The sequence below is a fragment of the Rhizobium sp. NZLR8 genome (assembly GCF_019685025.1).
In the GTDB taxonomy this organism is placed as follows: Bacteria; Pseudomonadota; Alphaproteobacteria; order Rhizobiales; family Rhizobiaceae; genus Rhizobium.
In genome coordinates this window covers 57672-113393 of the sequence record NZ_JABDVY010000021.1, presented here as the reverse complement: position 1 = coordinate 113393, position 55722 = coordinate 57672, and the positions used below count along the sequence as shown (strand labels likewise).

Below are 55722 nucleotides of genomic sequence, written 5' to 3'. Positions count from 1 at the left end.
GCGTAGCGAACACCATCTTGGCCAGCAGATTTATCTGCACCGACAGGCCGGACATCTGATTGCAAGCAATCGCGTTGTCCGTATACTCAAACCCTGACGAGGGAGGAGCCGTCCACATCTGCAATCTCGAAGGCTTACCGGCGCAACCTGATTGGCACGAGCGGTGCTCAGAGTAAGCCGGGTCCCTAAAGCCCAAATCCGATTGGGAGCTTAAACGACTATGCACATCGTGGTCTGTATCAAACAGGTGCCGGACATTAGGGGGCCTGATATCGTCTTAATCGGGAAGCAGACAATTGACGGCGACACAGCCCCGGTCGGACCCGGAATCGCAAAGAGGCTGAACCTCCAGCAACTGTCTTGCGTAGCGAAGATTGTTTCCATTGATCCCATTTCTCGCGAGCTCGTGGTTGAACGGCGCGCGCAACGCGGCGCTTCGGCCATCCCGGCATCGGTCTCGACAACAGGAATATTAGCAAGCGATGACAACTTTGAATGAGTATCTCCGACAGAAGCACGAAGCACTACTCGATCGGCGGGCGCGCGTCAGAAGGGGCGATCTGAGTGCGGTCACAATGGAGGCCAGTGCAAGCGCTGAAGGCCGCAGCGGCGTACGTCGTATCCGAATTCGGGATTTCCAGGTCATTTCCGACAGCCCGCCAGATTTCGCAGGCTACAATCTGGGTCCGTCGTCTCCAGAACTGCTGCTCGGCGCGCTTTCGAGCTGCCTGACCCATACCTTTCTGATCTATGCGTCCGATCAGGGCGTGCCGCTGGAATCGCTGAATGCGGAAGTCTCCGCCACGATCGATCTGCGTGCAGGTGCAGAAGGATATGAAGACGTTCCCGTCTATCCCCAGGACATCAACTACCTGGTCACCCTGGTATCTCCCGCAAGTACCGCGGACGTCGCCAGACTGCAGGCGACCGTGGAAAAGCTCTGTCCAATCCTCAATCTCCTGAAACGCGGAAACGAGGTGCGCGGGCAGTTGGATCACCAGCAACCTGACCATCATATAAGGAGCGCCGACTGATGACCGTGTAGTCATGTGTCAGCACGTGTTCTCGACTTCGTCTCGTGGGAACCCGTCGGATGTCGGTTGCTGCATAATTCCCCAAATTGGTATCACTGAAGGATAAAATCATGCGGCCATTCGAAATGCGCCCGCGGCACTGCCACAAGGGGTGCTCCGGTAGGGCCCAGATGGCGAGCACGGGTTTGCTTGAAGCAAATTGCTGATACACCAAGGAAAAAACCGAAGAGGAGCACACCATGGCTAGTCAACCCGTTGCCACCTGCATCGTCTTTGCATCGCGCCCCTCCGGAAAGCGGCTGCGAATTTCCGGCTCGAGCGGGAGACCGTTCCGGGATCTCGCCGAGGGCGAGGTTCTTCTCCAGACGCTTTATCTTTCCCTTGCCCCCTACATGCGGGACCGCAAGGACAACGCCAATTCCTGCCAAAACGACAACAGCCTCCTCCTCAACAGAGACCGTCGATCTCGGCTCTTTCGGGCCGGTCGGAAGGTCCGCGACCGAGGACCGCTTCCGCCACCGAGCGTCGGTCTTCTGATTGATCCCGTGACGCTTCGAGAGCGCCATCAGGCCTCTTGACTACGTTTTATCGCTCGACGAACTGCCTCTGTCGTCGTGGCGCTCCCATAAAGAACCTGGCCCATAGCGCATCCTTTGATTTGGAAGACAATGTTCATGTCGATTAAGGCTCCTTTTGGCGGCCGGAAAACGTGCATCCGTTTTCTAGTTCCACCGCTCACGACCGCGTCCGGCAACGGACAGTTTCTTCGAATTCCGCGGGCGCACTTTCTATCAGTTTGCGCGACGGAGTACAGGTCTGAGGCGATGAAGGGGCGGACAACCCGGGTTAGCGGCACCATCTTACCCCTGTAGGCCTTGATACCGTGGACCCGACAGCGCGCAAGTGAATATCGTTGCGATTACTATGTCCTCGGGTAAGGAGCGTTGAAATGTCAGCGGGATGCGCGCGATCGAGCTCGGTGCTGCCACAGCGGGCGTCGACGGCGGAGGCGCCGCAGTCGAACATCCCTGACTCTGCAGCAAACGCGAACGCTGTTAATCCCAGACAAGTCGATTGGGGCTCGTGCTTGGCAAAATCACAACAAAAAGCGCGCAGCTGGAACGTCGTACACCACTGCGGTCAATTCCGTTATCGGCGCACAAATTACATTTGCGAAAGAAGATGGGATGCCAGACCTCTCCCATTCAACAATCCACACCTACAGGAAAGTATAATGGTCAATGTAACAGACATTTCCAAATATTATCCGACCGCTCATTCGCAAGGTATATTTGCCGGAAGGCGAGGTTATCACCGTTGACCTTCTTCCCTGGGTTGGTGTCCACTTTGCGGGCAGGCACATAAGCTACGTCCTCAACAAAGGTTGCACCGATTCGAGTTCGCGGTTGACGCTACGCGTGGCGATACCTCTCTGGAATCCACTACTTTTAGGAGGCACGCCATGTGTAATGAATTGATCCTCATCATCGACGACGATGAGGAAACTCGTACTCTATTAAGAACTTACCTTGAGAGAGAAGGTTATCGAACAGTGGAGGCCTCCGATGGAGAAATAGGCCTTGCGCACCATATGAAACTGAAACCCGATCTCGTCATGCTCGACGTCTCGTTGCCCCGCCGGAACGGCTTTGAGGTATTGGCTGAAATTAGGCGGCGCGGCGACACGCTGGTGATTATGGTGACGGGCCGGGACAAGCCTATTGACGAACTGCAGGGCTATCGATTCGGAACAGATGATTACATTGTCAAACCGTTCGATCCGGACTTGGTGGTAGCCCGTACCATAGCGGTGCTACGGAGGGCCGGTGGTCGCATCGCCAATCTGCCAATCCGCCTTGGAAAACTGACCGTCGACCATTCCGCACGCACCGCATGGGTAGATCAACCGACCGGACGAAAAGACCTGCAGCTGACTCCAACGGAGTTCAAGCTTATCTTTCGTTTGGCTCGTTCCCCCGGCCGCGTGTTCGAGCGTGGTGAACTGGTTGACGAATGTTTTCCAGACAATGTGCCGCTCGAGCGGACCATTGATTCTCATATGTGCAATCTGAGATCCAAACTAGATGCCGCTGGCCTTCGTGGCATGTTGGTCTCCGTCAGGGGCATTGGATATCGAATGGACACTAAAGATGGCTGAATACAAAACTAGAAATTTGAAAACGATGATCGTTCGCGCTTTGAGCGTGCAAACCTTCATATCTTTAGGGGCCTTTTACCTTGGAGTTACGATCTTTTTCACGATACTGCATCGCTTGCAGTCTTTGGGCTATTTTCGGGAAACCAACGGATCGCACTGGAGGGATGTCGCCGTACTCAGTTTAATAGTAACAATCGGTCTTATTCCCGCCGTCATTGTCGGCCGTCGCCTAGCCCAAGACATAGTGGGCGCTCTGCCACCAATTGCAGCTGCAGCCCGTTCGATAGCCGCCGGTGACTATTCAGTGCGTGTCACGGCGCCCCCGCACTCGTTCGAGGAGACCTATGCACTTACTGCCGATATTAACGCTATGGCCGAACGCCTGGAGGAGTTGGAAGCAGATCTCAGATACCGGAACTCAGCGATTGCGCATGAATTCCGCACGTCCCTGACCGTGCTATTTGGCAATCTGCGTGGACTTTCGACTGGAGCCATCGAACCAAGCCGGGAGCTCTTCGCTCGCATGATTCCCCATGTCAGCTGTCTTGCTCCTATGGCCAACGATTTAGAAAATCTTCGATTATCGAGCGCCAACAGGCTCGATCTTAACATCAAAGAGATCGACCTCGCGGTGGAAGCTGAGACGCTGACCGCCTCGATGGAGGACGATTTGGTCGCTGCCAGCATCACAATAGAGCGACAGTTCGATCGTGCAGTTTGCATCGCCGATCCCGCGGGAGTGCACCTAGTGCTGCGCGCGCTGCTCGATAACTGCCGCCGCTACGCACCGGGGACTACCGTGACCATCCGGACCTATGAGGACGAGGATTGGGCCATGATACTTTGCGAAGACACAGGCCCTGGCTTGCCGGCCGCCGTGGTGGATAAAGTCTTCGATCCCTTCTGGCGCGGCGGTGACTCGCGAGAGCGCGTTCCCGAAGGCAGCGGTCTTGGCCTTACAATTGTAAAGACGATAGCAAGTGTCCATCACGGCGAAGTCGTCATAGATACTGATTGCGGACGAGGCTTCAAAGTCAAGATCCGGCTGCCAAAGAACGCCTCCGGCGTAAAGAGGATTTAGTGTTGGAGGGCGTGAACTGAAGGTTTGGCGATGCGCTCGCCACCCTTGTCTGACCCGGCGAAGAGCCAATTTTTTCTTCCGATTCCAAGCGGTCTCATGGCCCGTTCAGCTATATTGCTGTCTATCTCGACGCGACCGCCGTCGAGATAGACGCTCAATGCTGCCCATCGCGAGAGGGCATATCGCATTGCCTCGGCCAGCTTCTGCTTCTGTGGCAGCGTCGAGAGCGTCTCGTCTATCCAGCTCTTGAGGTCCGCCGGAATGGGTCTGGCGTGTTACCGGCGCAGTGTACGCCGCTCGTCAGCCGACATGCCGCGGATACGATCCTCGATATCGTAGAGTGCACCAATGCGCGACAGAACTTCGTCAGCGGTCGGAGATGGCTTGCGCTCGATCACATCATGGAATTGCGGCGCACATGCGCCATGCAGGCGGCCTCAACAATCTGATTGCCGTAGAGCTTCTTGTAGCCCCCATAGCCATCGGCATGCACCACACCACTTAAGTTTGCGAGGTGGTCAACCTCAATACTTCCACGTACAAGTTTCGACATTTTCTACCATTTTTTCGATCTTAAGATTATATTGATGTCTATGTATTGCGGAACCATGAAATGCACGCGTCTACAAGAATATCTAGCGGATCTATAACGTCTGAACCTTTGAAAATGTCTCGCGATGCGACAGATAGCTCACTGCATCCAAGTATAATAGCGTCCGGCTTGAGGCTTCGTGTTCGCGCTACCAGTAATGCCATTTTAAACCTGGCGCGACTTATATTTCCGCTCTTGACGTCATCAATAACCCTTGCTGCGTCTTGTTGAATTGAGTCGACGTCAGGGACAGCGCCGCCCCAGCCTGCCGTTGAATTTCCATATAATTTGTGTTGAACAGTTGCTTTCATTCCTAAGACAATTGTTCGCAGGTTATCCATATCCGTGCCGTTATGCTCATATATAAAGTCGCGAGTAACCTCAACTATACTAATGAATTTTATTGTTAGAGCGTTTGCAATATCGGAAGACCAAAAATGTGCCGTATTGCAGGGGATGGCTATAGCTCCACATCCAACTTTCTCGAGCCATTGCGTGCGTTCCAGGATTTGCCGCAACGGCGCGTTGCTGCCGATAGATATTGCGTTTGATCGATCAGAAATGTTGGGAAGTGATAGAGCAATAAATGGAACGTGCTCTTGATCTGTGTCCACCCCACTTTTTTGAGCCAAAGCCTGCAGAAATTTCGCAGTTGCTAGACTTCCCATTCCCCCCACCACTCCAAGTGGCTTTTTTAGCCCAATTATGTGGGGAGGACAGGCATTTGCTTGCGGTTTGACCTCAGACATCAGAAAGTCTCATCTTACGGTAGAGCGGATTTGGTGACACATGAGGGCACCGCGGGCGACTGCAATCGAAGTTTTTCTGTTCACTGCTCGGTCATTGCGGAAGGTCCCCTTAGTTGGTCTCGGCAGCACAAGGCCATGTGAGTCATCATCGGTGTCTCCTTGTTGCCGTCTGTATGTACTTAGTAAGTTCAAGTCCCGTGGAGGTTTGATGGAGCGATCATGGACGCGCGGCCTGAGGGCGAGCGCGTCCCAAGGGGAGCGCCTGCACGTTTCATAGCGCTGTAGCGGGTGATCGGCTTCGCGGGCAGCCGTCATTCGAGCGTGCCGGCGTTCCGACGATCAGCCGCGGTGCTCTCGGTAATGGGTGATCGCTGCGAGCGAGGAGCATCTGCACCGCATCTATGACTCGCAAGGTGAGATAATCCCACCTTGAGGGGTGCCGTACGCGTCCGTGGAGGGCTGCCTTCCTGAGAAGTGAGGCGAGCTCGATGTTCTGTCTATATAGGCGTCAATATAGACAGTGTCTTGGGGGTGCAGGAGGTTCTGAAGCATGATCCGTTGTCAGGGGATCTCTTCGTCTTCAGGGCCGCAGATCGGATAATTTGAAGATCATCTGGCATGATAATCTGGCCGCCTACCTTTTTGCCCGGTGGGTTGAGAGAAGCCCGAAGCCGACCGTTTCGGCGTTCGTATCCTACCCAACACTGCAGGTTGCCACAGCGTCGCGGAAGCGGTGCTGACCGCAAGGATGGCACGCGAGCTGTTCGCCACCGACTGGATCAAGCTCGAGGTCATCGGCAACCATGATACGCTACAGCCGGATGTCTTCGGTCTCGTCGAGGCGGCTCGCATTCTCGTCAGTGAAGGCTTTGAAGTCTTCCCGTACACGACGGACGATCTGGTCGTGGCCGAACGACTGCTGGAGGCCGGCTGCAAGGTGCTCATGCCTTGGTGCGCACCGATCGGCAGTGCCGTCGGGCCGCTCAATCCGACAGCGCTCAGAGCAATGCGGGCCCATTTCCCTGACGTGTCGCTGATCGTCGATGCCGGCATCGGCCGGCCGTCGCACGCAACTGCGGTCATGGAGCTCGGCTTCGATGCGGTTCTGCTCAACACCGCCGTTGCCGGCGCCGGAGATCCCGCCGCGATTGCAGCCGCCTTTGCCGCGGCAATCGCCGCCGGCAAGCAGGCCTTTGACGCTGGCGTGCTGGAGCCACGCGACATGGCCGTCCCCTCCACGCCGGTGATCGGAAAGGCGGTGTTCACATGAAGCTTGATCCGTTCTACCTGATCGTCGACAGCGCCGAATGGATTGCCCGGCTGGTACCCCTCGGCGTCAAGCTGGTGCAGTTGCGCATCAAGGATCGTCCGGAGACTGAACTACGCGCCGAGATCCGTCGCGCAGTAGAGGTGCCCGGAAACGCTTGCCGAATGCTTGCCTGCAGTGAGGTCGCGATCAGTAGCAGAAGTCCCGCGAGTGCGCGCCTTGACGAAATGGAACCATTGGCCACATTCGCGCGTGACGAGAGCGCCAGCAACATACAGCGATCACTCACTCGCCCCGTGGCAGTGCCATATGAGCCAAACGATTATTTAGGAGTTCTGATTTGATTGTATATAAATATGTCTCCCTCACCGCGCTTCGCGGCATTATCGAAAGCCACCGGATCGGGTTTACACGGCCGATTGATTTTAACGATCCTTTCGATCAGCCGCGCGTGCTTCGGTCTGCCTATCCCAGAGGCATGAACACTCTCTTCGACACCTATGTGACTGGAGAGGAGATGGCAAGAAATGCCGACACCACATGGGGACAATGCGCGGTCGCAAGCTTCACTCGCACTTATGACAACGGCCTGATGTGGTCTCATTATGCTGATAGCCATCGCGGGGCTGTTATCGAGATCGATGCGGACGTGGCGAGGCTTACCTCTCGCGGTCTGCTCATACCCGTTCAATTCGGCTCGGTTATTTATATGAAGCGGCCAAATAGAGACACGTACGAGAACAGGACGAGAATTGCCGAGATCGGTGACCAGCGATTCGATATCGAAAACTACGAGCTTTTGCAGCGGCTGTTTCTCTCCAAGCCGATCTCGTGGGCATATGAGGAGGAGGTACGCGCCGTAGCCGACATTCACGGACAAGTCTGGAATGATCGTATAACATGTGACGGATTATGGAAGAAGATCGGCCTTACCGACAAAACCGTCTTTGGTTTGACCCTGCCAAAGCGTTCGATCACCCGCGTCTTTGCTGGCTCCCGGTTCTCGGAAATGGAGTGGTTGAAAGAGCAATCAAAACTATTCGGATTCGAGATCATGACCGCCGCCCCGGCCATTGAGACCTACGACCTGTCGTTCAACCTGCGAGATGATTTTCCGGACTAGAGTGACAAGAGATGGTTGTTCAACGGCACCGCGATCGACAACGTCGTCGCACGTCGAATTTCAGCAGGGCGATAACCACTGATGAAGGGTCATCGTCGTCTCCTTGACGTTTGTGAAAGACCAGCGCGCCGGTCACGGCGGGATGGAGGGGTCTAGGATCGCGTGGGCGACCGGCAGCGCCGGCTATGCCTTTGCGGATGGCCCCGCCCGCGGATTGTCGGTGCGTCGCATTATCGCGGCATTCGGCCACAATGTTCACTTAATACCGCGCAATATTTAAAGCTATTCGGTAACCTCCGTAAGACCGATGCAGGCCGCGAGGAACCCGGCAAACACCCCGGCCTTCTGGCGAACATTGACAGGTCCTACCCATCGGCAAACCATCTGCAAATGTCCTACACTGCCGACTTTATCTCTGAACTCACCCGGGCGGCCAACGAGGTCGACAAACTGAGCACTGACGAATACCGCCGCCTAGTCGAGCGCGCGGTAAGAATGGTGCGGGAGATGCGCCTGGAAACCGGCACTCGCCCCAGCCGCGGAAATTATGTTGTGATGGGGGACCTTGAGATCGCTGCGTTGATGACAGAGGCTGCTGCGAATAACGACGAAGTCGAGGGTGTTCTGCTCAACCTCGCCGGCATGATCCGAGCGCTGAAGATCATGGTGGATGGGAAGATTGGCGTGCGGAAGGGCGATTAAGCGAGTTGGTGTTGGGATGCCCAAATCCCGTTTGTAGAGAACCTGAGTAGATATCGTTGATCCGCGTGACCTCGATCAGTTGGCATCCTCAAATTTGATCGCACATCTCTACGTTACCCGTATTCCAAAGATCGTGGAGTGCCCTAACTCGGCCGACATTGTCCCTTGTCATGCTCCCTTTAAAAACTCGATGTGTTGCCCGCGTCAGGCGATTGCGAACGGCTTTCGCCAAAACAATAATCGCCCGTACCGACGATCTTCTCGGTTGATCGCGATGGAGCCTCGGCGAGGAACGCCCAGGTCTGCTCGTGCTGCCGCTTGCCCGCGAAGTCAGTAACGCTTCGCCCGCTATGTGCGGGGATTCCTGTTCGTCAACATTTGCGCATCGCCCGCGCGGACTCGCGTTGCAGCGTTTCCAGCAGATGCAATGCTCGATCAGCTAGGCCCGCCGGAACAAAGATGTGGTCGTGGTGATATGCTGCCACCATGTTGCACGGTATGCCAGCTTCTGCGAGAGAGGCAGCAACGCCCGCCGTAAGGCCGACGCCATCGAGCGCAGAATTCACATTGAGGGTGATCTGGCGCATCGCAAGTGAAGTTTCGAACCCCGCTTCGTGCGCCTCTCCTTTCTCAAGGATGACTGTCAAACCTTCTCTTTCGTGAAATGTCCCAATCGGATTCAGATTGTGGACTTTGCTCCCCTCATTGGGTATCGAGCAGAACACATACTCGCCGTCTTTGAGCGAGGGCGTCATGTTCGACAGCATTTCGAACTTGTCTCGCGACACAATAGTCATTCTAGCGGGCTCCTTTGCCTATCGTCATGATGTCTTGGGTGTTCATTGTCTAAGACGGGAATTGGGCGCGAACAAATGAGATTTCCTTAACTGGCATAAGGCAGATTGACGACGTTGGATCGATTTCAACTTGAGGCACTCGTCGCACTCCTTCGCAGCGCAAGCTTTGAGCGGGCGGCCAAAATACTTCGGATTACGCCTTCGGCGGTCCCGCAACAGATTAGAGCGCCTGAGGAAAAGGCTGGCGGTCTTGATCGTCCGCGGTCATCCGTGCCGGCCTACCCAAATTGGAGAGAGGATATCCCGTCACGCCGCACGACACTCACACGACAACGTTGACTCCTTCTGAGAGGCCGTCCTCTCCATGCCCGAAGTAATAGCATGTCACCTCGTCTCGGGAGACCATGATTTCTCGCTCGAGGTAGTGATTCCCGACATGGCTACGTATGAAGCAACGGTTCTGATCGCGTTACTCGCTCTTCCCGCAATTGGCGTCATCCGGACATCTTTCGCGATGCGCCTCTATAAATACAACGGTCCGTTACCACTCGACAGCGCCGGCATCCCTTGGTGTCGCGGCAACTCACAGGGTGGCTCCTGCGTCGGGGTCGGAGTAAAAATCACTCATGCGACAATGTTAGGCCGTAATCCGTCGTCAGGGCCGCAGACTACCCCGCCTAAGAGTTCAATGAGTCGATTACCAGTTCGACCGAAGCAGCTGATCAGCTTTCTGACGGACACATCGGCAACGCAGGCAAGAAGGTGGGCAAGCCAGGCTTGGGCTTCGACGCCGTTTAGATTGGCGATTGTCGTGGCAGCGTCTGGACGGACTATGAAATTTACTCGTGGGCACGATCATGAACCTTCCCTGCCCCGTTGACAGGATGCTCCAAAAAACTGCGCTACCGATACAACGAGGGGCGCGTTTGCCTAGGGGCCGGGGCCAACCGTTTTGTCGCGCAGGTTCCAATTCAACCGAAGGTCCAGCGTCGTCCCGGCCGTCGCTCGACCGTTGTCAGGCATCTGCAAAAAGCTTCCCGTTCATGTACTTTAGGCCGGTGTCGCTCGCGACCGTGACGACCGTCTTAGCCTGCCCCAACTCCTTGGCCAAACGAATCGCCGCAGTAACATTGAGGCCCGTGGACGTACCGACCAGCAATCCTTCCTCCCGTGCCAATCGGTGACACATAGCGCGTGCTTCCTCCTCCGGAATGCTGCGCGCTTCGTCATAGAGATCTTGATTGAGCAAAGGCGGAACGAAGCCTACCCCTATGCCCTCGACGTGGTGGGTTCCGGCCCAACCTTTCGATATGACAGGTGAAGAGGCCGGCTCCAGAACCACGATGCGAATCGACGCTGAGCGCGACTTCAGAATCCTTGCCACGCCCATTGTCATCCCGGCCACACCAACTGCGCCACAGAAGGCGTCGATACCGTCTGGAAATTGTGTGACCAACTCATGGCCGATCTCCTCGTAGCCAATCAAGGCGTCGCGGTTGTTAAATTGGTCCGAATAATAGCAGTCCGACCGGTTGGAGACCTCCCGGGCGTGACGGATCATAGACGGAATTAGATCGGCCGAAATCTCGCCGGACGGGCTGTGGATCAGATCAACGGTTGCGCCAAAGCTGCCCATGGTACGCAACTTCTCCATGGCAAAGGCGTTTGAAGAAGCCACGATGAGATGATAGCCTTTCACCGCGCAAACGAAGGCGAGCGAGGACCCCGTGCTTCCCCCACTCGCCTCGACTACTGTCATTCCTGGCTTCAAATCTCCGCGGCGCTCAGCCTCTTCGATGATGGACTTTGCCATGCGGTCTTTATACGAGCCCGTCGGGTTGAAATACTCGAGCTTCACAAAGACTTGAGCGCTCCCGTCCGGTACGACGCGACGCAGGCGTACGACCGGTGTATTGCCAATAGCGTTGAGCGCAGTATTGGGCAAGCCACCCGGGTGAACCGCGTGTTGAGTTTTCGATGGGCGTCAAACCGATGCAAACACCCAACGAGATCATACAGCGGATTCCCACGAAGTTTCCCAAGAGACTGCTGAACCTTGGAATCGAGCCGCACGCGATGATGCCGAATTTGCGAGCGGAAGAACTGCGCCAGCCGCGCCATTCCCCTTGAAGAGTCAGCTGGTTGTCAAACATCACAGCCGAGGTTCCCTGCCCTACCCTTGAAAACTGTGCCCGAGTTGAACAGCATCCCATTGAAGCGCGACCCGTGAGTTGCTGCACCCACCTTCCTTGAGGAGGTAGAGCCGTGGAAAAAGCTGTTCAACGATGTCAGCGCGGCGCATCGCATATCTTTTCTAGAATCCCTAGAGCGGATGCGGTCCTTCGAATCCTCGACGCGTCGAAATCCGCGTCGTTCTCCAGAGCTGTCACCTCTGCCACAGTCAGACCAGTGGTTTCTGCGACGTCGTCCAGCGAATAGCCGCGAGCCAGGCGAGCTTCTGCAAGCAGAGCGCCAACGGACGGGGCAACTGGCGATTTCGCAATCTTCGAGACCATGTTCATGTCGATTAAGGCTCCTTTTGGCAGCCGGAAAACGTGCATCCGTTTTCTAGTTCCACCGCTGCCGACCGCGTCCGGCAACGGACAGTTTCTTCGAATTCCGCGGGCGCACTTTCTATCAGTTTGTGCAGCGGAGTACAGGTCTGACGCGATGAAGGGCGGACAACCCTTGCGTAGCAGCCGACGAGAGGTAACCCAAGCTCCCAACTGCGGCGCACACTCACGACGGCCGACAAGTAGCTTCCGATCTGGCAGGAGCGTTCGCCCCGGTCGGGAAGCTCGTAGGGAGTGATGCACTGATCATTCCCGAGCGGAGAACGATGGACAAACAATTCGAGAGTTGCCTCGGCGCGATACGCTCATGGCCCGCAGGTTCGGCCAGAGCCTGTGAGAAACCTGCCGGGCGCTGTTGATCGGCCGTCGTCGTGAAGAGATCGCCTGAGAACGGCGCATCGGGATCAAGCGCACCCTGAGCTCAAGGGTCGTTCATCTTTAAGGATTTGAGGAACTTTGAGCGCCCGAAAAGAGGATGCGGACAAAGCCCGCATCCTCTTAGCGTTCGCCTCAGTTCTTGGTGACGAAGTCCTTGACGTTGGCAGGCGTCACGAGCTGGAAGGGAATGTAGACCTTCTTTTCGATCTTTTCGCCCTTGGCGAGCTTGAGCGCTGCATCGAGCGAGCCCTTGCCCTGGCCGGCGGCATCCTGGAACACCGTGACGTCGAGATCACCCGCCTGCATGGCGGCAAGCGCGTCCTGCGTGGCGTCGACGCCGCCGACGACAACCTTGGTCATATCCTTGCCGGCTGCCTTCAGCGCCTGGATGGCGCCGATCGCCATTTCGTCGTTGTTGGAGATCACGGCGTCGAATTCGATGCCGCTGGAGAGCCAGTTGGTCATCAGGTCGGCGCCCTGGGTACGGTCCCAGTTCGCCGTCTGCTCTTCGACGATCTCCAGACCCTTGCATTCATCCGTCTTGATGACGTCATGAACGTCCTGGGTCCGCATGCGCGCAGCCTGGTTGGAGAGCTCGCCCATGATGACGACGGCCTTGCCCTTGCCGCCGAGAATACGGCAGATCTCCTTGGTTTCCAGCGTGCCGGATTCCTGCTCGTTCGAAGCGACGAAGGCCTGCTTCTCCGGCAGCGTGTCGACGTTGACCGGCTGACGGTTGACGTAAACCAGCGGAATGCCGGCATCGGCCGCAAGCTTCGACATTGCCGTGGTCGCATCGGTATCGACAGGGTTGACGATGATTGCATCGACCTTGGAGGCGATGAAATTCTGGATCTGGCTCTGCTGCTTGGAAACGTCGTTTTGTGCGTCTTCGACCTGCAGCGTCACACCGCTGAGTGTCTTTGCATAATCGGTCATGCCGTTGCGCAGAACCGTCAGGAAATTGTCGTCGAATTTCGCCATCGAGACGCCGACAGTTTCTGCGTGAGCCGCCGTCGACATGACGAGCGCCATCGCAGTGCCCAGGATAAACTTTTTCATTTTACTTCCTCCACAAAGCGGTGCCCGGCTGCACCCTCCTCACGCCGGGTTTTCAGCACGCTGGCCGAAAACAATTACCAGGGCCGCCAGAAAAAGGCCGAACATCTCCATAAGATATCAAGACGATCTCGATGCTGACGACCAGCCTCCCCTTCGCCGCTACGTTGACTCGCGCGAACCCCAAATTTTTTGGTGCCTGATTTGATGATTTAAGTTCGCAGTCTTCAACAGCGCCAATGTCGAGCGTCTTTCACAGATGACACCACAATGATGCAAAGCCGACACATGCCATATTGTCCAATCTCTTCGTCAGCTCTCGCGTGATCGCGAGGCAACGTGACGCAGTTTTGGTAAGCTTCTATCTATTTCACTTTGAGGTCCATTCATCGTTGTTTGTGAAGTCTCTCATTCTTGAAAGAATCGTCGTCGTGAATGAGAGAACCCCATCAGTACCCGGTTTTTTTCAGGAATATCGAACCCGATGGCAGGAGAGATTAACAAGAGCGGCGGCGCCGCAATGGACCGGGCAGTCGCTGAACTGGGCCGGTCGAGGCGGCAACTCTACACTCGCCCTCGCAGACCTCCTGGCTCCGGCGCAGACCTCTCCGGAGAGGTCGTTGGCGACGACATGTCATCTGCACTTGTCGATGCAATTTTATTGCATGACCATGTCCAATCGCTGGCAATAGGGACCCTGTCAGCGTCAGCGTCCGACTCCTTGAATCGACGGTCGACTTCCGCGCGTTCCTCTCCGCTACCGCTTTAAGCTCCGAGAAGAAGTGATGCATTGAGACAGCAAACTCTACAAATGCGATCGGCGACGACCGCGGGCGTTGGTGCACAGATCTGGAATTGAACGGATGGGGATCTTTGAAACGGCTGATCATGCCGAGGCTGCCTTGCGGCGGACGAATTTCGGGCGTGCGCAGTCAAGCATGCGATTGAGAACGGCGCAGCCGATGACGCCTTCGGTCTGCTGACCAGGTCGCGACCTCGCCCGCAGACGCCGCCCGATGATGGACTTTTATCGCCCGATTGCCGTTTCGACCAGCGAGCGTTTGCCGTAGCCGTTAGAGAGTTGCCATTTCATGCGGCCCCCAAAGGCATGAAATGCGATATATATAGAAGTATATGCAATAATATATTGCATAACTCACGGGTTTCTCACAATAGAAAATAAGATCTGCCATATTGGAAACGATATACTTTTAAATATATCCGACACATCTGTTGCGTTGCTTGTCGTTTTCATCAAGTGTCCTGTTATGATGAGTTACGACAGTGCAACAGGAAAATTCTTTCCCATGAATGCTGAAATCTTGCCGGCGACATCATCCTCCGGAAGGTTTGCACAAGGAGCGCGATGACATGGATCACCAAAAGAAATCAGACAAGCGCCTTGGCTACTCGCATCTGCGGTTGGCAACCATCGACGGCGTGTCGCTGCCTGGTCTACAATTGTCACTCGACCGGCAGGAGGGCTCTGTGTCGACGAAGAAGACCTTTTTCGAACAATTGCTCCTGGATTTTGCTTTCGGTTGCTACCTATTTTATCCGATCCAGCTGTATGAACATCCCGCAACGAGCGAGAGGACGACAAAGGCGCTAAACCGTTAAGTGAAAGTTACGATATGTAATTGGCAGAATTTGGACCGGCCGCCACGTTCCTCCTTTGAAAGCCACGTCTATCGGGTTTCCATATTTCAGGAAGGAAGCGCCGGCTCAGTCGCCAACGCTTGCAAACTCCAACAACAGGTCGGCGCGCGGATGGAGGATATCATGGACGACCTTGATGCGACGCAAGCAAAGGACGGCTCGGGCACACAGGCTTCAACAGGTAGGAGCACGGCAGGAACATCGGAAGATGGTAAGAAAGCCTATTGGGAACCCGACCGTTACCCGGTACACGCAAGGCGCAGTTCAAATCTCTCTGCCGGTAATCAAATACGCTGACAACGCGCGCTCGCCTGCCAAAATCAAAGAAATTTGACGCGCAGGGTTAGCCCATCAAATTTACTGCAGAAAGGATTCGTTCTCCGTGTCATTTTGTTCTTCGAAACGCATTCGCATCGCCGCACTTGCAGCGACTGCCATCGTGCTGGGCACCCAGATCGCAATTGCGCAAGAACCGTCTATAGGGTCTCAGTGGCTGAACTCGCCGACATCTCGAGTAGAAGCGCTTGCGGTCCTTCAGACCTTGAATGCCAATCTCCTGAGTAACGCCAGTGCTACGTTGACCCTTGATCGCTGGTGCGCCGCGCACAAGCTCGCACCGGAAGGTTCTAAGATTGTAGCTCAGCGTGTGGGCGGGCAAGACAAGCCGGCCGATGAGCACATCCGCGAACTTCTGACCGTCGGCCCCGGTGAACTGATCGCCTATCGCCGCGTCCGCCTGGTCTGCGGCGACCGCGTCTTGTCGGAAGCCGACAATTGGTATGTACCCGCAAAATTAACTGCAGAGATGAATCAGGCGTTGAAGACCAGCGATATCGCGTTTGGCAGAGCCGTTCAGGCTCTTAATTTCACTCGCACAAACCTGTCTGCCAAGTTGCTCTGGTCCCCTCTATCCGAAGGCTGGGACATGGAGGGCTTAACAGCGCATGAAACAGGTCCCCTTACCCTGCCGCCGTTCCTGCTCGAACATCGTGCCGTACTGAAACTTCGAGATGGCACGCCGTTTAGCGCCTTGGTCGAAAGCTACACGGACAAAGTACTAGACTTTCCAGTTCCGCGCCTGCTTGCTCAATAGCGCTTCGGTAGCTCAGCATACTTGCTGAACTGCGCGGGACGAAAATCGACAGCCACTGCATGCGACAAAAGCGCCTGCCTTGCCGAAGCGTGTCGGTCGGGCGATTGCCCTTGTCGATTCGTTGAGCGCGGCGACCACGCACGATAGCCTAAGTGCAACCCGGATCCCAAGCCATGGCAGATTGTGGCTTGACAGTCTACTCGGCAAGCCTCTACCCTTTTTCGCATTCACCAGGGGGGTCCCGGCAAGGGGCTGAGATACTGCTATCGCGCGCAGTGACCCGTTGAACCTGATCCAGTTCATACTGGCGTAGGGACGGTGCAAGCGCTCGAAGGCAGTGGATTCACGTGTGGAATCCATGCCGGCGTCTTTTCATCATTCCGGCTGAGGACTGGGTCTCCAATCGAAAACTTGGAGCCTCAAACCATGAATATCGCCGCCACCCCAACCGTCACCACCGGCCCCTTGCCGTCATCCAGGAAGATCTACATTCGGGGGGACATCCATCCCGACATTTGCGTGCCGATGCGCGAAATCAGCCTGCATCCGACATCGGGCGAGCCGCCCGTTGTCGTCTACGACTCGTCCGGCCCCTATACGACCGAGGGCACCGAGATCCGTATCGAACAGGGGCTGCCCTCACTGCGACGTGACTGGGTTCTCGCCCGCGGCGACGTCGAGGCCTATAAGGGCCGCCATGTCCGTCCCGAAGACAACGGCTTTGCCAGCGGCGAAAGGCTGACGCCCGAATTCCCCGCGCTACGCCAGCCGCTGCGCGCAAAGGATGGCAGTGCAGTCACCCAACTCTCCTATGCGCGCGCCGGTATCATCACGCCGGAAATGGAGTTCATAGCCATCCGCGAAAACCTCGGCCGCAAGGCGCAGGCGGACGCCATAGTCCGCGACGGCGAGAGCTTCGGCGCCCACATTCCCGACCATGTGACGGCGGAATTCGTCCGGCAGGAAGTGGCGGCGGGTCGGGCGATCATCCCCGCCAACATCAACCATCCGGAAGCCGAACCGATGATCATCGGCCGCAATTTTCTGGTGAAGATCAACGCCAATATCGGCAACTCGGCCGTCACCTCATCGATGGCGGAGGAGGTTGAGAAGATGGTCTGGGCGGCCCGCTGGGGCGCCGATACCGTCATGGATCTCTCCACCGGCCGTAACATCCACAACATCCGCGAATGGATCATCCGCAATTCGCCGGTGCCGATCGGTACCGTGCCGCTCTATCAGGCGCTGGAGAAGGTCGAGGGCATTGCCGAGAACCTGACCTGGGAGGTGTATCGCGACACGCTGATCGAACAGGCCGAACAGGGCGTCGACTATTTCACCATCCATGCCGGCGTGCGGCTTCACTACCTCCCGCTCACCGTCAACCGCGTCACCGGCATTGTCTCGCGCGGCGGTTCGATCATGGCGAAGTGGTGTCTCCATCATCACCGCGAAAGCTTCCTCTACGAGCATTTCGAGGAGATCTGCGACATCTGCCGCGCCTATGACGTCTCCTTCTCGCTCGGCGATGGCCTGCGCCCCGGCTCGATCGCCGACGCGAATGATGCGGCGCAGTTCGCCGAACTAGAAACACTGGGAGAGCTGACCAAGATCGCCTGGGCGAAAGACTGCCAGGTGATGATCGAAGGCCCCGGCCATGTGCCGATGCACAAGATCAAGGAGAACATGGACAAGCAGCTCGAAGTCTGCGGCGAGGCGCCTTTCTACACGCTCGGGCCGCTGACGACCGATATCGCGCCGGGCTACGATCACATCACCTCTGGGATAGGCGCAGCCATGATCGGCTGGTTCGGCACGGCGATGCTCTGCTACGTCACGCCGAAGGAGCATCTCGGCCTTCCCGATCGCAACGACGTCAAGACCGGCGTTATCACCTACAAGATCGCGGCCCATGCCGCCGATCTCGCCAAGGGGCATCCGGCGGCACAGCTGCGCGACGACGCGGTCTCCCGCGCCCGTTTCGAATTCCGCTGGGAGGATCAGTTCAACCTCTCGCTGGACCCCGAAACCGCCCGCAGCTTCCACGACGAGACGCTGCCGAAGGAAGCCCATAAGGTGGCCCATTTCTGCTCCATGTGCGGCCCGAAATTCTGCTCCATGCGCATCTCGCACGATATCCGCGCCGAAGCGCAGAAGGAGGGGCTAGACGCGATGGCAGCGCGTTATCGCGAGGGCGGCGACCTCTATATGCCAGTTCAAACCCTGCAACATTCGGGCGAATGAGATGCGTGTGCTTGTCAAAGGGGCCGGCGTTGCGGGCCTGACGGTGGCGCATGAACTGCGCGCTCGAGATGCCGAGGTCACCGTGCTGGATCCTTATGACGGTTTCCTGCGTGCTGCTTCGTGGCTCGCGGGCGGAATGTTGGCGCCCTGGTGCGAGCGGGAGAGTGCTGATGACGCGGTACTCATGCGCGGTCTCACCGCCGCCGACAAATGGGAGGCAATGGTGCCGGGAGAGGTGCGACGAAACGGAACGCTCGTGGTCGCCTCGGCTCGCGATCTTGGTGAACTGCGACGCTTTGCCTGCCGCACGACGGGTTATGAATGGCTGGAAGAACCGGCGATCGCGGCGCTGGAACCCTCCATTGCCGGGCGGTTCCGGCACGGGCTGTTCTTTCGCCGCGAAGCCCATCTCGATCCCCGGCGAGTGTTGACTCTGCTGCGCACCAAGCTGACAGTTCAGGGGGTCACCTTCGTGGGCGAGAGCTCGCATGAGGAGAGCTTCGACAGTGTCGTCGATTGCACGGGCGCTGCGCAGATCGGCGAGGCCAAGGAGTTACGCGGCGTCCGCGGCGAAATGCTTTACCTTAGAAGCTTCGACGTGGATCTCTCCCGGCCGGTCCGCCTGCTCCATCCGCGTTTCCCCGTCTACATCGTCCCGCGTGGAGACGGTCTGTTCATGGTCGGCGCGACGATGATCGAGACGGAATTCGACGGGCCTATTGTCGCCCGTTCACTGATGGAACTGCTCAACGCTGCATACACGCTATTTCCGGCCTTTGCCGATGCAACCATAATCGAAACGGGTGTCGGAATCCGCCCAGCCTTTCCGGACAATCTTCCACGTGCAAGCCATCAGGCAAAGGTGATCTCGCTCAACGGCCTCTACCGTCACGGCTTTCTGCTCGCGCCAGCCATGGCGGCCGAGGCGGCTGAACTTGTCTTCAACCAACATACCACGGGAAGGAATGCCTCATGAAAGTGATCGTTAATGGCGAGGCCCAGGATGTCGCGGCTGAGACGCTGTCGGAGTTTTTAGTCCTGATGGAATACGAGGGTGACTGGCTGGCGACAGCCGTCAACGGTGAGCTGGTCCATCGAGAAGACCGGTTCGATCGTTCGCTCAACGACAATGACAGGATCGAAATCCTGTCGCCGATGCAAGGAGGCTGACGGATGCTGACGCTTTATGGATCCGAAATAAACTCCCGTCTGCTGCTCGGCACAGCGCGATACCCCTCTCCTGCCGTCCTCTCCGAGGCTGTCAGGCAATCGGCGACGGAAATAGTCACCGTCTCGCTTCGTCGTGAGATGTCTGGCGGCCGCACTGGGGGCGCCTTCTTCGAGATGATCCGCGCACTCGGCGTTCGTATCCTTCCCAACACTGCAGGTTGCCACAGCGTCGGGGAAGCGGTGCTGACCGCAAGGATGGCACGCGAGCTATTCGCCACCGACTGGATCAAGCTCGAGGTCATCGGCAACCATGATACGCTACAGCCGGATGTCTTCGGCCTCGTCGAGGCGGCTCGCATTCTCGTCAACGAAGGTTTCGAAGTCTTCCCGTACACGACCGACGATCTGGTCGTGGCCGAACGGCTGCTGGAGGCCGGCTGCAAGGTGCTGATGCCTTGGTGCGCTCCGATCGGCAGTGCCGCCGGGCCGCTCAATCCGACAGCGCTCAGAGCAATGCGGGCCCATTTCCCTGACGTGTCGCTGATCGTCGATGCCGGCATCGGTCGGCCGTCGCACGCAACTGCAGTCATGGAGCTCGGCTTCGATGCGGTTCTGCTCAACACCGCCGTTGCCGGCGCCGGAGATCCCGCCGCGATTGCAGCCGCCTTTGCCGCGGCAATCGCCGCCGGCAAGCAGGCCTTTGACGCTGGCGTGCTGGAGCCACGCGACATGGCCGTCCCCTCCACGCCGGTGATCGGAAAGGCGGTGTTCACATGAAGCTCGATCCATTCTACCTGATCGTCGACAGCGCCGAGTGGATTGCCCGGCTGGTACCGCTTGGCGTCAAGCTGGTGCAGTTGCGCATCAAGGATCGTCCGGAGACTGAACTACGCGCCGAGATCCGTCGCGCAGTAGCAGTCTGCGCTGAACATCAATCTCAGCTGGTCGTCAACGACCACTGGCGGCTTGCGATCGAGGAAGGTTGCGGCTTCGTACACCTCGGCCAGGAGGATCTTGCGACAGCGGACCTCGACGCGATCCGAGCGAGTGGCCTGAAACTCGGCCTCTCAACGCACGACGAACGCGAGCTGGAAACCGCACTGGCAGCGAGGCCTGATTATATCGCACTCGGTCCGGTCTACACGACGATCCTCAAGCAGATGAAATGGGCGCCGCAAGGGCTGACGCGGCTGAGCGAATGGAAATCGCGCATCGGCGACCTGCCTCTGGTCGCCATCGGCGGGTTGAATGTCGAACGGATCGAAGGCGTCCTTGCTCACGGGGCGGATAGCGTCGCGGTCGTGAGCGACGTCATCCGGCATGAAAATCCGGAAGTGCGAACAAAGCAATGGATTGTTGCCACAGCGCAGGCGAGAACCCCCAATCTTCAGTAAGTCGCCAGGAGGAAGCGGCATCATCAAAAAATCGGAGCTTCAACCACGTGGACACTGAAAGCTTGTCGTGCCGTGAAACGATATGAACTACTCACCTTACCTCTAGCCTCATTCGCGATCGTGCTCATGAAAACAACTGCGTCAGAGAATCTAGGCAAACTGTCGTCCAAGTCTTGATCATAAATACACATGGATCTAATGAGGCACGTCAGTGATCCTAGGAGTTTAGAATGCAAGTTCTGGTACGTGATAATAACGTTGAGCAAGCGCTCCGATTTTTGAAAAAGAAGTTGCAGCGCGAGGGCGTTTTCCGGGAGGCTCGACTTCGGGAGCGTTTTGAAAAACCCTCCGAAAAACGTGCGCGCGAAAAGGCTGAGGGTATCAGGCGTGTCCGTAAACTCGCTCGCAAAAAGCTTGAGCGGGAAAGTGGTATTGCGGCCCCGAAGAAGGCGAGAGCTTCTGGTCGCTAATGGCGATCGAGTGACGGATGTTTCGTCTGTTCGGCGCGTCCGATTTCGAAAATTTCCGGGTCGTCCAAATGGCGTGGATCGAACGACGTCGCCGGTAGGCCGGACCAGCACCTCCGCGGGAATATGCACGCCCGCGATGGTCACGTCGGTCCTTGGATAGCGCATGATGCCATCCCAGCCCGCGCCCGGCGGGTACATGCGCAGGATTTCCTCCACCGTCTTGCCCACCAGGGATGGATCGCCGACCAGGCGTTCGGCTTAGGGGAGCGCGCGTCATCGTCCGGTTATCGCAGGGGCTCGGGCTATTTCAGGTTCCCCAACCCGCAACGGTTAATGATACTGGTGGATATGCAACCAAAAGTGCAGAAAAGGTCTGACCCTACTCTCGACTAAAAGCTGCATCAGCGATTACACATTCATCGGGTGGAAGCAAATTTCGCATGGCAACGCCGCTTTACTTCAGCGGAGTGAACACCTGTTGCCACTTAGGGGGGTCTTATGAAAGTAATCTTTTCGCTCTTTCTTGTCTTTACGCTATCAGCAAGTTCGGCTACCGCACACAGCGGCGGAACTGACGGGAACGGCTGCCATACCAATCACAAGACCGGGGGCTACCATTGCCATTGAGAATTCTTGCGCTGATTGGAATGTACTTCGTCTCGACCAATATCTGCCTTGGCTGGGATGGCTTCGATAACGAAACGGGGGCCTCGGTCGAGATCGGTAAAGGCAATCTTGTGAGATCAGGCCAGACTATCGAGATCTACGACCACGGGTCCGGCGAATACCGCGACGTTGACGTCCAAAGCATTCAACGTTCTGGCGGATCCGTTGAAGTGGAAGTCTACGACAGTGAGAGCGGCGAATATCGCACTCTCGAGATGGATGATTGAAACCATGAGCAGGCGTCATGGTGGCGCCTGCTTCATATCGCCGTATAGCGTTGAATCTGATTTGCTCCTCTTCCTGAGAGTCAGGTTTTCAAACGCGCGGTCAGAATTGACGATCGGCCCCCAAACCGCGGTGTCAAAATCGCGATAGTTGCGCTACGTAGCTCCTGCACGCACTTGCTGGTATGGGGTGCTTGTTTCATTAAAAATCAGAGCAATCCATGTCTTTTGGTATCCTCACGCCAACCGGTGAATGCAGCATAGAGCCTGCTCCTGGCAGGCCCATCATCTTCCTCGGACCGAACGGTACTGGAAAGAGTCGCCTTGGCATCCACATCGATAGCCTTGAGGAGACGGGAGCCTCTTATCGTATCGGGGCACAACGCTCACTTGAGCTCCCAGATGAGGTTTTTTCGGAAAGGTACGAACGGGCCATTGGCTTGCTTCGCCGTGACAGCCGGCGCGTCCAGGCCTCGCCGGGATCAATGGAGCATAATTACGATGAAGTACTTGTCGCCCTCTTTGCCGAACGCCTCCGGGCACTGGAACTTGCGCACGAAAAATCGAAGGGGCGCCAAAATTCCATTCGACCGGTTACCGTGATCGACAGACTTCAGGAGCTTTGGCATGAGTTGATCCCCAGCCAAAGCCTTTTGTTTTCGGAAGCCACGGTCCGGGCGGTCAGGCTCGATGGCGATGGCGAGTCTTACGAGGCGTCCGCGATGAGCGATGGAGAAAGGCTCGTTCTCTATATTCTCGGTCAGGTCCTGCTGATCGAGACCGATAGCCTTCTGATTGTTGACGAACCCGAACTGCACATGAACCGCGCGCTGCTTGTACGTTTATGGGACCTTGTCGAGCGCGCCCGACCGGACTGCTCGTTTCTCTACGTGACACATGACATCGATTTCGCGGCGTCCCGTCGCAGTGCTCAACTATATGCCGTTCTGAACTATGTCCCGGCGACCTACAAGGAGGTGCTTGTTCGCACACGCACGCGGCTCGAGGAGGACACGCCGGCAATGTGGACGATCGAGCCCTTGCCCTCAGCGACTGAGCTACCGCGCGATCTTCTTGTGCGGATGGTCGGAAGCCGCAAACCAATCCTGTTTGTTGAAGGGAAGCAAGGCGGCCTGGACGAGACGATCTATAGGGCGATCTATGGTGATTTCACTGTCATTCCCTCCGGATCTTGCGGCCAGGTGATCCAGTTTGTCCGCAGCTTCCGCAAGCAGGAGGAGTTGCATTGGCTGTATTGCGCCGGTCTAGTGGATCGCGACAATCGCGATCCGGCGGCGGACGGTGCGCTTGAGGAGGGGATTTTTACACTTCCCGTTCAAGAGGTCGAAAACCTGCTTCTCGCGCCCGAAATTTTCTTTGCGTTGGCCGAGGAACTCAAGTTCGACAAGCGTGAGGCGACGCGCCGTTTTGACACGCTGAAGAGTGACGTCTTCGAAGCGGCAGGACGCGACGCAGACCGCGTCAGCCTGAGATACACCAGCAATGTTATCTGGCAATCCGGTAAATCAGTCGGCGCTAAAGCCAAGAACATCAAGGAGTTGTCGCGCGTTTACGCCGAGCTTACGGCCAAAACCGACCCCTCCTCGATCTATTCTGATTTTCACTCAAAATATCAGGGCGTCTTGGAACAGCGGGACTTCGAGCAACTTCTCCTTCTATACGACAACAAGAACAAGCTTTTGGACATGCTCGGGAAAGCATTGGATCTGCAAGGCAGAAGCGCGCTCGAAAATCTCGTGTCCCGGCTTCTTGTATCGCCAACCGCGAGCCCACTGACCGGCGCCCTAGTGCAACGACTTCCGGTAATTGATGCTGGTATGTCCTGACACGAAGGCAACTTCCGTGAACACTTCGTCCGCGGCTTCTGGCCGCTTCGGAAGCTCGGGGGCGATGAGACCTCATGCTTGCTACCCTCGGCGTCCGCTCGATCTCGCCTCCGCCCATGCTGACGCCGGAACGCGCAAGAGGTGCGGCAGCCTCGCCGATCGATTGGTTGCAAAGCCCTATCCGGTTGACGCTTTGATCGATCTGGCCAGGTAACATCTGGCTTCATCGTCGTCCTCGGACGACCTTCAAGGGAACGAAGGTTTAGCGCTCCGACTTGATCCAAACGAGGTCCTCGAGAAGTTGCGGCGAGAAACCCCGATTGCCATTGTCGCCCTTCGTATGTGCTTCATCTGAAGTTCCTACTCCCACTGGCATGTTCGAGCGGCGGGCGTCCCCTTCGCCCAAGTTTGTCAGACCAAGAGGAAGTCCGAAGCGTGGACGTCAGGCCCGGCCGGAGCGTCGCGAAGTGAATTGGGCTTCGCCTGCAGCACGTCCGTTCTCGTCATGGGTCAGCTAACCTGTCGTCGTATCAGGACGATGCGGTCGGTGAGATTCTGCGCCTGTCCGCGGTTGGCTACGGCATCGCTGTACGGCAGGTCGAGCACGAAGAAGTGCGCCTTCCGCTCCACGCCGCCAATGACCACCATGGCTTCACCGAAATCTGCCTGCGCATGCCCTGGCGGATGCGACAGCAGCACGAACTCCCTCTTGGTGACGTTTTTCCCGCTCGCAATATATTCCTTGATGACCGCACACGTCCAAAGACGGTCGAACACCCGCCTGGCCGTATGGCGCTGCTTACGCGGCAGCTGATGTCTTCTTCCAGTCAATGATCGATGGTCGAAACAAACGCATTCAGCTTCGGCCGCCGGATCGGTGACTGACGCTGATAGCCGGACGGCGTTAAATACGACGGCATCTTGGCCTCGCTATCGCGCAATATGTTTAAATGCTTCGCCGCCCGACGCCAGCTCATCCCTTCCGAGCAAGCCAGACGGACCCTCAGATACAATTCCACGGTATAGATCCACCCCTCCTGCAATCGGCGCAGAAGAAAAGGTGGCCGGCTTTTACGCCCCCCGCGCCGGGACTCTCCCGGCGCTGCCGTGGCCGAGTTTTGCACCGCCGCTCTTATAGGACGCGCCATACTAAAATTGCGGCGCCGGTCATTACGCTCTCACAGGGGTGAACAGTCTCGCAACTGACTTAACGGGTCCGCTATCAGCTATGAACCGGCACTCGTTCGCCAATGTCGAGAAAAATGCCGGTCATTACCTTGATGCCTTCGCGAGCGATAGAAAGCAAGGCGTGCTCGTCTGGCCCATGTTGCCCACAATCGGCGTAGGAATGAGGTATCCAGATTGTGGGCAATCCGAGTACGTCGGCGAAGATGTCGTTCGGCAGCGAACCTCCCAGATTTGGCAGGACGTGGGGGCGTTTTTGGATCGTTTTCTCAATCGAGTCACAAACGAAATGCACCCAGGGATGACCAGGGGAAAGCCGAGTGGCCTTGAACGGTTCGCCAATCTGGGAAATTTTGACCATTCGAAAGCCGTGGGCGTCAAGGTGCCGCCTCAAGGAGGGCAGAATGTCTTCCATGTCGGTGCCTACAACGAAGCGCAACTGGCCAATGGCACTGGCCGTACCAGAGATGGCTGATTGCGGAGCGCCGATAGATCCGGAGGACGTCGCAAGAATTGAGAACGAATTCCAGCCATAAACACGCTCTGGCGGGGTGAGATTAGCCTCGCCCCAATCAGGATCGTTCAACGGATGCGGAAGATCTGCGAGCGCTTCACGGATATCATCTGTGAGACTATTTGGTAGCCACTCCGGAATGCGAATTTGCCCTCGCGCGTCAGTAATGCTTGCTATAGCGTGGCCAAGGATGATTGCGGGATCAGCAAGGAGACCACCGAAGTTGCCCGAATGACAATCGCTATCCCGCAGTCGTACGACCATCTCAAATGTGATAGCCCCTCTGGATCCCAAGAATATAGTTGGAGTCGCGGGTGCATGACGGGGCCCGTCTGAAGCAACGAAGACATCAGCAGCAAGCTCGTGCCGCTTGGCGGTCACAAACTCGCGCAGGCCATAAGAGCCTTTCTCCTCTCCCATTTCCAAGAGGAACTTGACGTTAAAGCCAAGCTTGCCATTTGCTTCAAGAAGAAGACCCAAAGCGACCACATTTATCAGATGTTGGATTTTGTTATCAGCCGTTCCCCGGCCATACAGCCGATCCCCCTCCTGAACCAGTTCAAAAGGCCGCAAGCCGTCGCGCCAACGATGCTGCTCACCGTTGCACACATCGCCATGTCCATACATGAGCAGCGTCGGCAAGTTGTCCTTTTCGAAATAGCTTCCAATGAGCAAAGGCGCGCCCCCGGGGAGCGGGTTTTCGTAGATGTCGGTCGCAAATCCGTAGCGGTTGAGCAGAGGCCCAATATCTTCAGTGAGATACGCCCTTAGGTGTTCCGGTTCTCCCTCACTCTGACTGACGGAGGGCCGGGCAACCAGCCTCGCGAGATCGCGGGTCAACGCACCCTTGTCGACGTATTCCATGGCGCGTTTTAGGGAGGTTTCGTGAGACATCAAAGACCCCATTTAGTGCCCGCATTGGCCGTTGGAAGCGAAGCGATCGGCGCTGTGGTTCACCGATCGAATGGATTCGGAGGATGACGTCGCATGGTCCGTGACACGGGGGTGCACGGGAGACCATGGCATTGCATCGTCGGCCTCATAGCCTTGTGAGATCCAGCTCGGCGCAGGACCGAAGCTGACGTCTTGCGGCCCTCGGCGAAGGTTGACGTCAAGTCGGACAACATCTTCGGATCGATTGTCGCCGCATGTTTTTCGGCGCATAGCGATGGCTGTGATCGATTGACGCTTTAGCCTCCGAAGTAAGCGCGCTGAACCTCCGGACTTGACCTCAGATATTCTGCTGACCCTTTGACGATGACATGGCCTTGGAGCAGGACATATCCATAGTCGGCGATGGCCAGCGTTTGATTAACGTTTTGCTCGACCAGGAGCACGGTGACTCCGGCTTTTGCGATGTCGCGAATGACATTGAAATTTTCCTGGACAAACAGCGGCGAGAGACCCAGCGACGGCTCGTCGATGATGAGCATGCGAGGGTCCGTCATGAGGCCGCGCCCGATCGACACCATTGCCTGCTCGCCGCCTGAGAGTGTTCCGGCAATCTGCTTTTCGCGTTCTTTCAGCCGTGGAAAAATCTGAAACACACGTTCTAGACGTGAGCGAATTTTGGCGCTGGATCGCTCATTGTAGGCGCCGACTTGTAGATTGTCTTCGACGGTCATGCGGGCGAAGATTCGGCGGCCTTCGGGTATGCAGCCAATACCGAGACGGGCAATCTCGTGGGTTTTCAAACCGTCGAGTTTGTTTCCATTGAAAGTGACCGTACCGGTTCTTGGCGGTGTGAGCCTCAGAATCGATCTGATCAATGTCGACTTGCCCGCCCCGTTTACACCGAGAATGCAGGTTATCTGCCCCGGCATAACATCGATATCGACCCCGGTCAGAACGTCGACGGTGTCATAGGCGGTGTGAATTCCGCGAACTGTAAGAATCGGGTTCATGATTCCCCCAAATATGCGCGACGGACGGCGGGATCGGCTGCCACTTCTTTGAACTTTCCCTCGCAGATCTTCTGGCCATAATTCAAAACGATGCAGTGGTCGGTGACCCGCTCGATGAGACCCATCTCATGCTCGACAATCACGATTGTCGGGTTTCCGAATTTTGGCCTTATCTCCAAGATTTCATCCATAAGCTGGTTCGTTTCGTCGTGCGTCATTCCTGCAGATGGTTCGTCCAGAAGAAGCAGAGAAGGCTTTCCAAGAAGGGCTCGGCAAATCTCAACCCGTCTGCGATCGATCATGCCGAGTGTTTCAGCCGGTTCAAACACTTTCTTCGCCAGGCCGGGATCGAATTTGGAGACCAAATCCTCAACCTCTTGCGTGAGTTGGCGAAGTTCAGCGTGGAAAGCAGATCTTCGCACAATATTGTGCCACACCGTGCTCGAGATCCGTCCTTGCGCTCCCATAGCGATATTGTCGAAGACCGACAGTGGGAGGCAAAGCCGCGATCGCTGAAATGTCCGAGCCAAGCCTCGCGGCGCCAGCTGGTCAACCTTCACTTTCGTGGTGTCAGACCCTTCGAAGGTAATTGATCCGGAGCTGGACGAAACCAGGCCGCTGATCGTGTTAAAGAACGTGGTTTTTCCTGATCCATTAGGGCCGATAAGACCAATCACATCCCCCCTTGAGATGGAGACGTCGAGTTCGTTCAGCGCCAACAAGCCTCCAAAACGAACGGTCAAGCCACGTGTTGCAAGTATGGTATCTTTCATGATGCGGCACCTTCCTGCAAGCGTCGCAGTCGTCGGGGCAACAGCCCAGAGGGCCGAACAATAAGGACGACCATCACGACCAAGGCGAATATGAGGAACCGATACTCCTGAACAATCTGAAGCTTCTCAGGTAGGAGCACGACCAAAAGCGTCGCGGGAAGAATGCCCCATATGTTCCCAATTCCTCCTAGAATGAGAATGGATACAATGGCCAGACTATCCCCCAGCTGAAAATTCGCTGGCGCGATAAAGCCGGTCATTTGCGCATAGATCGCACCTGCAAGTCCCAGCAGGAAATTACCGAGGGTGAAGGCGAAGAGCTTCCAATACCAGACACGCAAACCAAAGATCGAGGCTGCGGTTTCATCCAGTCGAACCACGTCCAGCCACACGCCGATCCAGGATCGGTTCATCAATCCTAGGAGCAGCCCTGATAGTCCGACCAGGCCTCCTGTCAGGATCACATAGTTTGTGAATGAGTTGAAGGTATAACCGCCCAAGAGAATGTCTTGGCTGAAATCCCAGCCGAAGAGCACCAGTCCTGGAACCTTAATCCCCTGCGGCCCTCCGAGCACTTCACTTGCGTCGACATAAACCGTGAACATCACACTGAATGCCAGTGTCGTCAGCGCAGCATAGTGTCCTCGGGTTCGCAGAACCGGGGCCAGCAAAACAAATCCAATCACGACAGACACTGCGCCTGCGCAAATCAGCGATATCAAGCCCGGCACCTCGCCGAAGCGACCAAGCATTGCCACCGTGTAACCGCCTGCTCCCATAAATGCAGCGGCCCCGAAATTCGTCAATCCAGCGAACCCCATCTGGATTGTGAGGCCGAAACAAGCGAGGACATAGATGAGGACCGTCGCAAGCATCAGCAAGCCGAAGATATCTTCTCGCAAGGCGAATAACAAAACAATTGCCGACACCAGGAGGCCTGCACGAAGGAAATTTGGCTTTTCCTTCGCTGCAATTTCGGCCGCAGCCAGCAGCCCTGCGCGATGCGCAAGCCACGCCCCAGCGATAATGAAGAGCAACACAATAATGAAGAGTGTTTCTTCCGTTATCTGAATGATTGCCGACAAAGCTCCGGTCGCCGCAATTAATGTAGCCAGCAAAGCTGCAATTCGCCTCGGTTTTGTATCGAACATATACATCAGCTATACTCTCTCGCTGGTACGTTCAGCCAATAGTCCGGTAGGCCTCCACGTAATTAGCATGATCATTATCGCGAATCCGATGACGTTCTTGTATTCACTCAAAGATGGCGTCGCGGCGACGACTAGAGTCTGCAAAGCAGCAAAGAGATACCCTCCGAGTATGGCTCCCCAAATGTTTCCGAGGCCCCCTACAATTGCGGCTGAGAAACCTATGACAGCCAGCAACAAGCCCATGTTGTAGCTTACTTCGCTGTAGTATAATCCGTACATGATGCCAGCAAACCCCGCAGTCATTGATCCAAGCGCGAAGGTAAGGGGCACAATACGTTCAAAATTGATTCCCATCATGCTGGCGGTCTCGGAGTCTTCGGCTACAGCACGCATCGCCAACCCGAACCGCGTTTTGTTGATAATCAGATAGACGAGTGCGATTGATCCCACGCCGCCACATATCAACAGCATCCCGTCCAATCTCATATAAGCTCCGAGGAACTCATACCCTCCCTCTGGCAATAGCGAAGGGAACCGTTGCGGATTGGACCCGTTGGGAAAGAACAATCGAATGCATTCGCGTATCGCTGTTCCCACCATCATGGTCATAAGAAGCATGTTGAGAGGCGGCGCGCGGCGCAGCGGAAGAATTAGCACCCTGGAGATCAAAGCTCCCAGGGTGCCGGCTACCAAGATTGCAGCGACGAATCCGAACAAAAATTGGCTCCAAATCGGCAAGCCAAGTGCCTGGGCGAACCATACCGCCACGAGGCCTCCAAATGCGCCAAACGTAAAGACATCCCCATGGGAGAACTTAATTACGTTCATGACACCGAAGAAGATTGTGAACCCCATCGCCACAAGCCCGTAGACGGTGCCTTGCATGAGTCCGTTTATGATGTGTTGAATCGAATTAGCCATAACAACCTACCACGCGATGGAAATTGACGTGTGCACAGACATCGACGACATCACTGCAGCTTCTTCAACTTACGCTTTCCGCTCGCGTATTCGCTTTCTTCCCAAACGACCCATTTCCCATCCTGAACGATGTATTTGGTGGTCTGAAGCGTTACGTTTTGGCCATGATCATCGAAGGTGATCGGTCCGATGATGGACGGGCGATCTTTTGTCTTGCCAAGTTCCGCGGTCACGGCAGCTCTTGTTGGTCCGACCTTCTCGATCGCCTCCAGAACAAGCATCGTCGCAGCGTAGGAGAAATGGCCGTAGGCCTCGGGAGCTTCCTTGAAGCCAGATGCCTGATATTTCTCCAAAAAGAACTTACCCCCGGCCGTCTGCGATAGTTGGGGGCTGTCGTAGAACGCAATAGTGCCTTCTGCCAACTCTGGTCCTACCGCATTGATATAGGCATCGCCCATGATCGCAGAAGTTCCTTCAAACTGCGCCTTGATCCCCAATTTCTCCATTTGCGTTCTAAGTCTGGCGCCAAGGGGCACCAGCCCACCGAAGTAAACCACCTCAGGGTTCAGCTCTTTGACTTTTGTGAGCTCAGCTGAAAGATCCTGCTGATCCGGCGGAACGCTGAACGATGTAAGGATCTGGCCGCCTTCCTCGCCCGTATAGAGGCTGAAGTATTTCGTGTTCGATTTGCCAAAGTCGGTCGAGTCAGCAAAGGAGACGAAGGTTTTATAACCCTCATCCTTCATGAACTTTGCGCCGACCTTGTTCTGACCAATCAGCGCACCGGTTACGCGATTGACCTCGGGATAGTCATTGCCATATGTGATGTCGGGAAGCACGGCAGCCCATACAACCATCGGCAGCTTGTAACGGTTGAAAATGTCAATGGCAGCCATCGCAGTTGAAGAGCAGTAGAATGGTATTGCCGCAATAATCGACCGGTCAACCGCCGCCTTGGTCACAACCTGGACCCCGACGTTCGGTTTGCATTCATCATCGAGCGGCACGAGCTCATACTCGTAGTTAGCCGCTGAATTCGCGTTCATTACCTGAACTGCTAGTTCAGCGGAATTCCGGCCGCCTAGGCCGTAGGCCGACAGGGCGCCTGTCAACGGCCCCACCCACGCGATCTTCACCTTTTGCTTGGCTTCAGCGCCATTGCTGACCGCCATAAGTGACGCACTCATGACCGCAGAAATTATGTATTTTGCTGGCATACGCATGTTAGATCCTCTCCAAACCGGCGGCTTTGTTCCCTGTAAGTGTATTTGCTGTAAGCCGACGACTTAGGATCATAGCACCCCAACTCCCCTGCGATAGGACGTTTACGCGCCTGGATTTGGATCATTGCGACGTGCTCGGAGAGGGCGGCGGAGCTTTCATATGCCCTCGGCTTTCCAATTCTATCGAACCGATGGCGCGCGGGCGAAGATGCTTTTGACGATCGATCCGATAACCCGCGCTTTGGAGTGATCGCAAGCTGTTCACCAAGTGCAACAATGTTGGTCACAGGCGAGCATCGATCAATATTCCAGTTTAATAGCCAAGGAGCTCTTCTTCATGAAACTATATTGGTCATCGACATCACCATTCGTAAGAAAAGTCGTCGTAAGTGCACATGAGCTAGGACTGAGCGACAGGCTAGAAACGATTCCCACTCGCGTGGCGCCGAGTAAGCCCGACCCGGCTTTATTGCCATACAACCCGCTTGGGCAGCTCCCAACCCTCGTTCTCGATGACGGGACCGTGCTCTACGATAGCCTCGTCATCATCGAGTATCTCGATCATATGGCCGGCGGCGCTAAACTCATTCCGTCCTTGGCGGAGCGGCGGATCGAAGAGCTTCGGCTGCACGCACTGTGCAATGGGTTTCTCGACCTGTTAGTGCAATGGCGTATCGAATCTCTCAAGGCCGAAAAACAGATTGCCCTCATCAACGCCTTCAATCTGAAGGCAAGCAAGATATGGACAAATCTGGAGGCGACAGTCGAGGGACTTGCACAACAGCCTTTTGGGCTGTCGTCAATTACATTGGCCATCGTTGCTGAATACGCTGACTTTCGGTTTCCGAAGCTCGGTTGGCGAGAAAAATACCCGACGCTCTCCGACTGGCATCAATCCATACAGACGCGCCCATCCTTGGCCTCTACCAGATTTTTCGATAGCTCGAAGCCCCAGTAGGGAGGAAAGTGTGGGACGTAGCTACCAACGGCAATGACAACGATCCACACTGCTGCTGCCTACAAGACTATAGCTTACCATCTCAACGGATTATCGCGGCTTCCACCAAATAGGATGCAAAAATGTCGAACCTCGAACGCAAACTGATCCCAACCCTTGACGGCCAGGTCGAACTTCTAGTCGAAGGTAAAGGCCCACGTATTGTCCTGCTCCCCTCGCTGGCGAGAGGCGCTTCGGATTTCGATGAAATCGCACCAATGATTGCTGCGGCGGGTTTTCGTGTTTTGCGACCGCAGCCACGCGGCATAGGCGCAAGCTCAGGGCCAACCGAAGGCATCACATTGATCGATCTTGCCGCCGATGTCGTTGCTGCAATCGAAGCTGATTGCGCGCCGGAAAAACCCGAAGCATTGTTTGTGGTGGGCCACGCATTCGGCAACTGGGTCGCGCGCGTTCTCGCCCATCATTGGCCTTCGATGACAAGATCCGTCGGACTTCTCGCAGCGATTATCGGCAGTACGATATCGCCCGAACTCCTGATTTCTGTGAATGTCGTATCCGATAATTCCAAGCCGGACGCAGATCGTCTATTTTATTTGAAGCGCGACTTCTTCGCTCCGGGGCATGATGCTTCCGTATGGCTAAACGGGTGGCACACAGAGGTCTCTCAATTCCAGCTCGCCGCGACAAACGCGACCGCCGACAGTAGCTGGACCGAAGTGGGTAAAAATCTCCCGGTCCTTTACGTCGCGCCGGAATTTGACAAGATCGCACCCGTCCCCGAAGAAGACTTCTTGCGAGACCGTGTAGGCCACCTAACAACGTTGGAAATCATTCACGGTGCTGGCCATGCACTCCTTCCAGAGAAGGTGTCCGAGGCGGCGGCTGTCCTTGTCTCATTCGCCCAGTCCATCATGCGCGGCCAAGCCGACACGACTAAATCTACCTAGACGTCGCACGCGCGTTTCAAACAGCCAGCGTCGTCGCGGCTAAAGATTTTCCCCGGCCTCGCTTTTCGTGCGGGGCCTCCATCGCAGCTCAATTTTTCCAGGAGAAGTCCATGAGCATTCAGCGCATCGAACCGGGCGCCCGCATGAGCAACGCCGTCATCCACGCTAATACCGTCTATCTCGCCGGCCGGGTCGGCCAAGGCGAGAGTGTCACCGATCAATGCAAGAGCGCACTTGCCGACGTCGACCGCCTGCTCACTGCTGCCGGCAGCGACAAGTCGAAGATCCTGCAGACGGTCATCTATCTCTCGGACATCTCCGATTTCGCCGAAATGAATGCCGTCTGGGAAGCCTGGATCGATCCGGCAAACCCGCCGGCCCGTGCCACCAGCGAAGCCAAGCTGACCACGCCAAAATTCAAGGTCGAATTCATCGTCACCGCAGCAATCTGATCGCCGTGACTTCAATCAAAAAGCCGGCCTGAAAATCACACAGGCCGGCAACCGAGGCAATATCGTTTAAGATGGTACGGGAGAGATCGGCATACGCCGACGCCGACGGAGCAACCCCCCAAGGAAACTCTCAGGCAAAAGTGACCGTACTTTCGAACACTCTGGAGAGAGACGCCTTGGGCGTCCACCGAAGGGGAACGCCGAGGCCAAGCGCGTCGGTTAAGCTCTCAGGTAAATGGACAGATTTGGGGACAGCCGCAGATTTTGAGATCTGCGCTTATTGATCTGTCTGGAGAGCAAGAATGCGAAAGATTGTTGTAATTGGCGCCGGCATAGCTGGCGTATCGACGGCTTACTCACTTTTACGCGCTGGCTACAATGTCACCATCGTGGAACGACAACGTTATGCAGCGATGGAAACGTCGTTCGCTAATGGCGGACAACTTTCAGCCAGCAACGCAGAAGTATGGAACCACTGGTCGACCCTGTTGAAGGGAATCAAGTGGATGGTCAGAAGGGACGCTCCCTTTTTGATGAACCCGAAGCCATCTTGGCATAAATACAGCTGGCTGGCGGAATTTATCTCCAACATTTCCAACTATCGCGAGAACACTATCGCCACAACTAGATTGGCAATCGCTGCGCGCAAGTTCATGTTTGAAATAGCAGAACAGGAAAAGATCGACTTTGATCACATTCGTCGCGGTATTATTCACGTTTACTGGGACAAGCAAGGTTTTGAGCACGCGAACGTGGTAAACCGCCTACTTGTTGAGGGAGGGTTGGACCGTCAGCCGGTGACGTCGAACGAGATGAAGACGATCGAGCCGACTCTGCACGGAAATTTCCATGGCGGATTCTTTACGCCCTCGGATTCTACCGGAGACATTCACAAGTACACGACCGGACTTGCCAAGGCGTGCGAGAACCGGGGCGCAAAATTCTTGTACGATGCGACGGTAAATCGGATTGAGCGGCGCGGCCGCTTCCAGTTAACCTACTCGACGACGGAGACCGGACGCGAGCCTCAGGTGATCGAAGCCGATGCAATCGTTGTTTGTGCGGGCTCGGCCAGTCGCAATTTGGCGGCGATGCTGGGTGACCGCCTCAACATCTATCCAGTTAAAGGTTACTCGATCACAGTCCATCTGGATGATGAAATCTCTCAACAGTCGGCGCCTTGGGTCAGCCTTCTTGATGATCGAGCCAAGATAGTCACCAGTCGGCTGGGGATGGGCCGGTTTCGAGTTGCAGGTACGGCGGAACTCAATGGTCTGAACTGGGACATCCGTAATGATCGAGTCAAGCCTCTCGTCGATTGGACACGCATGATCTTCCCAGGAGTTGGCACTAATCGAGTCGTGCCGTGGGCAGGTCTACGGCCCATGATGCCGAATATGATGCCTAAGGTTGGACGAGGTCGCATGCCGGGTGTATTTTACAACACCGGCCATGGACATCTGGGGTGGACACTGTCGGCTGCGACAGCGGCAATGCTTGCGGAGTGCTTAGCAAAGGAACTGCCTGTCGAAACAGGCCAATCGGCTGGTGAAGCTTGATTAGACTTTAGATTCGACAATGGCTTCGCCGCATTTTCGCGGGCAGCAAGGTGTCCTGATCGAAATCGCATAACGTGCCTGCCAAGAAGCTTGAAGGCGGACAATGTGGGCCGTAGCCGTGGCTCGCTTGCGATCACGCCGGCGCAGCTTGGCTGCAGGGCATCGACGGACGGATGCCAAAAAAAATGGCGTCGAGTTCGGGGGACGGGGAAATAGTTGAAGAGGTAAAGGTGGATAGGGTTCCATCTCCAGAATGACCGACTGGGTTGATCGGCTTCCCGCTCAGGCCAGCCGACGGTCTCCACGCGAGCACAGCGATAGCTGTGCCGAGAGCGAGATCAACTCACTAGTTCTCGCTGAAGGCCAAGGTAGGACGGGTACGATTTGAAGAACTGACGACTGAGTGAGCCAAACTTGTATAAACCGACACTCTGGATCGCGACAGGTCCAAATCCTGTTCACTCCTTTCAATTCTCTCGTAGAGAGAGGACCATTGCGGTGATACAACATCGTCCACTGATACTTTTGATTGTCGCGCTTGTGATGGGGTCGCTGCAAACCGCGATCGAAAGCACCGATTGAAATGTGAGCTATCGGAGAAACCAGTAACCACCGCGATTTCCGTGATCGACTTGGTGGTATTTAGAAGAAGCCAGTATCCATAACCAAGCCTTAGTTCACGGGAGTACTGTTGGACCGTTTGCTTCATTTCCTGCTGGAAAAGGCGTTCGACCTGGCGCTTAGAAATTCCCAAAGACGACGCAAGAGACTTAACATTCGACGGCTTGCCAGGATTTCGTTCGATGATCTTGATTGCCCTCACTACTCTCGCATCGAGTGCGCTTTCTCGAGCAAGGGTCTCATCACGTTCGGGCTGCGAGGTGGAAAGCTCTTGTGGTGCAGGAACGTCGGCGCCGATGGCCGAATAGTGACGTTCTAACAGCCATGAACCAAGCTCCAGCGTGGCTAGCCCTCCCGCACAGCTAACTCGCCTGCCGCAAACTATCAAGTTCAAGCCTGGGGTTTGCTGCACCTCTGCAAAACGGATATTCTTATCATGGCCGCGATACCAGTCCGTGGCGCAGGGCAACCTGTCGAAGAAGCCGGCTTCAATCAACACAAACAGTCCGGAACCGGTTCCGACCAAAGTCGCGCTGTTCATATCAGCGCCAGTCAGTGCTTCCAAAATCAATCTTCGGTTTTCAATTGGAGCTGCATTTCTACCGCCTATCACAAAAACGTAGTTACAAGTGCGGGCAGCCTGCAAGGGCGCGGTGGGGGGAATTTGGATACCGCAGGTGGTCTGAGCCGGGGTTTGTCCTAAAACGAGATATTCAAAGTCAATCCCCACCGCGGCCGCGGGATCGGTGCAATGCTTCAGAATATAGACTAGGGCAGAGTACGAAAACATCGTGAAACCTGGAAGGAGGATGAAGCCAACCTTCACAAGCCGTCGCACTCCCGGAACCGGCATCATCGTAGAATCTCCTGCCAACAATGGCTCATCGTAGCGGCCTGCCTACACTCCTTAGATGCCCGCCACTGCTTTTCGCATAGAAGATCCATGCATGGCGAAGTCTCAAGGTTCGACGATAATGATCTCTGACCGAATGCTGACTGCCCGTGGGGTCAGGAAGCGGTGCTGAGATCGCGAAAGCAAGTCAAGTTGCGCTTAATTTTAATCCTCAAGTTCCCTTATACTGGTTTTTAGCGGATCCGTTTCTGCATCACCGCCGCACCAATTTTAGTTATTTTCCTCTTGACATCCCCGTTTGTCAACGAGGCTATTTCCCGCTCTATGCGGGGGTAACCTGCTCCCATTTAAGCTTGGGGGAAAGGAGAATCCCTACCAGCTTCCCTTAAACTGTGCGTCTCGAACCTGGCAGGTGACATCCACTTCAGACTTTCAACGACGCTCGATAGGGCCTGAGCAGGAAGGCAGTGCTTTCACCCCCCAAGCACACTCATAAAAAGATCAATACCGGCCTGAGCGCATTCGATATCCTGCGAGGGAGTGCCGGAACTTAGGCCAATCGCGCCCACGACCTCGTTGCCTATGATGACTGGCAGACCTCCACCAACCACGATTAGCCTGCCGCCGATTGCAGAGTTGATGCCGTAGGCCGGATTGCCAGGCTGGCTAGCAACGCCGTAACTTTCTGTCGTTCTCTTCGCCCCCGCAGCGGTATAAGCTTTGTCCTGCGCGATGGTTGCACTGGTGATCTTTCCACCATCCATGCGCTCGAACGCAATGAGGTGTCCCGACTCGTCGCTGATTGCGATGCACATCGGAACCGCGATTTCTCTCGCCTTCGCCGATGCGCCTTCTATCAGTATCCGCGCGTCTTCGAGGCTCAGCCGCTTGATGGTCAGCATGTCGTTACCCCCGCATTCTCCAGGGTTAGTTCACCCATTTTGATCGGCTGGATCGTCGCAATGATGAACATAGCGACCAGCAGGCCTATGGCCAGTAATTCAATACCCATGATTCCCCTCCCTCCGACGCCTCCAGCGCCGTAGTTGTTGTGTTCAAGATTGATGCGGGATGTCGACGCACCCTCCTCCCAGAGGGCGCAGCCGGCTTCGAGCGGTTCAGCTTTTCATGGAAACGCAGAACCGCTCTAAGTTTTTGTTTTTACGCAATTCCTTACGGGAAACCGCTTCATACTTTTCCTGGAATTGCTCTAGCTCCTGGTATAAAGATCGGCGTATTGCTGCCGCAGGATATTCTTCTGAACCTTACCCATCGTGTTGCGCGGCAGGTCGTCGGCGAAGATGATGCGCTTGGGTTGTTTGTAGCGGGCGAGACGGTCCTGGAGGGCGCTGACGATGGTCTTTTCATCGAGGACGGCGCCGGGCTTGCACACGACGACGGCCGTTACGCCTTCTCCGAAATCGGGATGCGGCACGCCGATCACAGCGCTCTCAACCACACCCTCGATCTGGTCGATCTCGCCCTCGACCTCTTTCGGATAGATGTTGTATCCACCCGAAATCACCAGATCCTTGCCGCGACCGACGATGTGGACATAGCCTTCCCGGTCGATCTTGCCGAGATCGCCGCTGATGAAGAAACCGTCGGCGGTGAATTCGGCCACGGTCTTTTCCGGCATGCGCCAATAACCCTTGAAGACGTTCGGTCCCTTGATCTCGATCATGCCCGTTTCTTCAGGCGCCAGCACGAGCCCGGTGGCGGGATCGGTGACGCGCACCGTCACGTCAGGCAGCGGGAAACCGACCGTTCCGGCAATCCGTTTGCCCTCATAGGGGTTCGACGTGTTCATATTGGTTTCCGTCATGCCGTAGCGCTCGAGAATCGCGTGACCGGTACGTGCCTGGAACTCGGTATGGGTTTCGGCCAGCAGCGGAGCCGAACCGGAGATGAAAAGGCGGATGCTGGCGACCGCTTGCTCGTCGAGGCGCGGGCTTTGCAGGAGGCGCACGTAGAAGGTCGGCACGCCCATCAGCATCGTTGCATCAGGCATCAGCGACAGGATCTCCTCCGGGTCGAACTTCGACAGCAGGAACATCGAGGCGCCGGCGAGCAGTGTGACGTTCGTGGCGACAAACAGCCCATGCGTATGGAAGATCGGCAAGGCATGGATCAGTCGATCGCTGGCGGTGACGTGCCAATAATCTCGCAAGGTCAGGGCGTTCGAGAGCAGGTTCCCATGCGTAAGCATCGCCCCCTTGGAGCGTCCCGTCGTTCCCGACGTGTAGAGGATCGCAGCCAGATCATCGGCGGAACGCGAGGCGTCGACAAAGTCGGCCGGCTCATCCCGGGCGAGATCCAGCAACGAGCCGCTGCCGTCGGCATCGAGCGTTTCGATGATCGCGCCGTGAGGTTTGGATATTTTCTCCACGCCTCCTCTGGCAGCCGACGCAACAACCACCAAACGCGGCTCGGCATCGCCGATAAAATAATCGAGCTCAGCCAGCGTATAGGCGGTGTTGAGCGGCAGGTAGACGGCGCCGGTTCGAAGACAGGCGAGATAGAGGATCAGTGCCTCGGCACTTTTCTCGACTTGCACCGCCACCCGGTCGCCGGGGCGAATGCCGAGCGTGTCCATCGCGCCGGCAATGCGGCCGGAAAGAGCGAAAGCGTCATCATAGGTCCATGTGCGCGTGCTATCGATGCGGATGAACGGTGCGTCACCGGGCGCAGCCGTCCGCATGGCGTCGAAAAGATGGTTGCTCACTTTCGCCCTCCTCCAAGCGTTGAATTCACTATCTGTGCGAATGGCCGGGAGCCTTGCTGGCCATTGCCGGCGCTACGGCCTTCGAGTGTCTGGAGATCGACCTTGGCTGCGACCTGCGTAGCGCGCGCGCCGGAAAACAGAAGCTGGCGTCCGCGATCCGTGATGCTCTGCAGCATGTCGGTGAAGAAGGAAGCCTCAGACATGCCATCTCTCCTCTCTTCTGTCGGCCGGCCGAGTGCGGACCGTTTTTGACGGCTGCTTCCCATCGTCGGGTTTCACCGGTAGTATGTAGAATGCCGCTCTTCGTACACGAGGTCAACAATTGTGTATACAAGAATAGCATTTGTGTATGAAGGAAGCGAAACGAAATGTCCGAGAATGTCGGCCGATGGCTTCGGGATGAGATTGAAAATTCAATTCTTTCCAATGAGTTCTCCCCCGGTGAGCGGCTCGACGAAACGGTGCTTGCGACGCGTTTCGGGGTCTCCCGCACGCCGGTGCGCGAGGCGCTGATGCAGCTCGATGCGATCGGCCTCATCGAAATTCGACCGCGCAGAGGCGCTGTTGTCATCGATCCGGGGCCGCACCGCGTCTATGAGATGTTCGAGGTGATGGCCGAGCTGGAGGGCCTGGCCGGGTCGCTCGCAGCACGACGGCTGGATGAGGCCTCCCGGGAAGCGATCACGGCCACCCACAGCCGCTGTCAGCAATCAGCCGCTGCCGGTGACAGCGATGCCTATTATTACGACAATGAGGAGTTCCATAAGGCCATCTACGCAGCCGGCCGAAGCGATTTCCTCGAGGAGCAATGTCTGCAATTGCATCGGCGCCTGCGACCTTATCGCCGCCTCCAGCTGCGCGTGCGCAACCGCCTGTCGACCTCCTTCTTGGAACATTGCGCCATCGTCGATGCGATTTTTGCCGGAGATGGAGACGCGGCCCGTCGCCTGCTGCGGGGGCATGTCGGCATTCAGGGCGAGAGGTTCAGCGATCTGGTCGCGAGCATGGCGACGGCCTGACTATTCCCGTCGTGGTAGGTTTAATCAAGTTTCCAAAGCGCTGCCAAGTGTCGCGTCAGTGTGGTGCCCGTGGTCCATAGATCGATCGATTTTCATACCGGCCGGATGCCGAGCGCTGACCTCCTGCGGCCCGCTGAGCCGATGAGCACCTTTGTTCAATCTCCTCGAAAAGCTGACGTCAGGATATGCAGACCACTACACCGGCCGGCATCGAGATGATTGAGAAGTGGCTGATTCGCACATTGAAACGAGGCCGGAAGCGATTGTATCTCAGCCGCCCCAGGATCCAGCGCTCAAGGTGGGAAATACTGCCTTCGAACGGCAATGGAGGTCTCCCGCCACCGGATCTGGCCCGCCGCCGGGTCGATCCCCGAGACGTGTGATCTGCGTAGCCGTCCGCATCGCCACGCCTGCAGTATGGCGATCGCGGTAGGTGGCGCTGGTGCGCTTCTCGAAGGAGCGCGCCGCTGACAGAATGATGTTTACCCATATTGGCGGCTAGTCGACTGCCCTTTCCGTCCCTGGGACATTTTCCGACATCTGGCGCCCCGTTGCAGCGGCGCTTGCCCCACCGCAGAGTCTGCACACTCAGACGAGGCCGAGCTGCGTGAGCAGATGCGCATTTTCTGCGTGATATATTCTGCCGATATCTGGCCGGAGACAATCCGGATTTTGAAGATCAGCGGATTGCCAACCAACCTAACAAAGGGCTTATGGGGTTCAATCCTCGCTTGATGTCCATAGCGAGCGCAGCATCCCAAGGTAGTGATCGATAATCTCCGGAAAGAAGACCCATGGCCGCGCCAATTTGGGGCAGAGGATCTGGGGGGAAGGCGCGTCGGAAAAGGAGCCACATCCCTTAGCAATCAATCCATCCGCCGGGTGGGTGTTTGCAAACGACGAGGTTAGGCCACTACATTTGCGGCACGAACTGGTAATACTCCCTGTTACATAAAGCGAGCATAATCACGCAAGCCGCAACAAGTGCGAAGGCTAAGGAGGCGGGATGTGGCAAGGGATACCTCGGCCGAGCTCTTCAGGAATGTTACCCGATTTAAAGGATTGAGTTAAATATTGCATACCATGACGATCGTCGGGTGTCATAGATGATAATTTTCTTAGGATCGAACACTAAAATAGCCGATACAGAAATGCCAGAAGATTGAGGCCCGCCGTGTCGCCGGATTTGCTTTCACGAAGCTGCCATGCGGCCTTCTCCACGTCTTCGAACCGATGCGATAGTCTCGCACTATGGATGGCGCCGGCCGCTTCTGACGGTAGTGCTGGAAACGCTATATATATAACGGCGAACAAAATTACCCGCATAAGCGGAACGCAAACAGCAAACAATCAGGGCAACCATGACATCCTACCTCACAAGACAGAAGCATGCTGAGGAAAGACTAGGTGCAGCGCTTCAACCGATGAATGACGCCATCCGCGACGTACACAAATCCGGTATTGATGTCGATATCAGGACCCTCACCATACACACGCCGCGTGGCCCAATGGTTCAAGTCGACCTAAAGACGTTCCGCGCATATGGCGCGCGGCCAGTGTTTCGGTTGGTGGAAGAATAAATGCGGTGACATCGGGCATTTGTCACCGTGCCGCGATATCACGTGCCTGGGCTCCCACCAACGCGTCTCGTATAAAGTTAAAAGATGGAGGATTGGCGTAGAGACTTGTATGAAGCGGCGTTTGTCAATGCATCGTCAGCGACGGCCGCGATAGTTCGGTTCGATATGTCATGGTTCGTCATCATATGCTCGATGATGTCACTCTGCGCACCGGGAGAGTAAAATTTAAATACTGGCTGGATCGCGGGTATTTGCATCGTCGCCAACGTGCGGTTGGCTTCTGGGGTATTGTCTGGCATATCCGGTAATACTTTCTCACATAAACCCCTCTGTAAGGCGACGAGCCGGCTGAGTCGCGCGTCAAAATTCCCAATTTCGCTACGCTCGAACTATTTCTCGACTCGTCTCTTTAAGACTGGCAAGGTTGATTGCCGCTTCATGCGGGTTGTCATAGGGGCACATACCTTTCGCAATCTGCGAAACAACGTCCTTCGGGAGGTGAGCTAGTTCGCGCGGCAGCTGATTTAGTTCACTCGGGAGCTGATTAAGTCCGTCCAGGTCAACCACTGATCATAGTCCTATCCAATTTCCACTGCTCCAGCAGCTAGCATCCGCGAGCGACCTGTTGAAGCTATACCGGGTTACACTTGTAATCTGGGTGTTTTTATTCCACCATTTGATGGGTTGGATGGATTCTGAATCGGTCAAGCTCTCATACGCGAATGAGGCGCCAGACAAGACAGGCTGGCGAGGCTGAACATGTCAGCGGCCCGCAAATGACGGCCAAGGGCGTACGTTATCGACTTGATCCGGTCCACCCAATTCCTGCTCGCTTGGCGGCTCCGCGCCAATACGGCCATCTGCGCACAGCGTTAAGTTTACGGTGCCCGCCGATCGCATTCCACCGCCGCCCCTTCCCTCGGCAGATCAGACATGCTGTCCGCCGTTGATGTGGATTTCGGCGCCATTGATGTACGAGGAGGCGTCACTGCATAAAAAGTATATTGTTTCTGCCACTTCGCGGGGCGTTCCAAGCCGACCCATTGGGACTTCTTGCTCGACCAATGCGTCGGTGCCCGGCGACAGGATTGAGGTTTCGATTTCGCCCGGAGCGATCGCGTTTGCACGCACACCACGCGGGCCGAACTCATGGGCGAGTTCGCGGGTCAAGGAAGCGAGGCCCGCTTTTGACGCCGCATACGCAACGCCCGCAAAAGGATGAACGCGTGAGCCCGCGATCGAGGTCACATTGACAATGAGACCCTTGGCCGCCTCCAGCTCCGGCAGGAGTGCCCGCGCGAGCAGCGCCGTCGAGATCAGATTGACGTTCAGCACTTTCGTCCAGGTTTCAGCATCGGTTCCGCCAACGCCCAGCCTTGATCCGCCCGGGCCTTTGGGCGAAATACCGGCATTGTTGACCAGTGCGTGAAGCTTCCCATCAGGAAGACGCTCCCTAACCGCTGCGACTAGCGTGCCGACCTGAGAGAGATCTGCAAGATCAGCCTGTATGTGACTCTCCTTTGCTGTCGGCCAGGCGCATTCCTCTGAAAATGGCTGTCGCGACACTGTGAGGATGCGCCAGCCTTTCTCCTGAAATAACTTTACGGTTGCGTGGCCAATCCCGCGGCTTGCGCCTGTCAACAGCATATATCCGGTTGCCATAAGACCCTCATACATCTAGATGTATGATGCCTCATAAATGAGAAAGCGTCTGGCGCAAGATGTACGTTTGCCTACGCTCAAATATTATCGCATCGACGTCCACACAGACGTCATTCAGCAGCAGCTACACTCACATGCGCAAGGATGACTCGTCCACCCTGATCGATGTCGTCCATGATTGCCCGCGCCGCCCCCTCCCCCGCTGCCGATATCCAGTCTCATTACTTGCGTACGAGCGCTGGGTGATCAACCGGCACCCAGCGGCCATCTTGGTCGTGTGAGATGCTCGCGTAGCTTTGTTCTGGTGTCCATTCCGGCGTCTCGGCAAACTGGAAAAAAGAGCTCAGATCCGAGTGACCACCCAAGCCGATCGACGGGGTATATTGAGCTGCAAGCATAATCACACATGCGGCGACGGCGTTGAACGTGTGTTCGAGCCGCGCGTCGCTGAATTGTGTTTCTCTATCGTGTTTGACCCGGTTATAAGCGTCGTACCAGGGGAGAGTCTTGGTGGGATCTTGAGAATTCCACCCGGCGAAGGGGCGAATAGGCGTTAGCCACGGATAGGGACGAAAGCCGACCGCATACTGATCGAGGCGCATGACCGGTAGCAACCGCACATAGTCGTTCGTGTTGAGTTTCTGGCCCGACCTACCGTTCGCGACCAGGACCCCCCGCCAATGCGCTTCGACCTCGGTCGCTGCAAGGATCAGCAGGTTGCGGATTTCGTGACCGTAAACACCCAGCGTTTCGGTATGGGGATGGACGGTTTGGCAGATGCGATCGAGATGATGCGTCAGAGCGCGCGCTTGACCAGCACCTACGGCAATCGTGTCGCGCTCTTCGCCGGCGCCGGGGTTTTTAGGATGGGCGAAGCTGCCATTTAGCGGCCTGGCGATGCGACGATAGTAGTGAGCTGGCGGGAGATCGAGGCGATGAAACGGGCCGGTCTCGGGTCCACCAGGAGTAAACCAAGGAGTGTCTTCTCGAAATGCCGCCCAAATCGAGGCCCGTTTGCCCCTTTTAATATAGGTCCCCGCGCCCTGCTCGGGATTGGAAACACCCAGCCTCACTGCCTCAGAGTCTTGGATACGCCACACCTGCGTCCCGGACCCATCATTGTCCTGGCGAAGATAGTGCGTCGGCGGCTCCTCTTCTCTCGTTCCGTCGCTCATCCCAGGCCACCCTCGACGTCATCGTTCCAATTCATATCTCTACACCACGCCGAAGCGCTTGCGCATTTCAGCGGTGCGTAACCACGTGTCACCGGGCAAGCGTTCGATGAATGCCGCAAAAACGCTGGTAAATGACTGGAGGGTCGTTTGGTCGGTCAGCGCTTCGGCCTGCTGTGTCGGAAGCAATGGCTGCATGTCGGTCAGAAAGCGCGGCCGGGCAAGCTTCGCGAACATCCGTTGCTCAGCCTGTGCCCGCGTGATGACCTGGCCCGAAAGTGCGACGTAACGGCCAAAAAAGTCAGCCACTTTCTCCACATTCAGGCCCTCAAACGTCTCTAGGCCATGCGCCAGGTCATAGAGATCGCGACCCTTCTCCCGCTGCAGCAGCGCGCGCAGCTTGGTGGCCAACATTTCCTCACGGGAGAATGTCGGGACGGACGCATTCCCGGTGAACCATGGATTGGTCACGCCGAACGGCAAGTCGATCGGCGGATCATACGCTTCGATCTCGCTGATGTTGGTTTCGACCTTGAGGCGGATGGGGACGCCGCCGCCGTCCTCGGCCTCAATCCGGAATTTCAACTTGGGTGCGACCGGACTTGACTCGTACTGACCGTGTCCAAGCCACGGCTCGAGGACGACACGCAAGGCGTCCAGGACCGGGCCGATCGGCCCGGCCTCTGTGCGCACGAGATCAATGTCTTCCGAGTAGCGCAGCGGAGCCGGGAAGTGCAGTTTGTTGAGGGCTGTGCCGCCGCGAAACCTCAAGGCTTCGCGCAAGAAGGGGTCGGTGAATATCGCGACCATCGCCCGGCTGATAATCAGATCCTGTTCGATCTGACGTTGATCGGGCCAAGGCGCGACATTGCCCCACGCGACAATATTCTGAGCTGGTATCATTCATCGGCCTCCGGATAGCGGCGGACGATGACCCGCCAACGCGGGTCGCGCTCGAGCACTTCAGTAGAAAAGTCGGGATCGCCGGCTTCTTTGCGGTCCAGCTCCGTCCAGGGCAGGTTGCCGCGGTCTTCCAAGGCGGTACGCATCGACGCCAGGCGTGTGCCGTGACCCAGCCTGTCGAGAAGGTAGCCGAGGCGCTGCACGACCGGCCGTTCGGTGACGCGCGACAGGTTGGTCAGGCTTTCGAAATCAATCTGCGGCGCGATGTCCCTGAGGACAGTGAAGATGTTATCAAGACCGCCGGCGCCACGAGAATACCGCAGAATGTCGAGCGCTGTGAGAGCTGGTGACGACACTCTCATCGAACCTGTCTCGGTTTTCTTGTCGACAACGCCCGCGGCGACGGTCTCCATATCCTTTCGGTAGTAGAAGACGACGCGGTTGCGACCGGCCCTGATCTTGGGGAGCCGTTTGGCCGCCACGACTTGAAACTCCATCACGGCCTGATGCGTGGCACCGTGCAGTTCGGCAGCCTTAAGCAGACCGACATAATAGGAATTCCCCTCATGGCGCATCAGCGCGTCAATGTACCAGGTTGGTGGCGGAGCGCCCAATGACATGAATTGTGGAGGGACCACGATGTAGAAGTCGTGGCGCGGGTTGAGGAGTAGTTTTCGACGCTGCAAACGCTCGGCTGAGTCCAGGAACGCGCCACGATTGATGCCCAGCGCTTCGATCGCCTCTCGGCCATCAAAAACCACCCGCCCCTGGGAGAGCAAGTTTGATGTATAGGCGGAAAGCGCGGCCCGTTTATCGTGAATCATGTCCAATTATCCGCTCTATGTGCAGACATTGCAACACGTTCTGTTTGCATGGGTAATTCATGTTTGAATATCCGCGCTACATGCGGATTTTCCAACATGATTTCTCTCCATAGCTTGCAAATCCAGCCGTTGCGCGGACCTTCGCTTTGCGCGCCGGAAGGGACTCCTCGCCAAAGCGAAGGGCGACGCTGCGCATGCCGAATTTCAATTCCCTGACGCGGGCTATTTCCTGAGCCGTCAGACGCTCGTTCCCTCAAAAAGGCCAGGCATGGCCCTATGGCGTGAAAAGCTCTTCGCCGGGCGTTGTCACGTTGTTTGAATGTGGCCACGTAGGCCGAGCCTGCGCTTTTCAGACAGGCCGTGCACTCACGGCTTCCCACGCGGCCATTGCCTGGCGTCGATGGGTTCGAATTTGTGCTGCGGAGCGGTTGGTCTGGGATGGGACGAAGAGGTTTCGGACGGCGGAGAAGATCGACACGAAATGTTGCAATGAGCCAACCGACCGGAAACCCTGTCGCGTTCGCTCCCGTTTTCTCAACGGCAGGTGAGAATTCTCCGCCCGGTTGTTCAAGCCTTTATGCGAGCGGTGTCGTTCGGCATGACCTGGCGTTTGGCCCCCCGTAGGAGCGCAATTTGTCGGTGATCATACGCTTTGGCGGCATGCCCTGTTTCTTCAGAAGTCGCGTCAGCAGGCGCCTTGTCGGTGCACTCACGGTCATGGGCGCGCTGCTACCTCAATTTCCTTACCGCTCAATCAATGTGACAGTACCCTCTCATCAACCCGTCCGACGGCGGGAGAGGATCATGAAGCGCTTCAAGTCAGCGCGACACCTTCAGCGTTTCGTTTCCGTACACGACCCGATCGCCAACCTCTTTAACGTTCCCCGCCACGGTATTCCATCCACCCACCATCGAGAATTGCGAGCAACTGCCATGCAAGCATGGCGCCAAATCGCGCCACGCCGAATAAACCAAAGCCTCACTCCCAGATCTTGTCTTCGCAGCGTTAAGTTTACAGTGCCCGCCGAGCCGTTCGGGCAGGTCACGCCAGCGACCGCCGGAACGGGCCACCCACAACAGCGCGTCCAGGAACAGCCGGTTGTTCGTGCGCGGGCCGCGTTTGCCCTTCGTGCCGCCCGGCACACAATCCTTGATCCGTTCCCACTGGTCATCCCGAAGCGCATCACAATCCACGGCCATATCCAAAAGTCAGCCTTGAATCTGATTTGCGCCTCCGGCGGAATCCCAAACCGTTAAATCGTCACCACGACCTAATTCGGTCGAAGCCTTTTGGTCGCAATCAGCATGACGAGATCTTCGGAGGCATCTGCGAGCGCCAGTGCCAATTCCGCAGCCGACCATCCACGTTTCTGCAAACTGACGAGCATTTCCACCATCGCGACTTCGACTTCTCGTCTGCAGCTCGAAATCGGCTTCAATTCGATATATTTCTCATCACATGCCGTGGTCATCTTAGCCTCCGCTCTGCCATATGAAAGGCAGCGTAAACAATTTCGACAATGGGTGGATATGGTAGGGGTTGCATGCAAGCCTCAAGCCATTACGCATCGACACAGATTGCCTCGGCTGCGCGCAACCCCTCGCGCGCCATTATTTGCCGATGTCCGGCATCAGGAGCGTCTCGCATGAATCTGCACAATAGGCGGTGGAATTCTTCCCGGCGCCTGAGCGGGTGCACGCAGAATGATTCCTGTTGCCAGCCAACGCTTGCGCAAAGCGCGCAAGAACAATTCTCCGATAGTTCACGACCTATCCTCCTATTTTTGCATGTTTTGTTTTGAATAAATATCGTTTTATGTTGCCGGCGCCCCGAAACTACATTGCACCGGCAGCTGCGTATTTTGGAATTTCCGAACTTCCTTCGGAATTAACCACTACTCATTTAGATATATGAACAGGACGCAATTGTCGTTATCGCCGCATCCTGAAAATTATCGGTCCGTCCATTTCTGCTCACCATGGAATATTATAAGTAGCTTATGCACGTAAAGCTTTAGCCAATTCGGCTTTTGTACGATGGCTGCGCGGTTCAGCCGCGAAAACGATTGTTTGCTTCAGTTTCAGCAGCCCGGATCGGCTTATGCGCTGGAGGAATTAGATGGTTACGGAGTCTGGAGATGACCCCGCTGCGGGACAGGAATGACCGGCGCACCTGGAGCGGCGGCGCTGGTGCCCTTGCGATTTTCGACGCATAACCTGCCACCGAAAGAACAGTTCCAGTCCTGGCGATCACATATGGCGCCGCTTGTGGATGTTCATCTGCCGGATGGAAAATCAGAGGGCGACGGTTTTCTTGCGGAACAGACCGGATGGCATCTCGGCGATATCCTCATCGTTCAGCAGCGCGCGCAGGCATGCAGCTATATTCGCGATCAGGCCATGCTGCGATCGAGCCCAATCGATCACTGGAACGTCGGCGTAATGCGCAGCGGCAGGGCGTGGACCGAGGCCAAACGGCATGTAACGGCGACCGGCCCAGGTGAGGTATTTTTCAGGTCTCTTGGTTATCCTTACCGCGGGCGGATGACGGATTCAGTCGCTGTGCTCGTCTTCTTGCCGTAGCTGCTTGATTGTGACCCGATGTCCTCGGACGTGAAGTGCGTCGGCTTAGACTTCGTCGACAGAATCGTCCCGCCGCCGAACACCCTCCAGCTTATAGAAGCCGCGGCCATCGCCAATTTCGTAGCAGAGGTCGAGGTGCGGTACCGTCACGGTAACCGGGCATCGATCAAACGTGGGATCTGGCGGTATGACAAGCCTCGTCACCGCGACCCGTCGGCAGTTTGAACTCCCCATCACGATCCGCCAAGGCGGATAGGTCGCCCGACAGATCGAAGAGCTGTTGGGTTATGAGGTGCACGACCTCCCCTTCCCGTTGGATTCGGCCATTGATAGCCATCATGCTCGATCCAAGTACAACGCGCCGGCGTCCCTCGAAGAGCTTCGGCCAGGCGACGTTCGCCGGACCTGTCTCATCCTCGATCGTCAGAAACATCACGCCTTTTGCCGATCCGGGCATTTGACAGACCAGAACAAGGCCCGCGGTCATCAACCAACGGCCATCTCGAGCCGACATGGCTTCTCCGCAGGTGACGATGCTTCGAGCGGCAAGGTCCTTGCGCAAAAACGCGATTGGGTGCTCGCGTCGAGTCAAGCCGGTATGGCTGTAGTCCTGGATGACGTTGTGCCCATCTGTCATCTGCCGGAGTTTGACATCAGGCTCCTTGCTGCTCGGCGATCGTCTTCATCTCGCGCTCGGCCGCGGCAACAAAGAGCTGCAGTGGCTCGTCGCGCAAAGCGGCCATCAACTGGCCGACCCGATTTGACTCCAGCCTTGGATCGAACCGGCTACACGGTTCTTTTCCTTGATTTTCTCCGGAAGAAAAGGAAGGCCACCATAATGAGGAATACGACGACGAGGTAACCGGAACTGTCACCGCTCTTGCTCCCGCTTCGGTTTGCGATGGGGATAGCGAGAGCCGGCGGCGACACTTGCGGCGAAAGGCTCACCGGCTCGGAAGAAAGGACCTCAGGTTTTGGATCGACCGAAGATACGATGGGTACCGCAACCACATTCACCGGCAGCGCGGCGGGCTGCGCATCGGCATTCGAAATCGGAAACAGCGACTTCAGCGAATCCTGGGTCACGACGCCGGAAGGCGTGAGCCCATGGGCCCGCTGAAACCTCTTGAGTGCGGCGACGGATTTCGATCCCCAGATCCCGTCTGGCGTGCCCGCATCAAAACCCTGATCGGCAAGCGCCTTCTGGACGTCGCGAACCGGTCTGATTTCTGCGTGGACCTGTCCTGTCGAGATCGCGCAAAACATGCACGCCATCGCCAATGCCGAGAATTTCGCTTGGATCGTCATGTGACTCATTCCCCGAGACGGATGACTATACACCGCTGGGTTGACGCGCCAATGCTCCCGACCCGCCCTCAACACCCGTCACTGCGACTTTTCTATCCTATTGGCACAAAGTCCAAAAAAAGTCGGTATCAACTTCGGCGTTCAGATTCAGGAATCATCGCAACCAATCTATGCTATCACCTTCTGGTTGCTCCTCAGGATGACACAAGTGAACCTGGACATCGCGCCGATCTTCCGGCCCTACCTTGATGAAGCCATAGCGCGCTTCTCCTATCTGCATCCCGAGGTGGTCGTCACCACCACGGAGGACGGCGTCGAGGTGAGCAGTTGCGACCTGGATCTGATCGCCGCATTTCGGCATACGCTTTATCGCCAGAAGATCCATCGTGAGACCGATATGCTTCGCCGGGCAGTCATCGAAAGACTGCTGCGATGACCGTGATGCCGCTGAAGTTCCGGCCGATCGGCACGGAAGGTTTCATCTTTTGCGACGACGCCGGGGGATTCTTTCGTTCCAGCGAGACGTTCCTCGATCGCTACGTAGAGGACAGGCTGGCGCCCGGCGATGAGGCGTTTCTCAAGACGAACGGGCATGCTTTCGAAAAGAGCGGCGACCTCGGCTATAGTGCCTTTGCCTACCGATGGGCCAAGCGTCTGCACGCGCCTTCCGAGCTCGACTACGTCATTCTCGTGCCCACACTGCGCTGCAATCTCTCCTGCGCCTACTGCCAGGTCAGCCGTGTCAACGAAAACGCCTCCGGACATGATTGGGATGCGGCAACGCTCAATGCGGTCCTCGGCTTCCTCGACGGGCTCTCGACGAGGACGATCAAGATCGAATTCCAGGGCGGCGAGCCCCTCCTTCGACTGGACATTCTAAAGGAGGTCCGCGCCTTCGCGCGGCAGCGCTTCGAGAAGGTGCAATTCGTCGTCTGTACCAATCTTCAGGAGGTGAGCGAGCAGGCATGGGGCTTCCTGTCGTCGCAAGATACCTCCATCAGCACGTCGCTCGATCCCACAATCGACCTGCATCAACGTCACCGGACCGAAAGCGCTGCGACGACACAGGGGTTCTTCCGGAATCTGGCGCGAGCGACGGACTCCTGGCCCGAGCGGGTATCAGCACTACCAACCTTCGACCTCGATGCCCTGCCCGATCCCTGCGACGTGATCGAGCTCTACTCGTCCTTTGGCTTCCGGTCGATCTATCTACGCCCGGTCAATCATCAGGGCTTTGCCCGAAAACGCTTCCGGACAAAAGATGTCGCCGCTAGCTGGAGCGACTATGTCCGTCGGTTCATCATGTCCCTCATCGAACACAACGCGACATCGGAGCAGACGATTGAGGAGTTCTATTTCTCCCACTGCCTGCGGCGGGTCGTGCGCGGCGGTCATGACAATCATGTCGACCTCAGGAACCCCAACATCGTCGGCAGAAGTTATTTGGTGATTGATCACGACGGTTCGTTCTACCCGACCGACGAGGCGCGCATGATCAGCCGGCTCGGCCAGATCGATCTGCGCATGGGCGACGTCCGCACGGGACTGGATCGGACAATCGTCGATGCTCTCAATATGGAGGCGCTCAATCTCTTCGACGCTGATTGCGTGCACTGTCCCTATCAGGCCTTCTGCGGCGTCGACCTCATCGACGACCTCTCCAGACATGGGCGGATCGATCTGGCTCGCCACCAAACCGACTTCTGCCAGCGGCATACGGCGATCTTCGATCTCGTTTTCGAGCTGCTTTTTTCCGACGACCCGAAGGTGCGAAGATCGATCGCGCTATGGTCGGGCCTGGAGGAGATCGATCCGCTATTGACGAAGGTCCACTCATGATCGACCTGCGCATCAAGGTCGAGCCGCTTCCAATCGTGGATCCTCTCATCGTCAGACTTCGGAACGTGGCAGACGATCTCGGGCCGAATGACGCTGTCCTGATCGGGACCGATGGAGCTCGGCGGGAATACGACTTCCAGGGCTTCTCGCTCATTCTCCATGCGTCGGACGGTGTCGCGCTCGACAACGACGTCATCATGATCCTGCCGGGACAGGCAAGCGCCCGGCGGCTGATCAGGGCGGATTCGCAGCACAACACGTTTCTGATCACCGAGCAGTGCGACCAGCTATGCCTCATGTGCTCGCAGCCTCCGAAGAAGAACCATGTCGATCTGTTTACGGAATTCGAGACCGCCGCCTCGCTCGCGCCGACAAATGCCTATATCGGGCTCTCCGGCGGCGAGCCTCTCCTCCACAAGGACAAGCTCTTCGACATGCTGCTGTCGCTGTCGAAGGCCCGGCCCGACCTGAAATTCCATATCTTGTCGAACGGCCAGCATTTCGACGAAGTGGACATCGCCACGCTTCAAGAAATCGGCCCCGAGCGCATCCTCTGGGGGATCCCGCTCTATGCGGCTGAGACAGAACTCCACGACGCCATCGTCAAGAAGCAGGGTGCCTTCGACCGGCTCATCCAATCCTTCGCTATCCTGTTTGAGGCCGGCGCCGCCATCGAGCTTCGAACGGTCGTGATGCGGCAGAACGACGTCAACCTGCCTGCGCTGGCCGGCTTCGTCGGCACCGCCCTGCCCTTCGTCGAGCGCTGGGCCATCATGCAGCTCGAAAACATCGGCTTCGGCCGCATGAATTGGGATTTGAGCTTCAAGGACACCTCGACGGATTTCGACAATCTCGCGCGCGCCATCAATATCGCGACCGCAAGAGACGTGCCCGTCCAGCTCTATAATTTCCCGCTCTGCTCGGTCCCGGCACGCTACCGCCACCTCGCGCCGGCGTCGATCTCCGATTGGAAGAACAAACAGGAGCCCTTCTGCACAAACTGCTCCGCACGGCAGCGATGCGGAGGATTTTTCGAATGGTATGATCACAGGAAAGGTTTCAGGGGGCTGGGGCCGATATGAAACGACGCGTATTTCTCATCCCGTCGCTGCTTGCGGCAGGATTCCTGCCAATAAAGACCGACGCCATGCCGCTTGATCCGATCGTCAAGAAGCCAGACCCGCATTCGATTCTCGAGCGGCTGAAGATCAAGCATCTCTATTCGCTCGCCGGCCACCGCTCCCATTCGAGCCACAGCTCGCACAGTTCCCATTCCAGCCACCGGTCGGGCAGTGGCGGCGGCTACCTGCCGAGCACGACCTACAGTGAACCCTCGCCACCGCCGCCACCTCGCTACACCGCGCCAACCTATTCCCCACCGGCAGCTCTGATTGCACCGACGCCCGCCCCTGCGCCGGCCGCTCCGCAGCAGATGGCACCCGCGAAAACACTTCCCGGAAACTCGAACAAGTTCCGGCGGATCGTCATCCAAGTGCAGTCGGCATTGACGGCCTACGGTTATTACGCTGGCGCCCTGACTGGCGTCGTTGACGCGGACACGCGCGCGGCGCTGAACCAGATGCAGAAGGACAACAACCTCAAGATAACCGGCACGGTTACGACAGAGGTGTTGAATGCATTTGGGATTGCAGCACAATAGCGATTGGAATGCAGTTCCGCTCTATACCCACCGCTTGGCAGGCTGCTCGCCAAGGTCGATGAGGCGACGCATCTGAACTGAGGCAGCAGCGACATCGAGGGCAATCTGACGGTCGCGGCGACCTATACCGTCGTTGGCTACTTTCTCCGCTCCACATCGATCGCATGCGGCGACTTTAACCTTGGCTGCCGATTGCCAGACAAAATACGACTAGCAACCATTAACGCCGCCCCATTGCCGCGATGATGCGGTTGTCCCCGGCGGTTTGGTGGCTCCCCATCTCGTCGGACACACGATCAAAACCAACGGCTCCACGAAGATCCACGCCTCGCCCGTCACGTTGTAGATGGCCAATGGTTCAACCAACGCGAAACGCGCGTTAGTCTTTCATACCTTGAGTGGCAATCGCAGTGCGCAACGCGCCGGTCACTGTTCTGGCCGCTGAGCCCGAAGCTTACGGCCGTGTCGCGTAAATGTTCTATATCAGCAGCTGTTAAGTTAAAGCCTGGCAAGATCGCGATCATTGTGGGATCACGATGCCTTGTCTCAGGTCGGGCGCTGTCACGTTGTTTGAATGGCAGGCGAGTCAAGGCCCGTGCGGACAGTTTCAGACGAGCTGGCCGCTGACGGCTTTCCACTGGGCCATGGCTTCCAGTCGGTGACTGCGAATTTGGTTGGCAGAAGGTTTTGTGCGATCTGGAACGAAGAGATTGCGAACGGCGGAGAACAGCGAAACAAAATGTTGCAGGCTCCCGATTGATCGGAATCCCTGGCGCATTCGTTCCCGTTTTCGAAACGGCAGATGCGAGTTCTCCGCCCGGTTGTTCAAGCTCTTGTGTGAGCGATGCTCAACACCTGGCATAACCTGACGCGTCCAAAGAAAATATTGTGACACTTGGAGAAATGACCATGCTTTTTCGAAAATTGATTCTCGCTGCCGTCATGGCAGCGGCAATTCCTGCTATGGCTCTTGCTGCCACGACTGAGGTGACAATCAAAAACAACAGCACATCCGGTACTGCGAATGTCGGCAGTATCAGTTGCGTCGGCTGCACTCCCAACTTCCCCTCCAGCATCTCTAATGGAGCGTCAGTTGTCTTTAC

49 protein-coding genes, 14 pseudogenes and 2 riboswitches (1 of these 65 cut by a window edge) are annotated in these 55722 nt (G+C 56.5%); of the genes and pseudogenes, 33 read left to right on the top strand and 30 right to left on the bottom strand.

Translation table 11 applies throughout. The annotated features are described in order from the left end of the window. Positions 1-262 precede the first annotated feature (262 nt). Positions 263-445: pseudogene (locus tag HJB89_RS30805) on the top strand (nitrogen fixation protein FixA); the annotation flags it as partial. 130 nt (positions 446-575) lie between these two features. After that, positions 576-1034 (top strand): OsmC family protein, encoded by a 459-nt coding sequence (locus HJB89_RS30800; RefSeq protein WP_018517770.1) that lies wholly within the window; start codon positions 576-578, stop codon positions 1032-1034. A 428-nt stretch (positions 1035-1462) separates the two neighbouring features. Here HJB89_RS30800 and HJB89_RS30795 read toward each other — a convergent pair. After that, positions 1463-1677, bottom strand: a pseudogene (locus HJB89_RS30795) (IS481 family transposase); the annotation flags it as partial. Positions 1678-2496: 819 nt separating this feature from the next. On the opposite strand from HJB89_RS30795, the gene HJB89_RS30790 reads away from it, so the two are divergent. Both HJB89_RS30790 and HJB89_RS30785 read left to right on the top strand, forming a co-directional pair. Further along, positions 2497-3192 (top strand): response regulator, encoded by a 696-nt coding sequence (locus HJB89_RS30790; RefSeq protein WP_018517771.1) that lies wholly within the window; start codon positions 2497-2499, stop codon positions 3190-3192. Beyond that, positions 3185-4273 carry a HAMP domain-containing sensor histidine kinase gene (locus tag HJB89_RS30785; protein WP_026242470.1) on the top strand — a complete coding sequence of 363 codons (1089 nt, stop codon included), beginning with the start codon at positions 3185-3187 and terminating at the stop codon, positions 4271-4273. The genes HJB89_RS30790 and HJB89_RS30785 overlap by 8 nt, the downstream gene beginning before the upstream one ends. A gap of 26 nt (positions 4274-4299) precedes the next feature. Here the strand turns inward: HJB89_RS30785 and tnpC are convergent. Both tnpC and HJB89_RS30775 read right to left on the bottom strand, forming a co-directional pair. Then, positions 4300-4799 (bottom strand): annotated as a pseudogene (gene tnpC, locus HJB89_RS30780) (IS66 family transposase); the annotation flags it as partial. 65 nt (positions 4800-4864) lie between these two features. After that, positions 4865-5614 carry an aspartate/glutamate racemase family protein gene (locus HJB89_RS30775; RefSeq protein WP_131704921.1) on the bottom strand — a complete coding sequence of 250 codons (750 nt, stop codon included), beginning with the start codon at positions 5612-5614 and terminating at the stop codon, positions 4865-4867. Positions 5615-6296: 682 nt separating this feature from the next. On the opposite strand from HJB89_RS30775, the pseudogene HJB89_RS30770 reads away from it, so the two are divergent. From HJB89_RS30770 to HJB89_RS30755, 4 genes and pseudogenes are all read left to right on the top strand, one after another. Then, positions 6297-6884 (top strand): annotated as a pseudogene (locus tag HJB89_RS30770) (thiazole synthase); the annotation flags it as partial. After that, positions 6881-7051 (top strand): annotated as a pseudogene (locus HJB89_RS33900) (thiamine phosphate synthase); the annotation flags it as partial. The pseudogenes HJB89_RS30770 and HJB89_RS33900, both read left to right, overlap by 4 nt. A 170-nt stretch (positions 7052-7221) precedes the next feature. After that, positions 7222-8004, top strand: coding sequence for a DUF2971 domain-containing protein (locus HJB89_RS30760; RefSeq protein WP_018517782.1), 783 nt, complete (start codon positions 7222-7224; stop codon positions 8002-8004). A 390-nt stretch (positions 8005-8394) separates the two neighbouring features. After that, a complete protein-coding gene (locus HJB89_RS30755; RefSeq protein ID WP_018517781.1) occupies positions 8395-8706 on the top strand; it encodes a hypothetical protein in 312 nt (103 codons plus the stop codon). A 371-nt stretch (positions 8707-9077) separates the two neighbouring features. On the opposite strand, the gene HJB89_RS30750 is transcribed toward HJB89_RS30755, so the two are convergent. Next, positions 9078-9503 carry an ACT domain-containing protein gene (locus HJB89_RS30750; protein WP_018517780.1) on the bottom strand — a complete coding sequence of 142 codons (426 nt, stop codon included), beginning with the start codon at positions 9501-9503 and terminating at the stop codon, positions 9078-9080. Between the two features lie 105 nt (positions 9504-9608). On the opposite strand from HJB89_RS30750, the gene HJB89_RS33895 reads away from it, so the two are divergent. Next, positions 9609-9842 (top strand): LysR family transcriptional regulator, encoded by a 234-nt coding sequence (locus HJB89_RS33895; RefSeq protein WP_077987977.1) that lies wholly within the window; start codon positions 9609-9611, stop codon positions 9840-9842. Between the two features lie 22 nt (positions 9843-9864). Then, positions 9865-10383: pseudogene (locus HJB89_RS30740) on the top strand (Lrp/AsnC ligand binding domain-containing protein); the annotation flags it as partial. Positions 10384-10518: 135 nt separating this feature from the next. Here HJB89_RS30740 and HJB89_RS30735 read toward each other — a convergent pair. The 4 genes and pseudogenes from HJB89_RS30735 to HJB89_RS30720 all read right to left on the bottom strand — a co-directional run. Beyond that, positions 10519-11448, bottom strand: a complete 930-nt coding sequence (locus tag HJB89_RS30735) for a PLP-dependent cysteine synthase family protein (protein ID WP_018517779.1) — start codon at positions 11446-11448, stop codon at positions 10519-10521. 343 nt (positions 11449-11791) lie between these two features. Then, entirely contained in the window at positions 11792-12025 is a 234-nt protein-coding gene (locus tag HJB89_RS30730) for a RodZ family helix-turn-helix domain-containing protein (RefSeq protein WP_026242471.1), read from the bottom strand. 561 nt (positions 12026-12586) lie between these two features. After that, positions 12587-13516, bottom strand: coding sequence for a sugar ABC transporter substrate-binding protein (locus HJB89_RS30725; protein ID WP_026230977.1), 930 nt, complete (start codon positions 13514-13516; stop codon positions 12587-12589). Positions 13517-14399: 883 nt separating this feature from the next. Next, a pseudogene (locus HJB89_RS30720) lies at positions 14400-14615 on the bottom strand (IS5/IS1182 family transposase); the annotation flags it as partial. Positions 14616-14884: 269 nt separating this feature from the next. Here HJB89_RS30720 and HJB89_RS30715 point away from each other — a divergent pair. The 8 genes from HJB89_RS30715 (at position 14885) to rpsU (ending at position 21543) form a co-directional block, all read left to right on the top strand. Then, on the top strand, positions 14885-15133 hold the full coding sequence (locus tag HJB89_RS30715) for a hypothetical protein (protein WP_026242465.1): 249 nt from the start codon (positions 14885-14887) through the stop codon (positions 15131-15133). 421 nt (positions 15134-15554) lie between these two features. Then, positions 15555-16265 carry a hypothetical protein gene (locus HJB89_RS30710; protein ID WP_018517749.1) on the top strand — a complete coding sequence of 237 codons (711 nt, stop codon included), beginning with the start codon at positions 15555-15557 and terminating at the stop codon, positions 16263-16265. 222 nt (positions 16266-16487) lie between these two features. Continuing rightward, a riboswitch (TPP riboswitch) is annotated at positions 16488-16599 on the top strand. Between the two features lie 92 nt (positions 16600-16691). Beyond that, positions 16692-18509 (top strand): phosphomethylpyrimidine synthase ThiC, encoded by a 1818-nt coding sequence (thiC, locus tag HJB89_RS30705; protein WP_018517748.1) that lies wholly within the window; start codon positions 16692-16694, stop codon positions 18507-18509. A 1-nt stretch (position 18510) separates the two neighbouring features. Next, positions 18511-19485, top strand: coding sequence for a glycine oxidase ThiO (thiO, locus tag HJB89_RS30700; protein WP_018517747.1), 975 nt, complete (start codon positions 18511-18513; stop codon positions 19483-19485). After that, complete coding sequence (thiS, locus tag HJB89_RS30695) at positions 19482-19679, top strand: sulfur carrier protein ThiS (RefSeq protein WP_018517746.1); 198 nt, start codon at positions 19482-19484, stop codon at positions 19677-19679. Before thiO ends, thiS begins: the two co-directional genes overlap by 4 nt. A gap of 3 nt (positions 19680-19682) precedes the next feature. Continuing rightward, entirely contained in the window at positions 19683-20456 is a 774-nt protein-coding gene (locus HJB89_RS30690; protein ID WP_018517745.1) for a thiazole synthase, read from the top strand. Then, on the top strand, positions 20453-21073 hold the full coding sequence (locus tag HJB89_RS30685) for a thiamine phosphate synthase (protein ID WP_018517744.1): 621 nt from the start codon (positions 20453-20455) through the stop codon (positions 21071-21073). Before HJB89_RS30690 ends, HJB89_RS30685 begins: the two co-directional genes overlap by 4 nt. A gap of 230 nt (positions 21074-21303) precedes the next feature. After that, positions 21304-21543, top strand: coding sequence for a 30S ribosomal protein S21 (rpsU, locus tag HJB89_RS30680; RefSeq protein ID WP_018517743.1), 240 nt, complete (start codon positions 21304-21306; stop codon positions 21541-21543). A 26-nt stretch (positions 21544-21569) separates the two neighbouring features. Here rpsU and HJB89_RS30675 read toward each other — a convergent pair. Next, positions 21570-21798: pseudogene (locus HJB89_RS30675) on the bottom strand (cytochrome P450); the annotation flags it as partial. A 243-nt stretch (positions 21799-22041) separates the two neighbouring features. On the opposite strand from HJB89_RS30675, the gene HJB89_RS33890 reads away from it, so the two are divergent. The 3 genes from HJB89_RS33890 (at position 22042) to HJB89_RS30660 (ending at position 24280) form a co-directional block, all read left to right on the top strand. Further along, on the top strand, positions 22042-22170 hold the full coding sequence (locus tag HJB89_RS33890) for a YHYH domain-containing protein (protein WP_104891186.1): 129 nt from the start codon (positions 22042-22044) through the stop codon (positions 22168-22170). After that, positions 22161-22436: a DUF5334 family protein gene (locus HJB89_RS30665; RefSeq protein WP_245275463.1), complete on the top strand. Its 276-nt coding sequence runs from the start codon at positions 22161-22163 to the stop codon at positions 22434-22436. Before HJB89_RS33890 ends, HJB89_RS30665 begins: the two co-directional genes overlap by 10 nt. Before the next feature lie 218 nt (positions 22437-22654). Continuing rightward, the gene (locus HJB89_RS30660; protein WP_080646163.1) at positions 22655-24280 is read left to right on the top strand and encodes a DUF4435 domain-containing protein; all 1626 of its coding nucleotides are present in this window, start codon (positions 22655-22657) and stop codon (positions 24278-24280) included. A 510-nt stretch (positions 24281-24790) separates the two neighbouring features. Here HJB89_RS30660 and HJB89_RS33885 read toward each other — a convergent pair. From HJB89_RS33885 to HJB89_RS30625, 7 genes are all read right to left on the bottom strand, one after another. Beyond that, positions 24791-25057, bottom strand: a complete 267-nt coding sequence (locus HJB89_RS33885) for a hypothetical protein (RefSeq protein WP_018517601.1) — start codon at positions 25055-25057, stop codon at positions 24791-24793. Between the two features lie 445 nt (positions 25058-25502). Continuing rightward, positions 25503-26873, bottom strand: a complete 1371-nt coding sequence (locus HJB89_RS30650; RefSeq protein WP_032990445.1) for a M20 family metallopeptidase — start codon at positions 26871-26873, stop codon at positions 25503-25505. A gap of 296 nt (positions 26874-27169) precedes the next feature. Further along, on the bottom strand, positions 27170-27883 hold the full coding sequence (locus HJB89_RS30645; protein WP_018517604.1) for an ABC transporter ATP-binding protein: 714 nt from the start codon (positions 27881-27883) through the stop codon (positions 27170-27172). Further along, positions 27880-28656, bottom strand: coding sequence for an ABC transporter ATP-binding protein (locus HJB89_RS30640; RefSeq protein ID WP_018517605.1), 777 nt, complete (start codon positions 28654-28656; stop codon positions 27880-27882). Before HJB89_RS30640 ends, HJB89_RS30645 begins: the two co-directional genes overlap by 4 nt. Next, positions 28653-29813, bottom strand: coding sequence for a branched-chain amino acid ABC transporter permease (locus tag HJB89_RS30635; RefSeq protein ID WP_018517606.1), 1161 nt, complete (start codon positions 29811-29813; stop codon positions 28653-28655). Before HJB89_RS30635 ends, HJB89_RS30640 begins: the two co-directional genes overlap by 4 nt. Before the next feature lie 3 nt (positions 29814-29816). Then, the gene (locus HJB89_RS30630) at positions 29817-30728 is read right to left on the bottom strand and encodes a branched-chain amino acid ABC transporter permease (protein ID WP_018517607.1); all 912 of its coding nucleotides are present in this window, start codon (positions 30726-30728) and stop codon (positions 29817-29819) included. 50 nt (positions 30729-30778) lie between these two features. Beyond that, the gene (locus HJB89_RS30625) at positions 30779-31951 is read right to left on the bottom strand and encodes a branched-chain amino acid ABC transporter substrate-binding protein (protein ID WP_026242448.1); all 1173 of its coding nucleotides are present in this window, start codon (positions 31949-31951) and stop codon (positions 30779-30781) included. A 337-nt stretch (positions 31952-32288) separates the two neighbouring features. Here HJB89_RS30625 and HJB89_RS30620 point away from each other — a divergent pair, with 337 nt between their 5' ends. The 4 genes from HJB89_RS30620 (at position 32289) to HJB89_RS30605 (ending at position 35870) form a co-directional block, all read left to right on the top strand. Continuing rightward, the gene (locus tag HJB89_RS30620; protein WP_020572930.1) at positions 32289-32909 is read left to right on the top strand and encodes a glutathione S-transferase family protein; all 621 of its coding nucleotides are present in this window, start codon (positions 32289-32291) and stop codon (positions 32907-32909) included. A gap of 122 nt (positions 32910-33031) precedes the next feature. Then, positions 33032-33859, top strand: coding sequence for an alpha/beta fold hydrolase (locus tag HJB89_RS30615; RefSeq protein ID WP_018517611.1), 828 nt, complete (start codon positions 33032-33034; stop codon positions 33857-33859). Between the two features lie 110 nt (positions 33860-33969). Beyond that, a complete protein-coding gene (locus tag HJB89_RS30610; protein WP_018517612.1) occupies positions 33970-34311 on the top strand; it encodes a RidA family protein in 342 nt (113 codons plus the stop codon). Between the two features lie 67 nt (positions 34312-34378). Continuing rightward, positions 34379-34468, top strand: a riboswitch (glycine riboswitch). A gap of 145 nt (positions 34469-34613) precedes the next feature. Further along, complete coding sequence (locus HJB89_RS30605) at positions 34614-35870, top strand: D-amino acid dehydrogenase (RefSeq protein WP_018517613.1); 1257 nt, start codon at positions 34614-34616, stop codon at positions 35868-35870. A gap of 346 nt (positions 35871-36216) precedes the next feature. Here HJB89_RS30605 and HJB89_RS30600 read toward each other — a convergent pair whose 3' ends face one another. The 4 genes from HJB89_RS30600 to HJB89_RS30580 all read right to left on the bottom strand — a co-directional run bounded on the left by HJB89_RS30600 (position 36217) and on the right by HJB89_RS30580 (position 40272). Further along, the gene (locus HJB89_RS30600; RefSeq protein WP_018517614.1) at positions 36217-37347 is read right to left on the bottom strand and encodes a GlxA family transcriptional regulator; all 1131 of its coding nucleotides are present in this window, start codon (positions 37345-37347) and stop codon (positions 36217-36219) included. 470 nt (positions 37348-37817) lie between these two features. After that, positions 37818-38246, bottom strand: coding sequence for a heme-binding protein (locus HJB89_RS30595; RefSeq protein ID WP_018517615.1), 429 nt, complete (start codon positions 38244-38246; stop codon positions 37818-37820). A 308-nt stretch (positions 38247-38554) separates the two neighbouring features. Then, positions 38555-40069, bottom strand: coding sequence for a malonyl-CoA synthase (locus tag HJB89_RS30585; RefSeq protein ID WP_018517617.1), 1515 nt, complete (start codon positions 40067-40069; stop codon positions 38555-38557). Continuing rightward, entirely contained in the window at positions 40066-40272 is a 207-nt protein-coding gene (locus HJB89_RS30580; protein ID WP_018517618.1) for a hypothetical protein, read from the bottom strand. Before HJB89_RS30580 ends, HJB89_RS30585 begins: the two co-directional genes overlap by 4 nt. Before the next feature lie 165 nt (positions 40273-40437). Here HJB89_RS30580 and HJB89_RS30575 point away from each other — a divergent pair, with 165 nt between their 5' ends. Continuing rightward, a complete protein-coding gene (locus tag HJB89_RS30575; protein ID WP_018517619.1) occupies positions 40438-41088 on the top strand; it encodes a GntR family transcriptional regulator in 651 nt (216 codons plus the stop codon). Between the two features lie 2507 nt (positions 41089-43595). On the opposite strand, the gene HJB89_RS30570 is transcribed toward HJB89_RS30575, so the two are convergent. The 5 genes and pseudogenes from HJB89_RS30570 to HJB89_RS30550 form a co-directional block, all read right to left on the bottom strand. Next, positions 43596-44330, bottom strand: coding sequence for an SDR family NAD(P)-dependent oxidoreductase (locus HJB89_RS30570; RefSeq protein ID WP_018517622.1), 735 nt, complete (start codon positions 44328-44330; stop codon positions 43596-43598). 221 nt (positions 44331-44551) lie between these two features. Continuing rightward, a complete protein-coding gene (locus HJB89_RS30565; protein ID WP_018517623.1) occupies positions 44552-45505 on the bottom strand; it encodes a hypothetical protein in 954 nt (317 codons plus the stop codon). A 39-nt stretch (positions 45506-45544) separates the two neighbouring features. Further along, a complete protein-coding gene (locus HJB89_RS30560) occupies positions 45545-46405 on the bottom strand; it encodes a nucleotidyl transferase AbiEii/AbiGii toxin family protein (RefSeq protein ID WP_018517624.1) in 861 nt (286 codons plus the stop codon). After that, a complete protein-coding gene (locus tag HJB89_RS30555) occupies positions 46402-47229 on the bottom strand; it encodes a type IV toxin-antitoxin system AbiEi family antitoxin (RefSeq protein WP_018486493.1) in 828 nt (275 codons plus the stop codon). Before HJB89_RS30555 ends, HJB89_RS30560 begins: the two co-directional genes overlap by 4 nt. Positions 47230-47578: 349 nt before the next feature. Beyond that, positions 47579-47927: pseudogene (locus HJB89_RS30550) on the bottom strand (DDE-type integrase/transposase/recombinase); the annotation flags it as partial. 73 nt (positions 47928-48000) lie between these two features. On the opposite strand from HJB89_RS30550, the pseudogene HJB89_RS33880 reads away from it, so the two are divergent. Then, a pseudogene (locus HJB89_RS33880) lies at positions 48001-48186 on the top strand (IS6 family transposase); the annotation flags it as partial. Between the two features lie 66 nt (positions 48187-48252). On the opposite strand, the pseudogene HJB89_RS30545 reads toward HJB89_RS33880, so the two are convergent. Further along, positions 48253-48429: pseudogene (locus tag HJB89_RS30545) on the bottom strand (transposase); the annotation flags it as partial. A gap of 71 nt (positions 48430-48500) precedes the next feature. Then, positions 48501-48701, bottom strand: a complete 201-nt coding sequence (locus HJB89_RS30540) for a hypothetical protein (protein WP_028744322.1) — start codon at positions 48699-48701, stop codon at positions 48501-48503. 701 nt (positions 48702-49402) lie between these two features. Here HJB89_RS30540 and HJB89_RS30535 point away from each other — a divergent pair. Then, positions 49403-49809 (top strand): annotated as a pseudogene (locus HJB89_RS30535) (AraC family transcriptional regulator); the annotation flags it as partial. A 169-nt stretch (positions 49810-49978) separates the two neighbouring features. On the opposite strand, the pseudogene dnaE2 reads toward HJB89_RS30535, so the two are convergent. Together dnaE2 and HJB89_RS30525 are read right to left on the bottom strand one after the other, a co-directional pair. After that, positions 49979-50552 (bottom strand): annotated as a pseudogene (gene dnaE2 / locus HJB89_RS30530) (error-prone DNA polymerase); the annotation flags it as partial. 46 nt (positions 50553-50598) lie between these two features. After that, positions 50599-51120, bottom strand: a complete 522-nt coding sequence (locus HJB89_RS30525) for a peptidoglycan-binding protein (protein ID WP_018516627.1) — start codon at positions 51118-51120, stop codon at positions 50599-50601. Between the two features lie 208 nt (positions 51121-51328). Here HJB89_RS30525 and HJB89_RS30520 point away from each other — a divergent pair, with 208 nt between their 5' ends. Genes HJB89_RS30520 through hxsA form a run of 4 tightly spaced genes read left to right on the top strand, consistent with a single transcriptional unit; the run spans position 51329 to position 54619 of the window. After that, entirely contained in the window at positions 51329-51556 is a 228-nt protein-coding gene (locus HJB89_RS30520; RefSeq protein ID WP_018486485.1) for a hypothetical protein, read from the top strand. After that, a complete protein-coding gene (gene hxsB, locus HJB89_RS30515) occupies positions 51553-52959 on the top strand; it encodes a His-Xaa-Ser system radical SAM maturase HxsB (RefSeq protein WP_018516629.1) in 1407 nt (468 codons plus the stop codon). The genes HJB89_RS30520 and hxsB overlap by 4 nt, the downstream gene beginning before the upstream one ends. After that, positions 52956-54041 carry a His-Xaa-Ser system radical SAM maturase HxsC gene (gene hxsC / locus HJB89_RS30510; RefSeq protein ID WP_018516630.1) on the top strand — a complete coding sequence of 362 codons (1086 nt, stop codon included), beginning with the start codon at positions 52956-52958 and terminating at the stop codon, positions 54039-54041. The genes hxsB and hxsC overlap by 4 nt, the downstream gene beginning before the upstream one ends. Continuing rightward, complete coding sequence (hxsA, locus tag HJB89_RS30505; protein ID WP_018516631.1) at positions 54038-54619, top strand: His-Xaa-Ser repeat protein HxsA; 582 nt, start codon at positions 54038-54040, stop codon at positions 54617-54619. The genes hxsC and hxsA overlap by 4 nt, the downstream gene beginning before the upstream one ends. Positions 54620-55226: 607 nt before the next feature. On the opposite strand, the pseudogene HJB89_RS30500 reads toward hxsA, so the two are convergent. Continuing rightward, positions 55227-55490, bottom strand: a pseudogene (locus tag HJB89_RS30500) (DDE-type integrase/transposase/recombinase); the annotation flags it as partial. A 17-nt stretch (positions 55491-55507) separates the two neighbouring features. Between HJB89_RS30500 and HJB89_RS30495 the strand changes: the two are divergent. Further along, a protein-coding gene (locus HJB89_RS30495; protein WP_311044384.1) for a hypothetical protein crosses the window boundary here: on the top strand, positions 55508-55722 show its start. It continues 256 nt past the right edge of the window; 215 of the gene's 471 nt are visible here — the first part of the coding sequence; it begins with the start codon at positions 55508-55510; the stop codon falls past the right edge of the window.

What these genes read in the sequence shown, in the direction of transcription:
- HJB89_RS30800 (WP_018517770.1), top strand. Translation starts at nt 576, where the DNA reads ATGGAGGCCAGTGCAAGCGCTGAAGGCCGCAGCGGCGTACGTCGTATC.
- HJB89_RS30790 (WP_018517771.1), top strand. Translation starts at nt 2,497, where the DNA reads ATGTGTAATGAATTGATCCTCATCATCGACGACGATGAGGAAACTCGT.
- HJB89_RS30785 (WP_026242470.1), top strand. Translation starts at nt 3,185, where the DNA reads ATGGCTGAATACAAAACTAGAAATTTGAAAACGATGATCGTTCGCGCT.
- HJB89_RS30775 (WP_131704921.1), bottom strand. Translation starts at nt 5,614, where the DNA reads ATGTCTGAGGTCAAACCGCAAGCAAATGCCTGTCCTCCCCACATAATT.
- HJB89_RS30755 (WP_018517781.1), top strand. Translation starts at nt 8,395, where the DNA reads ATGTCCTACACTGCCGACTTTATCTCTGAACTCACCCGGGCGGCCAAC.
- HJB89_RS30750 (WP_018517780.1), bottom strand. Translation starts at nt 9,503, where the DNA reads ATGACTATTGTGTCGCGAGACAAGTTCGAAATGCTGTCGAACATGACG.
- HJB89_RS30730 (WP_026242471.1), bottom strand. Translation starts at nt 12,025, where the DNA reads ATGAACATGGTCTCGAAGATTGCGAAATCGCCAGTTGCCCCGTCCGTT.
- HJB89_RS30725 (WP_026230977.1), bottom strand. Translation starts at nt 13,516, where the DNA reads ATGAAAAAGTTTATCCTGGGCACTGCGATGGCGCTCGTCATGTCGACG.
- HJB89_RS30715 (WP_026242465.1), top strand. Translation starts at nt 14,885, where the DNA reads ATGGATCACCAAAAGAAATCAGACAAGCGCCTTGGCTACTCGCATCTG.
- thiC (WP_018517748.1), top strand. Translation starts at nt 16,692, where the DNA reads ATGAATATCGCCGCCACCCCAACCGTCACCACCGGCCCCTTGCCGTCA.
- thiO (WP_018517747.1), top strand. Translation starts at nt 18,511, where the DNA reads ATGCGTGTGCTTGTCAAAGGGGCCGGCGTTGCGGGCCTGACGGTGGCG.
- thiS (WP_018517746.1), top strand. Translation starts at nt 19,482, where the DNA reads ATGAAAGTGATCGTTAATGGCGAGGCCCAGGATGTCGCGGCTGAGACG.
- HJB89_RS30690 (WP_018517745.1), top strand. Translation starts at nt 19,683, where the DNA reads ATGCTGACGCTTTATGGATCCGAAATAAACTCCCGTCTGCTGCTCGGC.
- HJB89_RS30685 (WP_018517744.1), top strand. Translation starts at nt 20,453, where the DNA reads ATGAAGCTCGATCCATTCTACCTGATCGTCGACAGCGCCGAGTGGATT.
- rpsU (WP_018517743.1), top strand. Translation starts at nt 21,304, where the DNA reads ATGCAAGTTCTGGTACGTGATAATAACGTTGAGCAAGCGCTCCGATTT.
- HJB89_RS33890 (WP_104891186.1), top strand. Translation starts at nt 22,042, where the DNA reads ATGAAAGTAATCTTTTCGCTCTTTCTTGTCTTTACGCTATCAGCAAGT.
- HJB89_RS30660 (WP_080646163.1), top strand. Translation starts at nt 22,655, where the DNA reads ATGTCTTTTGGTATCCTCACGCCAACCGGTGAATGCAGCATAGAGCCT.
- HJB89_RS30650 (WP_032990445.1), bottom strand. Translation starts at nt 26,873, where the DNA reads ATGTCTCACGAAACCTCCCTAAAACGCGCCATGGAATACGTCGACAAG.
- HJB89_RS30645 (WP_018517604.1), bottom strand. Translation starts at nt 27,883, where the DNA reads ATGAACCCGATTCTTACAGTTCGCGGAATTCACACCGCCTATGACACC.
- HJB89_RS30640 (WP_018517605.1), bottom strand. Translation starts at nt 28,656, where the DNA reads ATGAAAGATACCATACTTGCAACACGTGGCTTGACCGTTCGTTTTGGA.
- HJB89_RS30635 (WP_018517606.1), bottom strand. Translation starts at nt 29,813, where the DNA reads ATGTATATGTTCGATACAAAACCGAGGCGAATTGCAGCTTTGCTGGCT.
- HJB89_RS30630 (WP_018517607.1), bottom strand. Translation starts at nt 30,728, where the DNA reads ATGGCTAATTCGATTCAACACATCATAAACGGACTCATGCAAGGCACC.
- HJB89_RS30625 (WP_026242448.1), bottom strand. Translation starts at nt 31,951, where the DNA reads ATGCGTATGCCAGCAAAATACATAATTTCTGCGGTCATGAGTGCGTCA.
- HJB89_RS30620 (WP_020572930.1), top strand. Translation starts at nt 32,289, where the DNA reads ATGAAACTATATTGGTCATCGACATCACCATTCGTAAGAAAAGTCGTC.
- HJB89_RS30615 (WP_018517611.1), top strand. Translation starts at nt 33,032, where the DNA reads ATGTCGAACCTCGAACGCAAACTGATCCCAACCCTTGACGGCCAGGTC.
- HJB89_RS30610 (WP_018517612.1), top strand. Translation starts at nt 33,970, where the DNA reads ATGAGCATTCAGCGCATCGAACCGGGCGCCCGCATGAGCAACGCCGTC.
- HJB89_RS30605 (WP_018517613.1), top strand. Translation starts at nt 34,614, where the DNA reads ATGCGAAAGATTGTTGTAATTGGCGCCGGCATAGCTGGCGTATCGACG.
- HJB89_RS30600 (WP_018517614.1), bottom strand. Translation starts at nt 37,347, where the DNA reads ATGATGCCGGTTCCGGGAGTGCGACGGCTTGTGAAGGTTGGCTTCATC.
- HJB89_RS30595 (WP_018517615.1), bottom strand. Translation starts at nt 38,246, where the DNA reads ATGCTGACCATCAAGCGGCTGAGCCTCGAAGACGCGCGGATACTGATA.
- HJB89_RS30580 (WP_018517618.1), bottom strand. Translation starts at nt 40,272, where the DNA reads ATGTCTGAGGCTTCCTTCTTCACCGACATGCTGCAGAGCATCACGGAT.
- HJB89_RS30575 (WP_018517619.1), top strand. Translation starts at nt 40,438, where the DNA reads ATGTCCGAGAATGTCGGCCGATGGCTTCGGGATGAGATTGAAAATTCA.
- HJB89_RS30570 (WP_018517622.1), bottom strand. Translation starts at nt 44,330, where the DNA reads ATGGCAACCGGATATATGCTGTTGACAGGCGCAAGCCGCGGGATTGGC.
- HJB89_RS30565 (WP_018517623.1), bottom strand. Translation starts at nt 45,505, where the DNA reads ATGAGCGACGGAACGAGAGAAGAGGAGCCGCCGACGCACTATCTTCGC.
- HJB89_RS30560 (WP_018517624.1), bottom strand. Translation starts at nt 46,405, where the DNA reads ATGATACCAGCTCAGAATATTGTCGCGTGGGGCAATGTCGCGCCTTGG.
- HJB89_RS30555 (WP_018486493.1), bottom strand. Translation starts at nt 47,229, where the DNA reads ATGATTCACGATAAACGGGCCGCGCTTTCCGCCTATACATCAAACTTG.
- HJB89_RS30540 (WP_028744322.1), bottom strand. Translation starts at nt 48,701, where the DNA reads ATGACCACGGCATGTGATGAGAAATATATCGAATTGAAGCCGATTTCG.
- HJB89_RS30525 (WP_018516627.1), bottom strand. Translation starts at nt 51,120, where the DNA reads ATGACGATCCAAGCGAAATTCTCGGCATTGGCGATGGCGTGCATGTTT.
- hxsB (WP_018516629.1), top strand. Translation starts at nt 51,553, where the DNA reads ATGACCGTGATGCCGCTGAAGTTCCGGCCGATCGGCACGGAAGGTTTC.
- hxsC (WP_018516630.1), top strand. Translation starts at nt 52,956, where the DNA reads ATGATCGACCTGCGCATCAAGGTCGAGCCGCTTCCAATCGTGGATCCT.
- hxsA (WP_018516631.1), top strand. Translation starts at nt 54,038, where the DNA reads ATGAAACGACGCGTATTTCTCATCCCGTCGCTGCTTGCGGCAGGATTC.